The organism is Mycoplasma sp. 3398 (genome assembly GCF_053851555.1).
Genome location: NZ_JBSQAW010000003.1, coordinates 1 through 57,671, shown reverse-complemented (window position 1 = coordinate 57,671; position 57,671 = coordinate 1). Strand labels below are relative to the sequence as shown.

Annotated in this window: 53 protein-coding genes and 3 tRNA genes (1 of these 56 running past the window's edge); 18 read left to right on the top strand and 38 right to left on the bottom strand. The window is 28.1% G+C overall.

The genetic code is table 4. From position 1 onward, the window contains the following. The 3 genes in view from ACWXVK_RS01715 to ACWXVK_RS01705 are tightly spaced (at most 1 nt apart) and all read right to left on the bottom strand, a layout consistent with a single transcriptional unit that may run on beyond the window. Nucleotides 1–629, bottom strand: partial view of a hypothetical protein gene (locus ACWXVK_RS01715; RefSeq protein WP_456017046.1) — the 5' portion only. 625 nt of this gene lie to the left of the window's left edge; only the first 629 of its 1,254 coding nucleotides appear in the window; it begins with the start codon at nucleotides 627–629; its stop codon lies beyond the left edge, outside the window. A gap of 1 nt (nucleotide 630) precedes the next feature. Continuing rightward, nucleotides 631–1,527, bottom strand: a complete 897-nt coding sequence (locus ACWXVK_RS01710; protein WP_456017044.1) for a Cof-type HAD-IIB family hydrolase — start codon at nucleotides 1,525–1,527, stop codon at nucleotides 631–633. After that, a complete protein-coding gene (locus ACWXVK_RS01705; protein ID WP_456017043.1) occupies nucleotides 1,527–2,264 on the bottom strand; it encodes a hypothetical protein in 738 nt (245 codons plus the stop codon). Before ACWXVK_RS01705 ends, ACWXVK_RS01710 begins: the two co-directional genes overlap by 1 nt. Before the next feature lie 131 nt (nucleotides 2,265–2,395). Here ACWXVK_RS01705 and ACWXVK_RS01700 point away from each other — a divergent pair, with 131 nt between their 5' ends. Further along, the gene (locus ACWXVK_RS01700) at nucleotides 2,396–3,790 is read left to right on the top strand and encodes a DNA recombination protein RmuC (RefSeq protein WP_456017042.1); all 1,395 of its coding nucleotides are present in this window, start codon (nucleotides 2,396–2,398) and stop codon (nucleotides 3,788–3,790) included. 53 nt (nucleotides 3,791–3,843) lie between these two features. Here ACWXVK_RS01700 and tuf read toward each other — a convergent pair whose 3' ends face one another. From tuf to ACWXVK_RS01685, 3 genes are all read right to left on the bottom strand, one after another. Further along, nucleotides 3,844–5,037: an elongation factor Tu gene (gene tuf, locus ACWXVK_RS01695; RefSeq protein ID WP_438340734.1), complete on the bottom strand. Its 1,194-nt coding sequence runs from the start codon at nucleotides 5,035–5,037 to the stop codon at nucleotides 3,844–3,846. Nucleotides 5,038–5,354: 317 nt separating this feature from the next. Then, entirely contained in the window at nucleotides 5,355–5,927 is a 573-nt protein-coding gene (locus ACWXVK_RS01690) for a diadenylate cyclase (RefSeq protein ID WP_438340733.1), read from the bottom strand. Between the two features lie 18 nt (nucleotides 5,928–5,945). Beyond that, complete coding sequence (locus tag ACWXVK_RS01685; protein ID WP_438340732.1) at nucleotides 5,946–6,344, bottom strand: hypothetical protein; 399 nt, start codon at nucleotides 6,342–6,344, stop codon at nucleotides 5,946–5,948. Between the two features lie 127 nt (nucleotides 6,345–6,471). On the opposite strand from ACWXVK_RS01685, the gene ACWXVK_RS01680 reads away from it, so the two are divergent. The 8 genes from ACWXVK_RS01680 (at nucleotide 6,472) to ACWXVK_RS01645 (ending at nucleotide 12,898) form a co-directional block, all read left to right on the top strand. Beyond that, on the top strand, nucleotides 6,472–7,668 hold the full coding sequence (locus ACWXVK_RS01680) for a phosphoglycerate kinase (RefSeq protein ID WP_438340731.1): 1,197 nt from the start codon (nucleotides 6,472–6,474) through the stop codon (nucleotides 7,666–7,668). Nucleotides 7,669–7,739: 71 nt separating this feature from the next. Continuing rightward, nucleotides 7,740–8,720 carry an aspartate--ammonia ligase gene (gene asnA / locus ACWXVK_RS01675; RefSeq protein ID WP_456017041.1) on the top strand — a complete coding sequence of 327 codons (981 nt, stop codon included), beginning with the start codon at nucleotides 7,740–7,742 and terminating at the stop codon, nucleotides 8,718–8,720. 224 nt (nucleotides 8,721–8,944) lie between these two features. Then, nucleotides 8,945–10,090: a methionine adenosyltransferase gene (metK, locus tag ACWXVK_RS01670; RefSeq protein WP_438340729.1), complete on the top strand. Its 1,146-nt coding sequence runs from the start codon at nucleotides 8,945–8,947 to the stop codon at nucleotides 10,088–10,090. A 21-nt stretch (nucleotides 10,091–10,111) separates the two neighbouring features. After that, a tRNA-Trp gene (locus ACWXVK_RS01665) sits at nucleotides 10,112–10,185 on the top strand. A 394-nt stretch (nucleotides 10,186–10,579) separates the two neighbouring features. Then, complete coding sequence (locus tag ACWXVK_RS01660; RefSeq protein WP_456017039.1) at nucleotides 10,580–11,647, top strand: alanine/ornithine racemase family PLP-dependent enzyme; 1,068 nt, start codon at nucleotides 10,580–10,582, stop codon at nucleotides 11,645–11,647. 71 nt (nucleotides 11,648–11,718) lie between these two features. Beyond that, nucleotides 11,719–11,880, top strand: coding sequence for a hypothetical protein (locus ACWXVK_RS01655; protein WP_456002289.1), 162 nt, complete (start codon nucleotides 11,719–11,721; stop codon nucleotides 11,878–11,880). Next, the gene (locus tag ACWXVK_RS01650; RefSeq protein ID WP_456017059.1) at nucleotides 11,877–12,266 is read left to right on the top strand and encodes a transposase; all 390 of its coding nucleotides are present in this window, start codon (nucleotides 11,877–11,879) and stop codon (nucleotides 12,264–12,266) included. Before ACWXVK_RS01655 ends, ACWXVK_RS01650 begins: the two co-directional genes overlap by 4 nt. A 119-nt stretch (nucleotides 12,267–12,385) precedes the next feature. Continuing rightward, on the top strand, nucleotides 12,386–12,898 hold the full coding sequence (locus ACWXVK_RS01645) for an IS256 family transposase (protein ID WP_456017058.1): 513 nt from the start codon (nucleotides 12,386–12,388) through the stop codon (nucleotides 12,896–12,898). Between the two features lie 178 nt (nucleotides 12,899–13,076). Here the strand turns inward: ACWXVK_RS01645 and ACWXVK_RS01640 are convergent, their stop codons facing one another. The 3 genes from ACWXVK_RS01640 to ychF form a co-directional block, all read right to left on the bottom strand. Beyond that, nucleotides 13,077–13,901 (bottom strand): hypothetical protein, encoded by an 825-nt coding sequence (locus ACWXVK_RS01640; RefSeq protein ID WP_444705059.1) that lies wholly within the window; start codon nucleotides 13,899–13,901, stop codon nucleotides 13,077–13,079. Next, nucleotides 13,901–15,379, bottom strand: coding sequence for a putative cysteine peptidase (locus ACWXVK_RS01635; protein ID WP_456017037.1), 1,479 nt, complete (start codon nucleotides 15,377–15,379; stop codon nucleotides 13,901–13,903). Before ACWXVK_RS01635 ends, ACWXVK_RS01640 begins: the two co-directional genes overlap by 1 nt. A gap of 283 nt (nucleotides 15,380–15,662) precedes the next feature. Next, on the bottom strand, nucleotides 15,663–16,766 hold the full coding sequence (ychF, locus tag ACWXVK_RS01630; protein WP_444705057.1) for a redox-regulated ATPase YchF: 1,104 nt from the start codon (nucleotides 16,764–16,766) through the stop codon (nucleotides 15,663–15,665). A gap of 109 nt (nucleotides 16,767–16,875) precedes the next feature. Between ychF and ACWXVK_RS01625 the strand changes: the two genes are divergently transcribed. Then, nucleotides 16,876–17,454 (top strand): thymidine kinase, encoded by a 579-nt coding sequence (locus tag ACWXVK_RS01625; RefSeq protein ID WP_456017035.1) that lies wholly within the window; start codon nucleotides 16,876–16,878, stop codon nucleotides 17,452–17,454. A 4-nt stretch (nucleotides 17,455–17,458) separates the two neighbouring features. Here the strand turns inward: ACWXVK_RS01625 and ACWXVK_RS01620 are convergent. From ACWXVK_RS01620 to ACWXVK_RS01555, 14 genes are all read right to left on the bottom strand, one after another. Continuing rightward, a tRNA-His gene (locus ACWXVK_RS01620) sits at nucleotides 17,459–17,534 on the bottom strand. A gap of 155 nt (nucleotides 17,535–17,689) precedes the next feature. Further along, the gene (locus ACWXVK_RS01615) at nucleotides 17,690–19,477 is read right to left on the bottom strand and encodes a hypothetical protein (protein ID WP_456017034.1); all 1,788 of its coding nucleotides are present in this window, start codon (nucleotides 19,475–19,477) and stop codon (nucleotides 17,690–17,692) included. A gap of 91 nt (nucleotides 19,478–19,568) precedes the next feature. Further along, nucleotides 19,569–21,107, bottom strand: coding sequence for a hypothetical protein (locus ACWXVK_RS01610; protein ID WP_456017033.1), 1,539 nt, complete (start codon nucleotides 21,105–21,107; stop codon nucleotides 19,569–19,571). 71 nt (nucleotides 21,108–21,178) lie between these two features. Continuing rightward, a complete protein-coding gene (locus tag ACWXVK_RS01605; RefSeq protein WP_456017032.1) occupies nucleotides 21,179–23,455 on the bottom strand; it encodes a hypothetical protein in 2,277 nt (758 codons plus the stop codon). 57 nt (nucleotides 23,456–23,512) lie between these two features. Beyond that, nucleotides 23,513–25,981, bottom strand: a complete 2,469-nt coding sequence (locus tag ACWXVK_RS01600) for a hypothetical protein (protein WP_456017031.1) — start codon at nucleotides 25,979–25,981, stop codon at nucleotides 23,513–23,515. Between the two features lie 280 nt (nucleotides 25,982–26,261). Beyond that, a complete protein-coding gene (locus tag ACWXVK_RS01595; protein WP_438340708.1) occupies nucleotides 26,262–26,633 on the bottom strand; it encodes a hypothetical protein in 372 nt (123 codons plus the stop codon). 2 nt (nucleotides 26,634–26,635) lie between these two features. Further along, on the bottom strand, nucleotides 26,636–28,102 hold the full coding sequence (gene atpD / locus ACWXVK_RS01590) for a F0F1 ATP synthase subunit beta (RefSeq protein WP_456017030.1): 1,467 nt from the start codon (nucleotides 28,100–28,102) through the stop codon (nucleotides 26,636–26,638). Continuing rightward, nucleotides 28,086–28,970, bottom strand: coding sequence for an ATP synthase F1 subunit gamma (atpG, locus tag ACWXVK_RS01585; protein ID WP_444705052.1), 885 nt, complete (start codon nucleotides 28,968–28,970; stop codon nucleotides 28,086–28,088). The genes atpD and atpG overlap by 17 nt, the downstream gene beginning before the upstream one ends. Then, nucleotides 28,949–30,532: a F0F1 ATP synthase subunit alpha gene (atpA, locus tag ACWXVK_RS01580; RefSeq protein ID WP_438340705.1), complete on the bottom strand. Its 1,584-nt coding sequence runs from the start codon at nucleotides 30,530–30,532 to the stop codon at nucleotides 28,949–28,951. The genes atpG and atpA overlap by 22 nt, the downstream gene beginning before the upstream one ends. A 13-nt stretch (nucleotides 30,533–30,545) precedes the next feature. Continuing rightward, the gene (locus ACWXVK_RS01575) at nucleotides 30,546–31,076 is read right to left on the bottom strand and encodes a F0F1 ATP synthase subunit delta (RefSeq protein WP_438340704.1); all 531 of its coding nucleotides are present in this window, start codon (nucleotides 31,074–31,076) and stop codon (nucleotides 30,546–30,548) included. Between the two features lie 2 nt (nucleotides 31,077–31,078). After that, on the bottom strand, nucleotides 31,079–31,609 hold the full coding sequence (locus tag ACWXVK_RS01570; protein WP_438340703.1) for a F0F1 ATP synthase subunit B family protein: 531 nt from the start codon (nucleotides 31,607–31,609) through the stop codon (nucleotides 31,079–31,081). A gap of 42 nt (nucleotides 31,610–31,651) precedes the next feature. Then, nucleotides 31,652–31,960, bottom strand: coding sequence for an ATP synthase F0 subunit C (atpE, locus tag ACWXVK_RS01565; RefSeq protein WP_438340702.1), 309 nt, complete (start codon nucleotides 31,958–31,960; stop codon nucleotides 31,652–31,654). 29 nt (nucleotides 31,961–31,989) lie between these two features. Further along, nucleotides 31,990–32,784: a F0F1 ATP synthase subunit A gene (locus tag ACWXVK_RS01560; protein WP_438340701.1), complete on the bottom strand. Its 795-nt coding sequence runs from the start codon at nucleotides 32,782–32,784 to the stop codon at nucleotides 31,990–31,992. Then, nucleotides 32,777–33,229, bottom strand: a complete 453-nt coding sequence (locus ACWXVK_RS01555) for a hypothetical protein (protein ID WP_438340700.1) — start codon at nucleotides 33,227–33,229, stop codon at nucleotides 32,777–32,779. Before ACWXVK_RS01555 ends, ACWXVK_RS01560 begins: the two co-directional genes overlap by 8 nt. Nucleotides 33,230–33,445: 216 nt before the next feature. On the opposite strand from ACWXVK_RS01555, the gene ACWXVK_RS01550 reads away from it, so the two are divergent. Next, the gene (locus ACWXVK_RS01550; protein ID WP_456017029.1) at nucleotides 33,446–35,608 is read left to right on the top strand and encodes an ATP-dependent Clp protease ATP-binding subunit; all 2,163 of its coding nucleotides are present in this window, start codon (nucleotides 33,446–33,448) and stop codon (nucleotides 35,606–35,608) included. A 34-nt stretch (nucleotides 35,609–35,642) separates the two neighbouring features. Here ACWXVK_RS01550 and ACWXVK_RS01545 read toward each other — a convergent pair. Then, nucleotides 35,643–35,718 (bottom strand) — tRNA-Lys (locus ACWXVK_RS01545). Between the two features lie 304 nt (nucleotides 35,719–36,022). Between ACWXVK_RS01545 and ACWXVK_RS01540 the strand changes: the two genes are divergently transcribed. After that, nucleotides 36,023–37,636, top strand: coding sequence for an ABC-F family ATP-binding cassette domain-containing protein (locus ACWXVK_RS01540; RefSeq protein ID WP_456017027.1), 1,614 nt, complete (start codon nucleotides 36,023–36,025; stop codon nucleotides 37,634–37,636). 42 nt (nucleotides 37,637–37,678) lie between these two features. Here the strand turns inward: ACWXVK_RS01540 and ACWXVK_RS01535 are convergent, their stop codons facing one another. Continuing rightward, entirely contained in the window at nucleotides 37,679–38,932 is a 1,254-nt protein-coding gene (locus ACWXVK_RS01535; protein ID WP_438340697.1) for a CNNM domain-containing protein, read from the bottom strand. A gap of 102 nt (nucleotides 38,933–39,034) precedes the next feature. Here ACWXVK_RS01535 and def point away from each other — a divergent pair, with 102 nt between their 5' ends. Next, nucleotides 39,035–39,592 carry a peptide deformylase gene (def, locus tag ACWXVK_RS01530; RefSeq protein ID WP_438340696.1) on the top strand — a complete coding sequence of 186 codons (558 nt, stop codon included), beginning with the start codon at nucleotides 39,035–39,037 and terminating at the stop codon, nucleotides 39,590–39,592. 36 nt (nucleotides 39,593–39,628) lie between these two features. Here def and ACWXVK_RS01525 read toward each other — a convergent pair whose 3' ends face one another. From ACWXVK_RS01525 to ACWXVK_RS01515, 3 genes are read right to left on the bottom strand one after another with little or no spacing between them, the layout of a single operon-like run. Then, the gene (locus ACWXVK_RS01525) at nucleotides 39,629–40,771 is read right to left on the bottom strand and encodes a hypothetical protein (RefSeq protein ID WP_456017025.1); all 1,143 of its coding nucleotides are present in this window, start codon (nucleotides 40,769–40,771) and stop codon (nucleotides 39,629–39,631) included. After that, nucleotides 40,771–44,694, bottom strand: coding sequence for an AAA domain-containing protein (locus tag ACWXVK_RS01520; protein WP_456017023.1), 3,924 nt, complete (start codon nucleotides 44,692–44,694; stop codon nucleotides 40,771–40,773). The genes ACWXVK_RS01525 and ACWXVK_RS01520 overlap by 1 nt, the downstream gene beginning before the upstream one ends. 1 nt (nucleotide 44,695) lies before the next feature. Next, on the bottom strand, nucleotides 44,696–45,058 hold the full coding sequence (locus tag ACWXVK_RS01515) for a hypothetical protein (protein WP_456012103.1): 363 nt from the start codon (nucleotides 45,056–45,058) through the stop codon (nucleotides 44,696–44,698). Nucleotides 45,059–45,311: 253 nt separating this feature from the next. Between ACWXVK_RS01515 and trpS the strand changes: the two genes are divergently transcribed. Then, complete coding sequence (gene trpS / locus ACWXVK_RS01510; protein ID WP_455994719.1) at nucleotides 45,312–46,316, top strand: tryptophan--tRNA ligase; 1,005 nt, start codon at nucleotides 45,312–45,314, stop codon at nucleotides 46,314–46,316. Then, complete coding sequence (gene thrS / locus ACWXVK_RS01505) at nucleotides 46,303–48,042, top strand: threonine--tRNA ligase (RefSeq protein ID WP_456017021.1); 1,740 nt, start codon at nucleotides 46,303–46,305, stop codon at nucleotides 48,040–48,042. Before trpS ends, thrS begins: the two co-directional genes overlap by 14 nt. A 58-nt stretch (nucleotides 48,043–48,100) precedes the next feature. On the opposite strand, the gene ACWXVK_RS01500 is transcribed toward thrS, so the two are convergent. The 3 genes from ACWXVK_RS01500 to ACWXVK_RS01490 all read right to left on the bottom strand — a co-directional run bounded on the left by ACWXVK_RS01500 (nucleotide 48,101) and on the right by ACWXVK_RS01490 (nucleotide 50,378). Continuing rightward, nucleotides 48,101–48,838 (bottom strand): hypothetical protein, encoded by a 738-nt coding sequence (locus ACWXVK_RS01500; RefSeq protein ID WP_438340690.1) that lies wholly within the window; start codon nucleotides 48,836–48,838, stop codon nucleotides 48,101–48,103. Between the two features lie 179 nt (nucleotides 48,839–49,017). Next, on the bottom strand, nucleotides 49,018–49,659 hold the full coding sequence (locus tag ACWXVK_RS01495; protein WP_456017019.1) for a hypothetical protein: 642 nt from the start codon (nucleotides 49,657–49,659) through the stop codon (nucleotides 49,018–49,020). Nucleotides 49,660–49,673: 14 nt separating this feature from the next. Further along, nucleotides 49,674–50,378, bottom strand: a complete 705-nt coding sequence (locus tag ACWXVK_RS01490) for a YgjP-like metallopeptidase domain-containing protein (protein ID WP_456017018.1) — start codon at nucleotides 50,376–50,378, stop codon at nucleotides 49,674–49,676. A gap of 150 nt (nucleotides 50,379–50,528) precedes the next feature. Here ACWXVK_RS01490 and rpsT point away from each other — a divergent pair, with 150 nt between their 5' ends. Continuing rightward, entirely contained in the window at nucleotides 50,529–50,792 is a 264-nt protein-coding gene (rpsT, locus tag ACWXVK_RS01485) for a 30S ribosomal protein S20 (RefSeq protein WP_438340687.1), read from the top strand. A gap of 42 nt (nucleotides 50,793–50,834) precedes the next feature. On the opposite strand, the gene rsmI is transcribed toward rpsT, so the two are convergent. The 6 genes from rsmI to dnaX are packed head-to-tail and all read right to left on the bottom strand — an operon-like array spanning nucleotide 50,835 to nucleotide 55,943. Beyond that, nucleotides 50,835–51,542 (bottom strand): 16S rRNA (cytidine(1402)-2'-O)-methyltransferase, encoded by a 708-nt coding sequence (gene rsmI, locus ACWXVK_RS01480; RefSeq protein ID WP_444705043.1) that lies wholly within the window; start codon nucleotides 51,540–51,542, stop codon nucleotides 50,835–50,837. Next, nucleotides 51,532–52,410 carry a hypothetical protein gene (locus ACWXVK_RS01475; RefSeq protein WP_456017017.1) on the bottom strand — a complete coding sequence of 293 codons (879 nt, stop codon included), beginning with the start codon at nucleotides 52,408–52,410 and terminating at the stop codon, nucleotides 51,532–51,534. The genes rsmI and ACWXVK_RS01475 overlap by 11 nt, the downstream gene beginning before the upstream one ends. Beyond that, complete coding sequence (gene tmk, locus ACWXVK_RS01470; protein WP_438340684.1) at nucleotides 52,410–53,051, bottom strand: dTMP kinase; 642 nt, start codon at nucleotides 53,049–53,051, stop codon at nucleotides 52,410–52,412. Before tmk ends, ACWXVK_RS01475 begins: the two co-directional genes overlap by 1 nt. An 8-nt stretch (nucleotides 53,052–53,059) precedes the next feature. Continuing rightward, a complete protein-coding gene (locus ACWXVK_RS01465) occupies nucleotides 53,060–53,650 on the bottom strand; it encodes a toprim domain-containing protein (protein WP_456017016.1) in 591 nt (196 codons plus the stop codon). Further along, nucleotides 53,650–53,943, bottom strand: coding sequence for a YbaB/EbfC family nucleoid-associated protein (locus tag ACWXVK_RS01460; RefSeq protein ID WP_444705041.1), 294 nt, complete (start codon nucleotides 53,941–53,943; stop codon nucleotides 53,650–53,652). The genes ACWXVK_RS01465 and ACWXVK_RS01460 overlap by 1 nt, the downstream gene beginning before the upstream one ends. A 29-nt stretch (nucleotides 53,944–53,972) precedes the next feature. Next, a complete protein-coding gene (gene dnaX / locus ACWXVK_RS01455) occupies nucleotides 53,973–55,943 on the bottom strand; it encodes a DNA polymerase III subunit gamma/tau (RefSeq protein WP_456017015.1) in 1,971 nt (656 codons plus the stop codon). A 268-nt stretch (nucleotides 55,944–56,211) separates the two neighbouring features. On the opposite strand from dnaX, the gene ACWXVK_RS01450 reads away from it, so the two are divergent. Both ACWXVK_RS01450 and ACWXVK_RS01445 read left to right on the top strand, forming a co-directional pair. Further along, a complete protein-coding gene (locus ACWXVK_RS01450; protein ID WP_455966076.1) occupies nucleotides 56,212–56,739 on the top strand; it encodes a hypothetical protein in 528 nt (175 codons plus the stop codon). Beyond that, nucleotides 56,726–57,154 carry a bis(5'-nucleosyl)-tetraphosphatase gene (locus ACWXVK_RS01445; protein ID WP_438340679.1) on the top strand — a complete coding sequence of 143 codons (429 nt, stop codon included), beginning with the start codon at nucleotides 56,726–56,728 and terminating at the stop codon, nucleotides 57,152–57,154. Before ACWXVK_RS01450 ends, ACWXVK_RS01445 begins: the two co-directional genes overlap by 14 nt. A 26-nt stretch (nucleotides 57,155–57,180) precedes the next feature. Here ACWXVK_RS01445 and ACWXVK_RS01440 read toward each other — a convergent pair. Further along, nucleotides 57,181–57,671 (bottom strand): hypothetical protein (locus ACWXVK_RS01440; protein WP_456017013.1); only part of this gene is annotated, 491 nt, incomplete at its 5' end.

The following is a 57,671-nucleotide window of genomic DNA, read 5'->3' as shown; positions in this document are numbered from 1 at the left end:
ACTTCCCCAAAAGAAGGAACAAGAGAATTATGGAAAGCATATACGTAATTATTATCATATAAAGATTTTGCTAGTTGCATACCAAAAACGCTTGTGTTTTTGCTATTTTCGACCCTATTTGTTTTATTAAATTTTAATGAATGCTTTAATACCGCATCTGTGTTTTGCTTTAGCATAGCGCTAAATCTTTCGGCCAATGATACTCCAGCGTATTTAATACCCTTCTTAAGAGTAAATTCAAACGAAACAACCGAAAAATCAGATAATATTGCTGTAAAAAAATTTGATTTCTTATCAAGATATTCTATTTTTTTGAATAAAAAGTCATCAACATTGGCAATCAAGCCTTTTTGAGCTCTTGTTTCAAAAGTTATTTCTCTAAGTTCTTTCTCATCGAATTCACTTGTATCAAAGATTGGATAATATGGATTCTTATTATATCCATAGAAAGATAGAATTAATCTACCCAATTCCTCAAATGTTAAATTATCAGATATGATTAGTTCTAACGGCTGATCTTCGCCCAAAAAATCAACTAGTTTGACATTAGTTTCATTAAAAAAAGGAGATAATTTATTAATATTATTAACCTTTAAAATATAATTTTGTCCAATTCTTGTTACCTTCATTTTACTTCTCCTTTATAAATTCATGAAACATATATTTTCTTGTAATATTCTTTAATCGATATAAATAGTCCAAAATAGCTTCCCCTAACCCATTTTGTGCTACATCACTTGTAAAAAGTTTAGCAATTTTTAATACTTCATTAGATGAATTATCCATTGCATATGAATAATCAGTAAGTTTTAACATCGGGGTATCATTATTACTATCTCCGATAGTCATAACTTCTTTTAGCATTACTTCTTCATTGCTATAAATATTTTCAACCATTCATCTAACGGCACTTCCTTTATTAACTCCTAACGAATTAATTTCTATATTGCAATGGGTCACAATAATTTCCATTTTATCTTTTAGGTGTTTGATACTATCATATATTTTTTCATATAGTGTTGTTGATGGCTGATCGTCAATGGCATACAACTCAATTTTAATAGGTTTTATAAACTCGCCTTTCCATAATTTAGGTATCATTTTCTTATTTTTGTCACTAACAAAATGATAATTTATAACCTCGTCAATTATAATCTTTTCATCTTTTAGATAAAAATAATTTTTGTCATCTCAAAAAATAACTTGTAAATTTAACTCATTTGCAATTTTAATTACTTCTTCTAAATAAGAGAATTCAATATTTCAGCTCTTAATAATCTCTGCTTTTTTCACGTCATATATTTCAGCACCAGATGAACAAAGAAGATATCTCACATTTAGTCTTTTAGCTAAATTTAACATGCGCTCTTGCACCGGATTTCCGGTGCATATGTTAAAATCAGCACCATTATCAATAGCAAACCTAATATCATATTCGGTATCTGGTCTTAAATCAAAATTTCGATACAGCGTACCATCCACATCGCTAAAAATAACAGGTTTTTTGTTATTAATTATTGCATACATTATTTAGCTCTTCCTTTCTTAGCTTTAAAAGCTATTTTCTTGCGCTTAACCAATATTGCTATTATTATATATAAAAATAATGCACTAAAGCTAATTGTGGGGACAACATATCCAACAATTTTCCACTTTTTATTGCTATCATTATTTTTATCATATTCTCTATTATAAAACCAATGGCCATATAGAACAATCTTGTTGCTACTAATATTTTTTAATTCCTCAATTTTCTTGGCTTCTTTTAAATATTTTTTCTTTGTTAACCAAGTTCAAACTAATATGGCTGCTTCAGGCAAGGGGAGTTTTTGACTTCTCAAAATTACTATCAATTTTTCATCATCATTTTTTATTTTATTATAGTTATCAACAAGATCAATAAAATCCTTAGAAATATATTTTTTAGCAGTTATATTATTATCCAACGCTTGTGACTCTTTTGATGTTAAATCAGAACTTTTACCATTTATTTCTATTTTATCCAAGGCGTTTAACCGTTTTTCACTACCCCACTCAAAGAATGATTCATAAGTATAATCCTTATAAGAAATATTTTCATCTTTTACTTTTTTAGCCAAAAGAAAATCATCTCAATTAAGCTTTTCATATTTTTGTTTAATAGCACTAAATTCAAGACTTTTATCTTCTTCAACTTGATTTTTATTTTTACATGAAACAACTAATGGTGCAGTTGCAAAAACAGGTAATGTAACTAATGATGATAGAAATATTTTTTTTTGCATTTTCTTCATAATTACAATAAATTTTATAATAATTAAGGCTATTTTTTGAATATTTGAAATAACCAAAAAATATTACATTATTTATGTTTAAATTATTAATAGCATTATTCTAAAAATAAGGAGGTAAAAATATGAATAATCTTTTAATTGCCTTGATTGTAATTAGTGCATTAGCACTAATAGGAATAGTTTCCACATTATCTTATTTAATCACACAAAGATTAAGAGCTAAAAAGGCAAAAACAAAAACTGATGAAATTATAAAAAACGAAATCCAAAATCATCTAAATGAAATTAATAACCATATTGAAATAAAATTAGATAAGTTAGAACCAAATCAAAAAGCTTTTTTAACTGAAATCATTGGTGATAAAATAAATAATTTAAAAAATGAATTAAACAAAACAATAAATGAATTTGGAAAGTCTTATAATGAAATAATCAACAATAATTTGGTTCGAATAGCTAGTGTTATAAAAGAAAGTAATAAGGTTCAAAATGAAGATCTAAATAAATTATCAAATGTTTTAAGAGAAAATGTTAATACAAGACTTGAAGATATAACTAAAAGAAATCGTGAGTGATTTGAAGAAATTAAAACAAAAATAGATAAACACTTTGAAGATAAATTAACAAAACAAATCAATGAACATTTTAATAATATCAAGAGCTCTATGGATGAAATGAACAAAGGCATGACTGAATTTAGCACTATTCAAAAAAGTGTTATTGATCTTAACAAAGCCTTCTCGAACAATAAAACTGTAGGAAATTTTGGTGAATTCTCATTAAGACAAATTTTAGAAAACCATTTTCCGTCACTTAAAAATAATCTCTGATTTGAACAATATAAAATTGATCCAAAAAGTGATGAAAAAGTAGATTTTGTTATTAGGTCAAAAAATATTATTGATGGCAAAGAACAAGAAATCATTATTCCGATTGATAGCAAATTTCCTTTAGATACATGAAATAAATATATTGATAAGGAAAATGAAGTAGATAAAAAGGATGCTCTTAAAAAATTAAGAGATAAACTTAAAGAAATGGCTAAAAGTATTAGAGATAAATATATCAAGCCATATCATAATACTACACCTTTTGCCATATTATTTCTGCCATCTGAGAGCATACACCTAACATTAATTCAAGACAATAACTTTATACCAGCAATATTCAATGATTATAAAATATTAATAATAGGCCCAAGTTTTATGATGGCTTTTATATATAGTTACTCTGTTCAAAACCAAAATTATAGAGTTGCAAAAGATATTGAAAAAATTAAAGATTTATTTATCGAAATTCAAAATAAATACAATGTTGTTAATAACAATATTATTGATGGTTTAGAATCTATTGGACAAGCATCTAAAAAGATTGGAAAAGCATATAAATATACAAACGAAGTCATTAATAAAATTAGCAAAAACTCTAATGAATTAGGCATTCCTGCCCCCGTTATAAAGGAAACCACTGAAAAGAAGAAAAATAAAATAAATGCCCTAATTTCTGATGACATTTAAAAAAATAAAAAAATATGTTGCACATATTGTGCAGCATATTTTTCAAACTAAAATTATTTTGTAATCTTTGTTACAGTTCCGGCACCAACAGTTCTACCACCTTCACGGATTGAGAATCTTGTTCCTTCTTCAACAGCAATAGGTGCAATTAAAGTAACTTTTAATTCAACTGTATCCCCTGGCATAACCATTTCACGTTGTCCGATGAATGCAATTCCACCTGTAACGTCTGTTGTACGGAAGTAGAATTGTGGTTTATAGTTTTGGAAGAAAGGTGTGTGACGTCCACCTTCTTCTTTTTTAAGAACATAAACTGTAGCTTCAAATTCTGTGTGAGGAACGATTGTTTTAGGTTTTGCTAAAACTTGTCCACGTTCAATTTCTGATCTATCAATACCACGTAGTAATAAACCAGCATTATCCCCAGCTTGAGCTTCTTTTAAGTTCTTTCTAAACATTTCGATACCGGTAACAACTGTTTTCTTAGTTGGCTTTAATCCAACAATTTCAACTTCTTCGTTAAGTGATAAAACACCACGTTCAACTCTACCAGTTGCAACTGTTCCACGTCCTGTAATTGTGAAAACGTCTTCAATAGCCATTAAGAATGGTTTTTCTGTTTCACGTTTTGGTTCTTCAATGTATGTATCAACAGCATCCATTAAATCCATAATTTGTTGCTCATAAGCGGCGTCGCCTTGTAATGCTTTAAGAGCTGAACCGGCAATAACAGGTGTATTGTCTCCATCGAAACCATATTCGTTTAGCAATCCACGGATATCCATTTCAACTAAACCAATCATTTCTTCTCTTTCATCATCACTAAACATATCAATTTTGTTTAGGAAAACAACAATTTTAGGAACACCAACTTGTTTTGCCAATAAAATGTGTTCACGTGTTTGAGGCATAGGACCATCAGTAGCAGCAACTACTAATATTGCACCATCCATTTGAGCGGCACCTGTAATCATATTTTTAACATAGTCAGCGTGACCTGGACAGTCAACGTGTGCATAGTGACGCTTTTCTGTTTGGTATTCGATGTGTGAGGTGTTAATTGTAATACCACGTGCTTTTTCTTCTGGGGCATTATCGATTGAAGCGTAATCTCTAGCTTCTGATAAACCTTTTTTAGATAAAACTGTTGCTATCGCAGCTGTTAATGTTGTTTTACCATGGTCAACGTGACCAATTGTTCCAACGTTAACGTGAGCTTTTGAACGGTCAAAATCTACTTTTGCCATTTTCTTTCCTTTCGAGTTAACTATATAAATTTTTAATTTTTTTATAGATATTAAAATCTTTAAGATTAAACGCGTTTAACCACCTAAGCATAGCCTTTCATCTATGTCCTGTCCAAATTAAGGCGTTTAACATTGATTTTTAAAGTAAATAAGTAATGAAATAATTTTAACAAAAATAAAAATTTTTAAAATTTTTTTAAACTTTTATTATAAAAACTTTAAAAAAGTAATATAAATTTTTCAATTTAATTTAAGTTGTTTTTTCATTTTTAATTATCAAAAAATCACAAAATATAATAATACTAAATTAATAGCTATTAATTAGAATCCCTTAAAATTCTACCTAAAACTATTTGCAATTGTTCTAAAGGAACAGACTGTAGTACGCCATTTTCAGCAAGCGTTATACCACCGTTTTCTTCGCTCACAATTAATGTTGAAGCATCACTCATTTCAGAAATTCCCATTCCGGCGCGATGTCTTGCACCATATTTATTATCAATTGACTTCTTAGTTATTTTATAAAATGTAGCAACATAGTAAATTTTATTATTTCTTATAATAACCGCGCCATCATGTAAGGGGCTATGTTTATTAAAAATAGAAATTAAGATCGAAGAAGAAATATTCGCATCCAAAATAATTCCATCTGTTCTTAGTGGGTCTAAATTATCATTATTTTCAATTGTTATAATTGCACCAGTTTTTGTTGCCGAAAGCTTCTCTAGCGCTTCTCTCAATTGATAAATTATTCTAATTTTAGTTGAGCTTCCAAGACTCTTTTTAATAGACTTATTTTTCTTCTTAGCATTTACAATGTTAATAATATAATTAACTGATAAAACAACCGAAATAAAGATTACAAAAAATAAAATAATATATTCAACCATTAAAAACCTCATCTAATTTTATGAATTACCATTTGCTAATTTAATAATTATTATCAAGACAATGATTTGAATAATTATTACAAAAATAATTGCCAAAATTCTTCTTAGTTTACTAATTGGTTTTGCTTGTGTTGCCTGTGGAGAATCAGATCATCTATCGAACTCAATATATGTTTGATACTTCATTTGCAATTGTGTTTGTCTATTCTGGGCTTGCTTAATTATTTCCTTATTTCTTTCATCCATAATATTCATAAATCTCATCTTTTGAAAATAATTAAAAATTTCCATCTCAGAATAATCCTTAAAAAATTTAGCATTCTTCTTATATGACTGAAATTCAGTAATGATTCTTGAGATATTATCGCTCTCAGGATCATAATTCAGGGTTCTTGTATCTTTTTGTTTTTGAGCCATCTTTCTCCTAACAATCAATAAATCATCATTTTAATATGTTTGATTATTAATTAAGATTATTTTATTATAATTACACATATATTAATAAAAATTTTATATTAAATTACTAAAAAATATAGGAGATAAAATGAAAAAAACAATCAAGGATATTGAACTTAAAGGAAAAAAAGTAATTCTAAGAGTTGATTTTAATGTCCCTGTTTCTAACGGAATGGTTATGGACACAAAAAGAATCGATGCAGCATTGCCAACAATCAAGTACATTTTAGACCATGGCGCATCACTAATTATGCTTTCACATTTAGGAAGAATAAAAGCTCCTGAAGACAAATTAAATAAATCGTTAAAGGTTGTTGTAGAAAAGTTTTCTGAAATTCTAGGCAAAAAAGTGGACTTTATTCCTGAAACTAGAGGTGAAGAAGTTAAAAAGGCAGCTTCAAACCTAAAACCAGGAGAAATTATTTTCTTAGAAAACACTCGTTTTGAGGATTTAAATGATAAGGCTGAGTCGGGAAACAATGAAGAATTAGCAAAATATTGAGCTAGCCTAGGAGATGTTTATGTTAATGATGCCTTTGGTGCTTCACATCGTGCTCATGCTTCAACGGCAGGTATTGCAAAATTCATCAAGGAATCAGCACTTGGTTTATTAATGAACAATGAAGTTTTACACTTATCTAAAATATTAGATGGATTCGAAAGACCATATGTTGCTATTATTGGAGGAGCAAAAGTTAGTGACAAAATCAAGGTACTTGAAAAATTATTCAATGTTGCTGATAAAGTTCTAGTTGTTGGTGGAATGGCATATACCTTCCAAAAAGCATTGGGTCACAAAGTGGGAACATCAATTTGTGAAGATGACAAAGTAGAAATGGCAAAACAATATTTAATTGAATATAAGGACAAAATTGTTTTACCAATTGACAATGCTTACACTGATGAATTTGCTGATAAAACTCCTTTATTTACAACAAAAGATAATATCAACATTCCTGATGGATATATGGGATTAGATATTGGCCCACAATCAGTTGAGCTATTTAACGAAATTATCGCTTCCGCAAAAACAATATTTTGAAACGGACCTGCGGGAGTAACTGAATTCAAAAACTTTGAAAATGGAACAAAAGGTATTGCTATAGCTATTGCAAATAATGAAAGAGCTTACTCTGTTGTCGGTGGCGGTGATTCAGTAACTGCTATTAACAAACTAGGATACCAATCAAAATTCAGTTTTATTTCAACCGGTGGCGGAGCTTCTATCGAATTCATTCAAGGTAATAAAATGCCCGGTTTTGAAGCAATTCAAGATAAAGAGTAATAGTTTAATATAAATTAAAAGAGAGTTCATTTTTCAATGGACTTTTTTGTTTAATTTGTTAAAATTCTTTTATGAAAAAAACATGTTTAACATTAAAAGAAACTCAGTTTGCGATTGAAAAACTAAAAGACGTTTTTTCACATAAATTAAGAAGAGCCTTAAATCTCACAAGAGTATCGGCACCTATGTTTCTAAGAAGTAGTAGTGGCTTAAATGATGGTCTCTCAGGAGAAAAACCAGTTATATTTAGACCTAAAAATATTAATGAAGATATCGAAATTGTTCACTCACTAGCAAAATGAAAAAGAGATGCCCTGGCAAGATATAATTTTAACGTTTATGAAGGTATCTATACTGATATGAACGCAATAAGACAACAAGAAAATATTGATAAAACCCATTCTTTTTATGTCGACCAATGAGATTGAGAATTAGTTATAAATAAAAAGGATCGTAATATTAATTTTCTTAAAAAGGTTGTTAAAAAAATATATAAATGCCTTAAAGAAACAGAAAAAACAATTAATAAAATTTATCAAATTTTCGCAACAAAACTTCCAGAAAAAATTTTCTTTATTAGTTCAAATGAACTATATAATCTCTATCCAAATATTTCGCCTGAAGAGAGAGAATACGAGATAGCAAAAGAACACAAAGCTATTTTTATTTACCAAATTGGTTATCTATTAAATGATAATAAGCCACATTCAAAAAGAGCTAAGGACTATGATGATTGGATGCTTAATGGTGATTTAATTGTTTATGATTCAATCAACGATATCGCTTTGGAACTAAGCAGTATGGGAATTAGAGTGGATGGTGATTCACTAAGAAAACAATATCAACTAAGTGATTATGAAATAGCAAAAATAAGTCCATATCATAAGGCTATTTTAGAAAACAAATTACCTTTAACTATCGGTGGGGGGCTAGGGCAATCAAGAATTGCAATGTTTTTATTAGAAAAAAGACATATTGGTGAAGTTCAAGTTAGCATTTGAAATGATGAGACTAAAAAAACGATCAGTGAAAATGGCATAATTCTCTTATAAAATGATATACTTTTACCATAATTAAAATACATAAAGAGTTGTTAGCTTGACGGCGATGAAACATGCCAACCTGTTCGTATAGAATAAGGTGGATAGTCAGAGATTTTTATAAAAAATCTAACATGTATCATTTGTAAGTTTATTTAGTCAAAAAACAACCTATAAAATAGAGTTGTTTTTTTATGTTTTTAATTATAGCTATAGAAATTTAAAGGAGAAATACAATGAAGAGATTATTAACAAGCGAATCTGTGGGTGCGGGACACCCAGATAAAATTTGTGACCAAATTTCAGATGCAATTGTCGATGCTTTATTAAAGCAAGATAAATATTCAAGAGTAGCATGCGACGTTATAGCAAATGATGACCTCATATATATTGGTGGCCAAATTTCAACAAAAGGTTATATTGATACTATTAAGGAAGCATGAAAAATACTTAAAAATTTAGGCTATAAGGAAAACGATTTTAAAATAATTAACGCAATTACTGAACAAAGTCCTGATATTGCTCAGGGAGTAAACAAGGACAACAATAAAGAATTAGGTGCTGGCGATCAAGGGATTTTGTTTGGTTATGCCACTTGCGAAAATGAGTATTATATGCCATGGCCTATTGTGCTAGCTCATGAATTAGTAAAGCGTGCTGAAAATTTAAGAAGACATAAAAAATTTCCATATGCAAAGTCAGATATGAAAAGCCAAGTCACAGTTGAATATGATGATAAAAAAAATACATATACTATTAAAAAAGTTTTAATGTCAATTCAACATGAGGAAAATTTTAATTATGATAAATTTAAAACCTTTATAAAAACAAATATCGTTGACTATGTTTTAAAAGAACATAATTTCAATTTAGATTATGAATTATTAATAAATCCCACCGGTAGATTTGTAATAGGGGGGCCAACCGGAGATACTGGTTTGACTGGTAGAAAAATAATTGTCGACACTTATGGTGGTTTTGCAAGACATGGTGGTGGGGCGTTTTCAGGTAAGGACGCAACCAAAATAGACCGTTCTGCAGCATATATGGCAAGATATATAACCAAAAATTTTGTTGCTGCTGGCATTGCAAAAAAAATGGAAATCCAATTATCTTATGCCATAGGATTGCCTAGACCACAATCAATTTATATTGAGACTTTTGGTACTTCTAAATATACAGAACAGGAAATAATTAATGCCGTTTATAAATTATTTGATTTAAGTGTTGAAGGAATTATAAACACACTAAATTTATTAAATCCAATTTTTCTACCAACCGCAACTTTTGGTCATTTTGGTAGAAATGACCTTAATTTAAGTTGAGAAAAAATTGACAAAATAAATGAAATAAAAGATTTCTTTAAAAATATAAAAAGATAAATTATAATTTTATATGTGTCTAGGGGATTAGTTTAATGGTAGAACAATGGACTCCAAACCCATTTGTGCGGGTTCGATTCCTGCATCCCCTGCCATATCATAAAATTGTTAATAAAACAAGATGCATTACAAATGTATCTTGTTTTTTTAAAAAAGTAAAGCATTTCTTATTAATAGATTTTAATAGGAAATGTAAAACGGCTAACTTCATGTTTTATGGCGATTAGGTTTATTTTTAATTTTTTAATTAGTTATATCGGTATAAATATCTTTTCTTTTTTTCTCAAAATCTGTTAAATTCCGGATTTCTATTTTTTTATATTTCACATTACCTCCTATAATGATTTTAAACTATAGGATGTTGCAAAATAATTGAGAATTTACAAATTACGAACAAAAATATGCCTTATTAAGAAATGGCAAAAAAGAATTTATAATTATTAAAAATAGCAAATAATATAGGAATTAAATTAAAATAAAGGAATAAAAATGGGATACCCAAAAATTATTATTAATGAAACTAAATTCAAAACTAACGTTAGAAGAGCAATCGAAATTTGTAAGGTTAAAAATATTGAAGTTTTAGCAGTAACTAAAGGTTTTTGTGGAAATAGAAGAATGGCGGAATTATATGCTGAGGCCGGCATAAAAAACTTTGGAGATTCACGGCTAGATAATTTTGAAATATATAAAGATATACCAGGTCACAAACAACTTTTAAGAATACCAATGATTTCTGAAATACCAAAAATGATTGAATTATGTGATTCATCATTAAATGGCAATTTAGATGTTATTAAAAAAATTAGTGATTATTGTTTAAAAAACAATAAAAAGCCACATGAAATTGTTTTAATGGTGGACTTAGGCGATAGAAGAGAAGGTGTTTTGCCAGAAGATGCTTTAAAATCAGCTAAATTAATTAATGAAATGAAAGGTGTTAAATTAATTGGTTTAGGATGCAATTTCGGGTGTTATGGTGCTAGAATACCATCTGATGAAACAATGAAACAATTCGTTGAAATCCAACATCAAATTGAGGGTGAACTTAATATCAAATTAACTCATATGTCAGGCGGAAACTCATTGAGTTTACATATGGTGTGAGAAAATCGTATGCCAGAAGAAATCAATGTTTTAAGAATGGGTTTTGCAATGATTTTTGGTACTGAAGATATGTATCGTCAAACAATTGATGGAATGTATCGTGATGCATTTAGATGCGAAGTTGAAGTTGTTGAAGTTGATTATAAAAGCTCAATGCCAATTGGTGCTTGTGGAATTGATGCGTTTGGACATGTTCCTTATTTTGAAGACATTGGTAATATAAAAAGAATTATTTTGGCAATCGGTAAATTGGATACAATGTTTGATGCCATGATCCCATATGATGAAAAACTAAAAATTTTAGGTGGATCTTCAGATCATATGATTATCAACGCTCAAGATTCAGATATTGAATATAAAGCCGGTGACATCGTTACTTTTGGTCTTGACTGAGGAAGTTTATTATATCTATTCAATTCTTCATATGTAATTAAAGAATTTGAAAAATAGTTTAATTTTTGTAAAAAATAACCAAACTTATTGAAAAAGAGATTTTTTAATATGCCAAAAAAGAAATTAAAATGCTAAGTGCAAAAGAATTATATAATAAATATAAATTAGCAACTCAGGAAGAAGTTTACGAAATTATTAAGCAAAATACCAAAGATCTTATTCGAATAATACTAGAAGAAGAGATCAAAAAACACCTTGTTACGATAGATATGAGCATGAAAAAGCGATAAAAGATAACTATCGAAATGGTAGTTATTCTAAAAATCTAAGATCAAATTTAGGTGAAATTGAACTTCAAATTCCGAGAGATAGAAACTCTGAATTTAAACCAACAATAGTTCCAAAATACCAGTATGATATTTCTAAAATTGAAAGCCAAATTATCGGTCTTTATTCAAAAGGAATTTTAACGAGAGTTATCTCTCAAACTCTTAAAGAAATGTACGGAGTTGAAGTTGATGCTACTTTCGTTAGCAGAGTAACTGATAAGATAATTCCACACATAACAGAGTGAAGAAATCGACCTTTAGAAAAAACTTATGCCATGGTTTTTATTGATGGAATAAGGTTAAAGTTACAGAAGAAAATAAACTTGTTAAAAAGTCAGTTTACATAGTTATGAGATACTCTTTGGAAGGATATAAGGATGTTTTGGGTTCGAAATTGGGGAATCTGAAAGTGCAAAATATTGAATTCAAGTACTAAATAACCTTAAATTAAGGGGGCGTTCATGAGATATATCTCATGGCGAGTGATAATTTAGCGGAAATTAACGAAGCAATCAAAGCTGTTTATTCTAAAACACAAATTCAAAAGTGCATAGTTCATCAAATAAGAAATTCGACAAAACATGTTAACTATAAAGATTTAAAAGAATTTACCCAAGATATGAAAAATATTTATAAATCCAGCAACCTGGATGAGGCTTCAAGGTTTCTTGAAATTTTTGAACAAAAATGAGATTTTAAATATAATTATGCAGTCAAAAGTTGAAGAAATAATTTCGATGAATTAGTTACTTTTTTTAATTTTCCAGCGGAAATTAGAAAACTAATTTATACAACAAATGTTATTGAAAATTTAAATAGAAATATTAGAAAAATTTCTAAAAATAAAACTTCATTTCCTACTGATGACTCTTTAATAAAAATAATTTATTTTGCAATTCAAAATCAAGTTGAAAAATGAGAGAAATCCGTTTCTGACTGAGGGGTTGTTTATAACCAATTGCAAATAATTTTCGAATAATAATAATAATAATAATTTAAAATAACCAAATAACATTTAGGAGATTAAATTCTTCGATTTTGTTATGTTATTTGGTTATTTTTACATAATAAATTTAGATTTATGTAAGCTATTCTCAAATCTCTTACTCAAAAAGTAAGCAGGAGATAAATTTACACAAAATTTACTACACTACCTATTAATAATGCAAATTATAAATATTTATCTCTTTTTTGCTACCATCCTTTGCTTCCAATTCTTCATATTCCTTTATTTTGGAATAATCACTAGGTATGTATCTATTTATAAAAATTTTTAAAGTTGCATCTTTTTTATCGTTATCTATTCCAATTATTATAATATCTGCAATGTCCAATTCCTTATCATTATATTTAACCTTATGTTTATTAATAGCTGAAAGAAAAGATCTTGTTTGTAAAAAACTGGGATAAGGTGAATGAATTGTTTTTTTTCAATTTGTTACGTCTTTATAAGTGTCTTCTGAGCTTGTTTTAAAAATTTTAAAATCTTCTAAATCCTGAAATGGTGTAGCATATCATTGCTCAAATTCAAACCCATAGGGTAGAAATTGAGTAATCATTTTTTTAGGAAGATAAAATAGCACTATATCCTTTAAATTTGATATTTTTTCTTCAAATTCTTCTCTAAAATCTCCTTTATTATCTTTTGATGTATTTATAAGTTTAATTTTCAATGGGATAACATAAAAACCCTCTTTCTTAATGCTATTTATATATTTTTTAACTTCCTCTATTTTATTAGAGGTTTTAAATTCATATTTTTTAAAAGGATTTTTAATTAAAATGTTATCGCCCTTAAAGGCATCCTTATAAAGGGTTACATCTTCTAAATAATTTCTATGAGGCATTGATGGTCCGATTGGCATATTAAGACGATCTAAATGTGTTATCACCGAATATATGCTAAAGCCAAGTAATGGAGCACCAATCACAACAGTTGGCACCAGCGCGCCTATTAATGCAATTTTTGTTTTCTTTTTCATTATTTTATTAACTCGCAATCCTTTAATCTTTCTGTAATTTCACTTCCAGTAACAAAATTAGCACCATCCCAAAAATATTTTCCTAGTTCACCTTGATCTTTATTTTCTAAATATTCAAGCCATTTAATGTTGTTTGTATCAATAATAACTTGATTTCATTGGTCATATCAATTAAAATTAACTAGTGCTCTTCCATCTTCATAAACTCCATAAGCTACATAAATATGCGAAGATTCGCCATTCAATTCATATCCACCATTCTTAAATTCTCTTGTATCCGAAACTAGAAATGCTGGTATTTTTTTATCCTTAATAAAATTTACAATATTATTGCTTCTGTTATATCAATAACTAAATGTATAATCAACATATTTTTTGTTTAATAGATTTTTAATAATTTCTTTCCTATTTCAGTATGTTGTACCCTTCTTGAATTTAAATTTTTCTAAAAGATCTTTCATATAAACATCATTTAATTTTGGAGAAAAATAATTTTCTTTTAAATATTTAACTTTTTCATTATTAGTTAAATTGGAAAAATATGTTCTGAGCTGATGAGTTTTTTCATACTCATAATCATAAACAAGGTCACCATTTATAATTTCCCATGGCATTGAGTCATAATCATATATTATTCCTGCATCAAAGGATTCTGTTTTATCTATATATTTTTCTTCTTCTTGAAATCCTAAATATCTAGGATTTAAAAAATAATTATTATAAAGTATCATCTGATTTATGGCAATATAGCCGCATATTCCACCTCAGTCTTCTTCGTTTGTGTAATATTTAGCATCATTAATTCCAAAAACCTTATTGTTGTTTGATTTAAAAAATCATGAATACCTAATTTCATCATCAGCATATAAAAAACCGTTGTATTCATTTCTTATACCATTTTTCTTGAAATCTGTTAAACTAGAATTTTTTACGGTGTTTAAATTCCAAATATTAAAATTGCTAAAATTAACATTTTTAAAATTTTTTTCAATTTTTTTAGATTGATCTTTTCAATCATCGGTCACATTTTTGGTTTTCTTAATAGGCCTATGAACGTCAACGGGAAATGGTTTATCCCTATCGCGAATATTTGTATAATCAAATGATGTTTCGCTATTTCTTAATATTATTGTATCCTTATTAGGAAACATTAGCATCATTTCTGGCGTAAAAATATAATAAGGATTAACTTCTACTATTTTTTCTCTACCATGATCAAAGATTGAATAACCACCATTTTCATAGCCGACTATATAGTTATATTTATCAATATTAAAAAAATTACCTGATATAAATTTAATTTTGGTATCTTGTCGCCCTGTTAGTCTTATAAAATCGCACAAACAATAAGCACCAACTTTTTCCTTATATTTTATTTCTAATGCTTCATCTGTATTGTTACTATTTTTAGTATAAGAGATAACCAATATTGGACTAACCACTAGCGGCAATCCTAGTAAAAAACTTATCTTTTTCATATATCCCCCTTAACTTAATTTTAAAACTTTAAATTTTTTCAACAATAAATGAGGCGTTTTTTACAAAAAAATACATATTTAATATCAAAAAATAGACCCAAAACCCTAACTAGTTTTAGGCCTATTGGTTCTATTATTAACCTTTATTTTTTATAAAATATTCATTAATAAAATACTTCATTCTTACAATTTAATATTTTAAAAATTAAAACATTAAATAAAAATTAATATATTATCCCTGTCTTTAATAAACAAATACATTATGAAAATTTCTTTTGTAATTTTATTTAGCTATCTTAAAATAACAAACATCTCCATCCTTCATTAGATAATTTCGGCCTTCTAGCATCATTTTACCTGCTTCTTTCGCTTGTTTTTCACCACCACAAGCAATATAGTCATCACACTTAATAACCTCAGCTTTAACGAATTTCTTTTCAAAATCAGTATGAATAATTCCGGCACATTCAGCCGCATTCATTCCTTTTTTAAACACTCAAGCTCTTGTTTCAACTTCTCCAACAGTGAAATAGGTAGCTTGATCTAATAAATAAAAACTCTTAGATATAAGTTCGGCAAGTCCGGATTTATCGATATTATATTCATTTAAAAACATTGTTTTTTCTTCATTTAAAAAGCTAGATACTTCATATTCAATTTTTATACAAATTGGAATTATATATTCATTATTTTTTTCTAATTCTTGTTTTAATCTTAAAAAATGTTTTGCTTCTGATAGGTTTTTGTATGAATTTGCATCAAGATTAGCAACATAAATAGTAGGCTTAATTGTAAGAAATTGATAATTTTTAATAATTGCCAATTCCTCAGATGAAAAGTCAATATCCTTTAGCATTTTTTCATCAGATAAATAATCTTTAATTCTAACCAAAAGTTCATATTCTTTTTTTAATTCCTTATCATTTGAGTTAATTGCCTTTTTGCCAATACGCCCTAGAACATTTTCAACCATCTGCAAATCTGCTAAAATTAGTTCTAAATTAATTATTTTTAGGTCGGCCAATGGATCAATATGATTTCTCACATGAACTATATCATCATTTTCAAAACATCTAATTACGTGTACTATTGCATCCACTTCACGGATGTTAGATAGAAACTTATTACCTAATCCCTCACCCTTCGAGGCCCCTTCGACAAGTCCGGCAATATCAACAAATTGAAATGTTGCTGGAACAATTTTTCTAGCATTAACAAGAGATGCTAAACTATATAATCTTGAATCTTCTAAATTAACTATTGCAATATTAGGTTCAATAGTAGTAAATGCGTAATTAGCTGACTCTGCTTCATTTAATGTTAAGGCTGAAAAAAGTGTGCTTTTTCCAACGTTTGGTAATCCCACAATCCCTGCTTTTAATGACATAAAAACCTCCAATAAAGAAAAAATTTATACTAATAATTTTAATGTAATATAAGAAAATAATTTATTATTATAACAATAAATAACTCACAGAATTTAAGGTAGGTTTATTATGTATAAAAGATTCTCAAAAGGTATGATTGAGATTATCACAGGTCCCATGTTTAGTGGGAAAACCGAGGAACTACTAAGAAGATTAAGAACATTATCATATGCTAAATTTAATAGTTTAGTAATTAAGCCTGAATATGACAATCGTTTTTCTGATAGCGAAATAGTAAGTCGCTGTGGATTAAAAGAAAGAACTTTTTCAATTAAACGAATTGAAGATATTTATGAATTGCTTGACAAAGCTAAATATGATGCAATTTTAATTGATGAGGCTCATTTTTTTGGAAATAATTTAATTTCAGTAGCCGATGATTTGGCAAACAAGGGATATTTAATAATAATTGCTGGACTTGACCAAGATTATCGACGTCAACCTTTTGGACCGATGCCTAATTTAATGGCTATTGCTGAAACAATTACTAAATTGCATGCTATTTGCGTAATATGTCAAAATGTTGCAACTACTTCATATAGAAAAATAAAAAATAAGAGTTTAAATTTATTAGGTAATTACAATGAATATGAAGCTAGATGTCGTAAATGTCATTTATTAGGTGAAAATGTTCAAAAAATAAAATAAAAAATGGGGCGTTCGAAGGGGATCGAACCCTCGTATGCCGGAGCCACAACCCGGAGCGTTAACCACTTCGCCACGAACGCCATTTTCTAAATTGCTTTATTATTTTAACATAAATAAACGTTTTTTTACAAATTTTAGGTTTATTATCTACAATGTAAAGCAAATTTTATAAGTTTGAGTTTTTAGTAGTCGCAATCAAAAAACACACATTTATTTTGCGTGTTTTTTTGATAAATTAAGCTTTTGTATCTAATTGAAAAAGTTCAATTTCATAAATAGTAGAGTGACCTTTAAACTTAAATGGAAGAACAATTTTACCATCTGCTTTCTTTTCTAAGCAAAGTGCTTTTCTACTATTTTTCTTATTAGAATTATTTGCAAAAAGTATTTCTTTTTTATGTCAAAGATCAACAAATTCCTTTGAGAAAATTCCTGATCCAAGGTTTTTTGCTTTGTTTTTCTTGTTAGGTCTCTTTTCGGAGAACATAAAATTATTTTTTTTATCAAAAGTAACATAGCCAAAGTAATGATGTTCTCTTTCATTTGATAACCTACTATTTCCTTTTAATATAGTAATAATTGCATTTTTAACATCATCAGTAATTGAACTAGTTGATACAATTGACTTATTATTTATTTTATCAACTATTTTTTGTTGTTCCTCAGTTAGATTTTCCTTGACATTTGCATCCGGTTGTTTTTTCTTGGCATCTGTATTTTTATTTAAGTTGTTTTTTGCTTGCTCAAGTAAATTAGACAATTTTTTGGTAGCATCTTCTATTTTTTCAAAATCTGAATTATCTTGTTTAACAACTTCCTGTTGTTTTTTTAATTCATCGTCTAATTGCTTTTTAATATCATCATGTTTTTGGTTAGTAAGAGTTTTTGAATAATCTTCCACTTCTTTAGCTATTTTATTGAATGAAGCTAGTGCTTGTAGCTTAGAATCTTTTTCTTGTTGTGCATCATCAATATCCCTTTTTGCATTTTTGGCTTTAAGTGTAGCTTCAATTAATACTGATGAAATAGAATCAATTTGCTCCTTAGTACTTTTATCATTAATAGCATTTTCATTTTCTTGAATGACTTTATCCAATTCATCCTTTATTGCTTTATATCTAGAATCTGACTCCAATTCCTTGCTTATTTTTTTAGCGGCATTAAGATTATTATCAAATTCAACTCTTGCCTCGATTTCATCATCGATTGGTTCGGCCATTTTTTTTGCTTTTTCTGATGCATCTTTTAATTTTTTAGTTGCTGCTTCAAATTGTTCAGCAGTACTATTATCATTAATATTTTTAACTATTTCATTAACTTCCTTTTCCAGCATGGACTTTATTTCCGCATACTTAGGACCACTCAAATATGTTAATTGATCATCGATGATATCTTTTTGCTTTTTATATTCTTGTTTTGTTTTTTCTAAAATATTATTTGTATTATCACTACCGTGTTGTCCATCTATCATTTGTTTGGATTCTTTAGCAGTATCAATAGCATTGGCTATTTTATTTGCTGCTTGCTTGAATTGCTCAACACTAGACTTGTCAGAAATTTCTTTTTTAGCAGTATTAATAGATGATTCAAGTTTAATTTTAGCTTCCTTATACTTATCATCTAGCAACGAGGATAATAACTTATTTGCTTCATCCAATTTAGTGTTATATAAGGATTTAACAGCTTCTAATGAATTATTATTTTTTACATCTATAGTATTTTTCTTAATTTCACTAACTTGACTAACTAACTTTAATAACGCATCCTTAAAATTGGAATTTGTTGACTTATCAGAATTTAGCACCTTTTTAGCGTTATCGATAGCTTTTTTAATTTCTAGCTTTTGTGAACCATTAAGTTTCTTATTAGATTTTAATTCTTGCTCAAAGGTTTCGATTTGCTGAGATAGCTCTTTTTTAGGTTTAGCATGTAACACGATCCCTACTGATAAACCGGTTGCAAGCACGACAGCTGTACCGCTAATAGAACCTAACGAAATTAGCAATTTACTCGATTTTTTCATTTTAATTTTCTCCCACATTTTTAGCGCAAAAATTATTATTAGTGCAATTCATTTATTGTACAGGTTTTACCTAATTTATAACATAACTAAATTAGTTATTTGCCATTTTCTTTAATTCATCGCTAGTAAATAGTTCTATTTCATATATCTTATCGCTGCCTTTAAATTTAAAAGGTAGAACAACTTTGCCATCCTCCTTTAATTCAAGACATAACGCTTTTCTTCTGCTATTTGAACCGGCATATAAGACATCTTTTCTATTTATTAAATCCATAAATTCTTTAGCAAATAAATTTCCAAGATCTTTCTTTTTTCCTTTTGAATTTTCAGAAAATTGCAAGATTGGTTCTTGTCCTTTTGTTGGCCTCTTGTAGCTTAAATAGCCAAAGAAGTATCTCACATGTTCATTTTTATCATGACTTTTAGGAGATTTGTATATTTCAATAATAGCTTTTTTAACATCCTCACTAATGGTGCTATTATTTAAAATTGTTTTATTTTTTATTTTTTCAACTAATGCCTTTTGCTCAGCTGTTAAAGTTTCTTCTGTAGTATCTGCTTTTTGTGCGTCTCTTTTGATTTGTTCAAAGAATTTTTTAAGGCTTTTAGTAATATCTTTAACTTTGCGAGAAGTTGTATTTTCCTGATCTACAATACTTTTTTGCTTATTTAACTCAGCCTCTAATTTATTTTTAAGACCATCTTGTTCAGGCTTTTTTAATGTCTTAATAAACTCTTTAATTTCATTTTCTAATTTATAAAAATCGTCTTTTGCTGCTTTTTTAGTATCATCAGTTTTTGATTTATTATCAATTTTTTTCTTTTCTGCCTTAGCTTGATTAATTGCGTCATTAATTTCATTTGTGGCAGCAAGAAATTCATCCTTAGAACTTGATTCAGTTATCGTTTTTTTATTTTTATTAACTTTTTCTTCTAATGTCTTCTTAATAGTTGCGTATTCAGGTTTTGCTTCTAATGTTTTAATTAGTTCATTAGCTTTAGAAATAACTTTGCCATATTCTTCTTTAGCATTTTCTAAATTTTTATTAGAATTATTTAAATTATGAACATCAATTGATTGTTTTTCACTATTAGCAGTTTCGATAGCACTTATCAATGATTTAGTAGCATTTTCATACTGTTCTTTTGTACTTTTATCGCTAATTTCTTTTTTTGCTAAATTAATAGATGATTCCAATTTTGTTTTTATTTCTTTATATTCATCTTTTGAAAGCATAGTTAGTAATTCGTTGGCTTCATTCAATTTAGATTCATATATTTTTTTAGCTTCGCTTAATAATAAATCAGGTTTTGAATCAAAGCTTTTTTTCCTAATCTCACTAACCTGACTAACGAGTTTTGATAATGCTTCTCTAAAATTAATATTTGATGATTTGTCAGAATTCAACACTTTCTTAGCATCATCAATTACCTTTTTAATCTCGGTTTTTTGTGATTCGTTAAGCTTACTATTAGATTCTAATTCTAATTCAAAAGCTTGAATTTGTTGTGCTAATTCTTTTTTTGGTTTTGCTTTCATAACTAAACCAACCGATAAACCGGTAGCAAGTAAAACTACTGCGCCTGTAATAGAACCTAACGTGATTCATAATTTACTTGACTTTTTCATTTTTTTTATAATCTCCCTAAATTTAAAAATAAATTTTACTAATCAAATTTATTAAATCATTTAAACTGTTATTATTCTACAATGCTAGGATTTGTTTTAAGCATATTCTTTAATTCTTCACTTTTGAATAACACTATTTCATAATTTTTTTCATGTCCCTTAAATTTAAAGGGCAATACGACAGTTCCGTCTTCTTTTAATTGAAGCGATAAAGCTTTTCTGGCGTTGCTTGCTTTTGATGAAGTTGGAAAAACAATTTCTTTATTTAATACTAAGTTAACGAATTCACTAGCAAATATTTCATGGCCAAGATTTTTCGCCTTAATCTTGCCTTTTGGTCTTTTTTCTGAGAATTTAAAATCATGAGTTTTTTTATCAAAACTTATATATCCAAAGTAATAATTTACCTTTTCTTCATTAACTCTAGATTTCTTTTTAAATATTTCAATAATTGAATTTTTTACATCCTCGGTAACGGCAGCTTCTTTTATAATTGTTTTATCCTTAATCTTATCAACTATTTTTTGTTGTTCTGGATTTAAATTTTCTGATGCCTGTTCGCTTTTTTGAGATTCTCTCTTAATTTGATCAAAGAAAGTCATAAGTTTCTTTGTAATTGTTTGAATTTTTCTTGCTGTTAAATTTTCTTTATTAATGTCATCTTTGCTTTTTTCTAATTCAGCTTCAAGTTTCATCTTAAGTTGAGTATGCTCAGGCTTTGTTAATGATTTTTGAATAAATTCAGTAATTTCAATTTCAAGTTTTTTAAATTCAGCTTTTGCTTCATCAATTTTTTGTTTTAAAATTTCTTTTTTATCTATTTCCTTTTTTTCATTATTAGCAGATTCGATAGCAGTTTCTAATTCCTTAGTTGCACTTTTATATTCTTGATCAGTAGTTTTATCATTAATCTTTGCTTTAATTTGGTTTAATGAATCATCTAATTTTTTCTTGACATTTTCGTATTTAGCTTCCTTAAGAGAACTTGATAATTCCTCAGCCTCCTTTAATTTTTCTTCATAATCTTTTTTGGCATCAACCTTTGGTGTGGTTTGCTTATCAAGTTCTATTTTTGCTTTTCTTGCATTGTCAAAAGCTTCTTCTAGTTTTTTTATTGCTTCTTTAAAATCATCAATGGTGCTGCTATCACCAACACTATTAACAATCGCTTGAACTTCTTCCTGTAATTTATCTTTTATATCTTTATATTTGTCACCAGCCAATTCGACATCATATATATCAAGAAAATCATTGGATAATTTATTATAAAAAATCTGTTGTTGTTCTTCTAATTGGTGTTGTATTCTATCATCAATTGTTTTTTTATCATTCTTAGTTTTTTCTATTAATTCAGTTATTAACTTTGTAGCACTATCATATTGTTGTTTAGTACTCTTGTTTGTAACTTGATCTTTTAATTTCTTAAATGATTCATCAAATTTTTGTTTAATATCTTTGTATAAATCACCATCAAGTTCTTTTGATAATTTATCTCCTTCACTAATTTTTTCTTCATATTTATTTTTAGCTTCCAATAAATTCTTTTCTTCCAAATCAATTTGCTCTTTTAATTTCAAAGCTTCATCTATTGCCATTTGTAATTTAATTTTGGCTTCATCATAATCATGTTTTTTACTTTTATTATTTAAATTATTAGTTATTTCTTTGATGGATAGATCTAATTTTGCTTTAACATCATAATACTTATTAGCTAAAAGCTTGTTTGATAGTTCTTTTGCTTCTTTAACTTTGTCATTAAAATCATTTTTAATATTTTCGAGAGTATCAATTTCTTGTTTAGCTTGTATAGCTTCTTTTATCGCTACTTCTAGTTTTTGTTTTGCTTCGTCATAGTCGCTTTTTAAACTGCCATCATTTATATTTTTTGTTGACTCATAGATAAATAAATCAAGTCTAGATTTAATGGCTTCATACCTTGGAGATGATAATAATATTTGTAATTGTTTAGCTTCTTGTAACTTGTTATTATACGATTTTTTTGCAAACCTCTTTAACTTGTCAATATCCATTTCTTCAGTATTTGGATTTTGTTTAATTTCTTCAACAGAATTAACTAATTGCGCAATGGCATTTTCAAAATTTAAGTTTTGTGAAGAAGCGCCAGAAAGAAAAGCCTTGGCAGCTTCTATTGCCTGCTTAATTTTTGTCTTCTGGTTTTCGTTAAACGAAATATTATTTTTTAATTCTTTTTCATATTGATCAATCTTTTGAATTAAAACATTTCTAGGCATAGATTGTTGTACAGTATAGATTGATATTCCCGCGGCTGCAGCAATAGTTCCAACATTGGCTCCGCATAATGCAATTAATAATTTACTAGACTTCATTACGTACTCCTTATTTATAAAAATAATTACTAATTATATATTTAAAACTCATTGAACTTATTTATAGTCACTAAGTTTCTCATTGCTTGTAAATAATTCAATTTCATATACCTTGGTATGATCTTTAAACTTAAATGGCAATACTATTTTTCCATCACTTTTTAATTCAAGAGCTAACGCCTTTCGAGCACTTTTACCTGTTTTATTAGTTGGAAAAATTATTTCCTTTTCATGGACAAGTTTGATAAATTTCTCATCGAAAAATCCGATACCAAGATTCTTATGTTTTATTTTGCTTTTATTCTTTTTAGTAGGCTTTTTCGACGAGAACTCAAAACTATTATTTTTAAATTCAATGTATCCGAAATAATAATGAAAATTTTCACCAGATACTTTGCTATTGTCTTTAAGTACTTCTAAAATATGTTTTTTAACTTCTTCTGTAATTTTATCTGCCTTTAATAATGTTTTATTATTTAACTTATTAACTATATCTTTTTGTTCTTGCGTTAATCCATCATCAGGTTCTTCGTCCTTGTTTGCTTCAAATTTAGCTTTTTCAAATAATTTTGTAAGTTTTTCCATTGCGTTTTTGATTTTATTAGGTGTTGATGATTCACTATTAACTATTTGTTTTTGCTTATTTAATTCATTTTCTAAATTAGTTTTAATGCTCATTTGACTAGATTTTGTTAATGTTTTTAAAAAATCTTCGACCTTTACTACCAAGGCCATAAATTCTGCTTCAGCATCCTTTTTTTCTTTTTCAGTATTTAATTTCTTATCAATTTTTTTCCTTTCTGACTTAGCTATTTTGATGGCTTTATCTACCTCACCAATTGCATTACCAATTTCTTCTCTAGTATTATTCACATTTACTGAATCTTTCTTTTCTTTAACCACCTTTTCTAAATCGTCTTTAATATTTTTATATTTATTGTTACTACCGAGCTCGGTAACAATTCTTTCTGCTTCTGCAACTTTTTCATGCAATTTTTCTATTAATTTTAATCTAGCTCCAATTTCTAGTATTTCATCATAAGCGTTAGCAATTAACTCTTCTAATTCCTTAGTTGCTTCATCATACTCTTTTTTTGTATGTTTTCCACTACCTAATTTAGTTTTTATTTCTTCCACTTTTGAATGCAATTTGTCTTTGACTGAACTATATCTACTATCTGAAAAATTATCATTTTCAAACTTTTCTGCCTCTGCAACTTTGGCATCATAAACTGCTTTTGACACTTCAGTTTCCAAAATTGTTTCTTTGGCTTTTTTGGCTTTTTTAATTGCCTCTTCTAATTTATTAATAGCATCATTGTATTGATCTTTTGTTGATAAACCTTGTGATGCATCTTGAACCTCTTTATCAAATGTAGATTTGACTTCAACAAATTTAGATTCTATTAATTCTTTAGATAATTCATCAGCTTCACTTTTTTTAGATTCAAACGCCTTTTTGGCTTTTTCTAATTCAGAATCTTCGCTATCATCAATCATTTTCTTTTGCTTATTAGCTTCAGTAATAGCATCTTCTAATTCCTTAGTTGCTTCATCATGCTCTTTTTTTGTATGTTTTCCACTACCTAATTTAGTTTTTATTTCTTCCACTTTTGAATGCAATTTGTTTTTGACTGAACTATATCTACTATCTAAAAAATTATCATTTTCAAACTTTTCTGCCTCTGCAACTTTGGCATCATAAACTGCTTTTGACACTTCAGTTTCCAAAATTGTTTCTTTGGCTTTTTTGGCTTTTTTAATTGCATCTTCTAATTTATTAATAGCATCATTATATTGATCTTTTGTTGATAAGTTTTGCGATGCATCTTGAACCTCTTTATCAAATGTAGATTTAACTTCAACAAATTTAGATTCTATTAATTGTTTAGATAATTCATCGGCTTCACTTTTTTTAGATTCAAACGCTTTTTTGGCTTTTTCTAATTCAGAATCTTCGCTATCATCAATCATTTTCTTTTGCTTATTAGCTTCAGTAATAGCATCTTCTAATTCCTTTGCAGCTCGGTCATATTGATCCTTTGTAGTTTTATCATTAATTAAATTGGTGTTTCTTTGAATAGTTCCATCTATTTTTTTCTTAACTTCTTCATATTTTGAATCAACTAATATAGAAGACAATTTCATAGCTTGCTGCAACTTTGCATTATATCTATTTTTAGAATTTTCCTTTTCTTTAATATCTGGGACTGGTTCAAAATTTTGTATGATCGCTTCATATGAACTAACTAATTGCGAAATAGCATTTTCAAAATTAGCATCATCCATGTTTTGCCCAATAAGAACCTTATTAGCTTCTTCGATAGCTTGTTTAATAGCAACCTTTTGTTCTTCACTAAGTCTTTTATTAGTTACCAATTCTTCTTGAATTTCTTTAATCTTTTTAATCAGAGCGTTTCTTGGTTTTTGTTTAATAGTTGTAGAAATAGAAATTCCTACTGATGCAATAATAGCACCCACATTAAGGGTACATAATGTTATTAATAATTTACTAGATTTTCGCATTCTTTAATACCTTTATGAAAGTTTAAGTTGTAATTTAATTATATATATTATATATTGTAGTACAGAGTGAAAATAATCATTATTTTCTAACTTGTTTTGGAATTTTTTTTAAAGAAAATTTAGGGTTTTCTTTAGGTTTAATGTAAAAATCTAATTTATAGTTATTTTTATAGTTTTTTATATTGGCTAATATATTTTAAATATCTACTAGCAGTTAAACTAACGCCAATAACTTATTTGAGTCCTTAAAAAAATAAATAAAATACAGATTTCTCTGTATTTATAGTTTTTTATTTTGTTCTGCCAATTTCTTTTTTAAAACAACTTCTTCAATAATAGTATATTTCTTTTCATTTGTTTTTTTAAACTTGATTTCTGTGTCAATTGGTTTAACGTCAATATTATTGACAATCAATGAAAGCAAATTATCTCTAAATTCAACAATCCCACGATCGATGTAAAAAATCCGGTTATTATTATCTTGATCTTTAATAATTATTTGTGAGGGAACTAATGCCGCTAAAAATGGAACAGCATCTTTCATTAGACCAATTTGCCCCTCAGTAGTGGTAAATGTTACGATACTACCTTTACCTTGATAATATACACAATTTGGCGTTGTTATAACTATTTCAATGAATTTATCATTCATAACTATTTGTCAAATATATATCCAAGGTTTTTAGCTTTTTCAATAACATCTTCAATAGTACCAACATATAAAAATGCTTCTTCTGGTAGATCATCATATTTTCCGCTTAAAATTTCTTTAAATGATCTAATGGTATCTTGTAATTTAATGTATCTACCCTTTATACCACTAAATTTTTCAGCAACAAAAAATGGTTGGGACAGGAAACTTCTTATTCTACGTGCTCTAGCAACAACCTTCTTGTCTTCCTCTGATAATTCATGCATACCCAATATTGCAATAATATCTTGTAATTCCTTAAATCTTTGCAAAATATTTTGTACTTCTCTCGCAGTATTGTAATGATCTAAACCAACGATATTAGGATCCATCATACGTGAATTAGAACCCAATGGATCAATAGCAGGATAAATACCTAATGCTGCAATATCACGATCTAAAACAGTTTTCGCATCTAGATGAGTAAATGTGGTCGCAGGAGCAGGGTCAGTAAGGTCATCAGCAGGAACATAAACTGCTTGAACAGATGTTATTGATCCCTTATTTGTAGAAGTAATTCTTTCTTGCAATTGCCCCATTTCGACTGCTAATGTTGGTTGATACCCAACGGCAGAAGGCATTCTACCTAGCAATGCCGAAACTTCTGAACCTGCTTGGGTAAATCTAAAGATATTATCAATGAATAAAAGCACATCTTGGCCCATTTGATCACGGAAATACTCGGCCATAGTTAGTGCAGTAAATGGCGCTCTCATTCTAGCGCCTGGAGGCTCATTCATTTGTCCAAATACTAATGCAGTTTTATCTAAAACACCACTTGCCTTCATTTCGTGGTATAAGTCATTACCCTCTCTTGTTCTTTCACCAACACCAGCAAATACTGATAAACCACCATGTTGTTTTGCAATATTATTAATCAATTCTTGTATTAAAACAGTTTTGCCGACACCGGCCCCACCAAAAAGACCAATTTTTCCACCTTTAATGTATGGTATTAATAGGTCAATAACCTTAATACCAGTTTCAAATATTTCTAAAGTGGATTTTTGTTCTTCAAAACTAGGTGCGCTTCTATGGATAGGCATTTGTTGCTCAAAATCGCCTCCTAGCAAGTCAATAGGTTGACCTAAAACATTAAACATTCTTGAAAGAATTTCCTTACCAACAGGTGCAGTAATTGGTCTTTTAAGGTCCAATACCTTCATGCCACGTCTTAAACCAATGGTTAAACTCATGGCTATTGTTCTTACAGTGTCATTACCAATATGTTGAGCAACCTCAAGAATTTGTTTGTTGTTAGGGTTTTTTTCATCAATAACTTCCAAGGCGTTAAGCATTTTAGGTGCAGTGCCTTCCTTAAATCTGACATCAATAACAGCACCAAGAATTTGGGTAATAACACCATAATTTAATTCATTATTTTTTTTATTAGTCATTTTCTTTATCCTTTCTTTAAGATCCGACACCATTAACAATTTCAGTCAATTCTTGTGTTATCTTTGATTGACGCGAACTATTATATTCAATTTTTAATTCATCAATAAGGTCCTCGGCATTATCAGAAGCCTGTTCCATTGCTGTTCTTCTTTGACTAGTTTCTGCCAATTTTGCATTAGTTAAAGCATGAAAAATAGATGCTTCAAAGAATATTCTAAATGAGTTAATTAAAATGGTTTCAGGGTTGGGCTCAAAAACAATCTCCCTGATCCCTTTATCTTGGTGAAAACTTTGGTTATTTTTTTCGATTTTGCCAATCGTGTTTGCTGAAATTGGAAAAATTTCTTGAACGACAGGATCGGCCTTTAATGGGTTTTCATAATTGGTATAAATTAATTTAACTGAATTTAAAAGTGATATTTCTAAAACATCATAAATCTTATTTGAAATCACTTGAGCTATTTCATATGTTGGATTATCACCGATTTGTGTTAAGGTTTGAATAATGTGATATTTTTTATTTTTTTCAATTAGGCTTAACAATTTAGAGCCAATAACAATCAAAATATCTTCACCTGTAACAACTTCATTTATCATTTTATACATTTCGGAATTGAATGATCCACATAGACCTAAATCACTCCCAAAAATAATATATAAATTACGACGATTGCTAAATTTTCATGCATGCTTATTTAATAATTTGTCAATATCCTGCGTTGAATTTTTTACAAGATTAATAAAAATAGCTTCAACATTTTTAAAGTAAGATTTAACCTCACTAATTTTGTTTTTAATTTTTGAAAACTTAGCAGTGGCTACAAGTTCCATAGCCTTCGTTATTTTTTTGGTAGAATTAATTGAATTAATACGTTGCTTTATTTTTTGCAAGCTTTCCATGGTAATTCAGGGATAGGCATAAAGTTTTCAGGATTATATAGGGGAATAGTCTTTATAAACAGGTCATTAAATAAAATGATTTGATTATAAATTTCTTCAATTAATTCATTAGTTCAATCATTAGATTCATCGATCTTTCTCATGATTTTTATTGCTTTAGGTTCTGTTGCAAAATAAGTTAGAATTTCTTGACGATATTTAATAATGTTGTTTTTAGGGATTACATTAATTAAGCGATACTTAGCAAGGAACAATAAGATAATTTGTTGACCAGGAGAATATGGTGAAAATTGTGACTGTTTCAACAACTCATAGACCTTAGCACCATGTTCCAAAATAATTCTTGTATTTTGGTCTAAATCAGAACCAAATTGTGCAAATGCTTGCATTTCATTATATTGAGCTAATTCTAGCTTTAAACTTGACACCACCTTTTTAGTCATTTTGGTTTGCGCGGCTGAACCAACTCTACTTACAGAATAACCAATATCAATTGCAGGTCTTTGTCCAGAATTAAATAAAGATTCTTTGGTAAAAATCTGACCATCAGTAATTGAAATAACATTAGTTGGAATATATGCTGAAATATCTTCAGCTTGTGTTTCGATAATTGGCAAGGCAGTTATTGAACCGCCACCATAATCGTTATTTAGTTTTGCAGATCTTTCTAGTAATTGCGAATGTAGATAAAAGACGTCACCAGGATATGCTTCACGGCCGGGAGGTCTTCTCAATAATAAAGATAATGTTCGATAGGCAACGGCATGTTTTGATAAGTCGTCATAAACTATTAAAACACTTTTACCTCTTGCCATTCATTCCTCAGCAATAGTTACACCAGTATAGGGTGCTATATATTGCAATGGCGCACTTTCAGAAGCTGATGCTGCAATGATAGTTGTGTATTTCATTGCATCATTCTTTTCAAGCTGATCAACAATTTGGGTAATTGTTGAATTTTTTTGGCCGATAGCCACATAGATACAATAAACATCTTTGCCTTTTTGGTTTAATATCGCATCAATGGCAATGGCTGTTTTTCCTGTTTGTCTATCACCAATAATTAGTTCACGTTGTCCTTTTCCAATAGGAATTAAAGCATCAATTGCCAAAATACCAGTATGTAAGGGTTCTGAAACTTCCTTACGTGTCATAACACCAGGCGCAATTTTGAAAATTGGTCTCTTTATTTCGCTATTAATTTTACCCTTACCATCAATTGGTAATGCTAGGGCATTAATAACACGGCCCAATAAAGCGTCACCCACTTGAACCGAGATAACGTTGTGTGTTCTCTTGACATGTGAATTTTCCACAATATTACGATCATCGCCAGTAACAACAACACCAACCAACTCTTCTTCAAGATTTAAGGCCATACCAACAATACCGCAATCAAATATTACTAATTCACCATATTCAACATTAGTTAAACCACTAACTAGAGCAATACCGTCACCAACAGTAATAACTCTACCTACTTCATCATAACTAACAGTTTCGTTGAAATCTTTAATTTGATTTTTAATGATAGCTGATAAATCACTGGGTTTTAAAGCCATATCTTTCCTTTCATTATTCTAATGATTTTATCTTGTTTAATTTTCCCAAAACAGAGTTATCAATCAAGTACTCGTCTACTTTTATTCTTATTCCACCGATTAAATCAGGGTCTATATGATTAGTTAAAGTAACTTTTGCATTTAGATCAGATGAAATCTTTTTTTCAAGGTTTTTCATCTTATCAGTACTTAATGGTTTAACTGAATATACATAACCATACTTAATATTTAATTTTTCATTTGCTAATTCAATAAAGCGATGAAATATAATATCCATATATTTAACAATATGTTTTCTGGTTGCTAATTTAATAATATTTAATATATATGGATGGTATGAATCAAAAGCCTCACTAATTAACATAAACTTTTTTTCTTCCGTTATATCAAAAGAATTTAAGATTTTTAAATAATCTTTATTTTGTTTCAAAACCTTAATAATGTCAGCAGTCTGATTAGTAATTTCCTGAAGTTGATCAGACCCATTAGCTAAATCATATAAGGCAAATGATCAATTATTAATTACTTCATTTAATTCAGTCATATCTATTTCTTAATAACCTCATTAATCATTTTGACATTATCAGCATCTTTTATTTCACGGCCAATAATTTTTTTAGCAATTTCAACAGCATTTTCCATAATAATTTTCTTTTGCTCTTTACTGAATTCAACACGCTTTTTATTAATCAAAATTTCTGCTTGTTCTAACATCATTTCAGCTTTTTTCTTCGCAATAGCTGAACCACTATTTACAATTCTTTCACTTTCAGCTTTTGCATTATTGATAATAGTTCTTGCCTGATTAGTAGCCTCAATTATTTTTAAATCATGTTCTTCTTGTATTTTTAGTGCTTCATCTTTTGCTTTAATTGAAGCATCAATATTACTTTGAATTAATTCTTGACGCTTTTTAACCATTTTCTTAATTGGTTTATATACCAAAAAAGTAATAATAATGGTTATTAGCATTAACACAATTAAAGAAAAAACAAATAGAGGCCAATTAAATGTTAAGCCAGAGAAGGTTTTTTCTAATTCTTCACTAACTCCCCCTTTACCTTCAGGGGCTTTCATAAGATAAGTTAATACTCTCATATAAATCAAAAAATAATTTAACTATACAAAGATTAATAATAAAGCAATAACTAAACAATAAATTGATGCAGTTTCAACAATAGCTAAACCTAAAATTAATAAAGTACGAACTTTAGATAAAGCTTCTGGGTTTCTACCAACAGCTTCACAGGCTTTAGCAACGGCCATACCTTGACCAATCGAAACAAATCCAGCTCCAAAGATTGCTAACCCGGCACCTAACATTGTTAAACCGTATGCAAAGGGGTAATTTTGACCGCTAGCATCACCGGCTTTACTTGGGTCAAATCTATTAATAACATCTGAAATTTTATCTAATTTATCAATCATTTTTTTTCTCCTATATTTTTAAAAATATTTTAATTACTTTCTTGAATTAATTGTTTATTAGCGATAATTTTACTTTTTCAATCTCTAATTTTTTTCTTATGTTTTTCCTTAACGTCTTCCTCAGCTGCTTGCGCCCAATATGACATTGTCAACACTACAAAAACAAATGCTTGAATAATACCATCAAATAAATCAAAATAAAGATTAAATGCCGGCAATACCACAACACCAAATGGATTGAATGTCGAAGCTTCAGCACTAACATCAAGACCAATAATTTTTGCTCATATATTGTTTAAGAAAATTGTTGCCAATGAAACAAGAACAACTCCCCCAATGATATTTCCATATACCCGGAAAGTCATAGAAACAATTGGTGAGAAATTTGAAGCAAATTCTAATGGATTTAGCAATTTAATAATATGCTTAATTTTGTTATAAGCTATCCCAACACCAGCCGTTCCTAATCAAGACACCACTGTGGCAGCTAAAACCGCAGATAAACTCGAGCCAACCGGAGCAAAACCAACTAATGATAATATGTTTCCAAAGAACATAAACACAAATAATGATATTAAGTATGGATTTGCTTTATCAAACTTCGATTCATGTGTATCACTAAAGAAATTATCTCCGCCGATAATAGCTGTTTCAACTAGGATTAAAGCAGCATTAGGTGCCTTGTCAACTTTTTGTCGTTTTACTGCTACATAAATTAAAACTGACAAAATAAGAACAATAAAAACTAAGGATATTAATGAAAATATTTGATTACTATTAATTTCTGTCGAACCAAATCAATTAATTTTTAGTAATTTATCCATTTAGCTCCTTTCTTTTATTAACCATAGTAACAACGGCCCACACTATTGAAAAAATGGACAATAGAATATAAGGTGCTGTCATTGTGATTGTATTAAATGGAAAAAAAGCAGCATTTAAACCGGGATAGTCTTTGTGAAGGTAGGTATTAATATAAATAAAAATAGCAAATATTGCTCCATTAAAAATATTCAACGCAAAAAATATAAGAACAGAAATAAGCATCCTTATTTTATAATGTTTTTTACCTTGAACATTAATACTATTTTTCACAATTTTTAGGATCACATATACTGATAATAAAAATAATAAAAAACTAACTATACCCACTAAATACCCTAACAATAACGAGTAGTCAAAAAATGACATTGATGAAAATATTAACAACAACGCAACATTTAATGTAGTATAAGTTATTCAAATTTTTTTTCCATGTGTTTTATTCATGCTCAAGTGGTTATTTTTATATTTTAATAACCTAATGTAAAATTATATTACTTTTGAATTTTTTGTTTTTATAAATATATTCACAAAATAATGCCAAAAAATATACATCCTTAAAACCTAAAATCAAATATGAAAAAATAGTTTTTTAGCACTTTAAGTAGTAGAGTGCTAAATTATGTTATAATTAATATATATTTAAATTAAGGAGGTCGAAATATGCATGCATCATGAACACCTGCAGAGGATAACAAAGAAGATAAAGACCCATTATTAAAATATGGCCGCAATCTTACTGAACTGGCTTTGGAAGGAAAGCTAGAACCAGTTATAAATCGCGACGAAGAAATAAGATCGTTAGTAAGAATCTTATCTCGCAAGACAAAAAATAACCCAGTTTTAATCGGGGAACCAGGCGTTGGAAAAACAGCAATTGTTGAAGGATTAGCTAAAAAAATCATTGATAACCAAGTGCCTGAAAATTTAAAAAATAAAAAAGTATACGAGCTTAACATTTCATCTATTGTTGCAGGAACACAATTTCGAGGTCAATTTGAGGAAAGAATTGAAGCTATTTTAAAAAGAATTAAAGATTCTAATGGCGAAATTATTCTTTTTATTGACGAAATTCATATGATCGTCGGAGCTGGTGGAACAGGTGATAGTAGTATGGATATAGGTAACATGTTAAAACCAATGATGGCAAGAGGACAATTACACCTAATTGGCGCTACCACTCTCGGCGAATACAGAAAACACATTGAAAAAGATTCTGCTCTCGAGAGAAGAATGCAAAAGATTTTTATTAATGAACCAACTATTGAGGACACCATTACCATTTTAAGGGGAATCAAAGAACGACTTGAAACTTTTCATGAGGTAAAAATCAAGGATGAGGCCCTAGTAGCCGCAGCAAACCTATCGGCCAGATATATCCAAGATCGTTTTCTACCTGATAAGGCAATAGACCTAGTAGATGAAGCCTCAGCATCTATTAAAACAGAAATGAAATATATTCCCGAGCCAATTGAAAAACTAAATTATGAAATAACTAAACTGGAGATCGAAAAGGCAGCAATAAAAAACTCTGTTGGTAAAGAAAATAACAACAATAATGACCGCATAAAACAAATAAATGAACATCTAACAAAAATCAAGGCAGAGCATAAAAAGCTGTCTAGTCAATGAGAAGAAGAAAAAAATTTAATTGCTAAACTATCCTCACTAAAAGACAATATCGAAGATTTAAAAAGACAGCTAAACACATTACAAAATGAAGGCAAATACCTTGAAGCTTCAAAAGTTATGTATGTTTTATTACCAGAACTTGATGATTCGAAAAAAGAAGTTGAAAACAAACTAACCAATTTGCCAAATCGTTTAATAAGAGAAACAATTGATGAGGAAGAAATTGCTGAGGTTGTAAGCAAATGAACTAAAATACCGGTAACAAAATTGCTTGAAAAGCAAAAAAATAAACTTCTTAAATTAAGTGAAAATCTTGCATTAAGGGTTAAAGGGCAAATAAATGCTATCAACCTAGTTTCAGAAGCTATCAAAAGAGCTAAAGCTAATATTAATGATCCTAATCGACCTATTGGTTCATTTCTATTTCTAGGGCCAACAGGTGTAGGAAAAACAGAACTTGCTAAAGCATTAGCATTCAATCTATTTGACAATGAAAACAATATTATTCGTTTAGATATGTCTGAATATATGGAAAAACATAGCATATCAAAACTAATCGGTTCGCCCCCAGGATATATTGGCTATGATGATAATGGCGGCCAATTAACAGAAAAAGTAAGACAAAACCCTTATTCAATAGTTTTATTTGATGAAATTGAAAAAGCCCATGCTGATGTTCTAAATATTCTTTTGCAAATATTGGATGACGGGATACTAAGCGACAATAAAGGTCGAAAAATAAATTTTCGAAACACAATAATTATAATGACCTCAAACATTGGGTCAGAGCAAATTATGACAAAAATGCCTAGCAAGGATGAAATTATAAAAATCTTGTTAACTAAGTTTAAGCCGGAATTTATTAACCGTATTGATGAAATTGTTCCATTCAATAAATTGAGTAACTCGGTCACAAAAGAAATTGTTGATTTAGAATTAAAAAAACTAGCCAACCGTATTTCGATAAATATTAAATCTGAGTTGCAATACGATCAAGGAGTTATCGAGTATATTGCAGATAAGTCATATAACACAGCTTTTGGTGCTAGGGTTATTAGAAGATTTATTCAAAACAATATCGAAAATAAACTTGCAGATTTTATATTACGCAACTCAATAGAAGAAGATTCGATTATTTATCTATCAATTGCAAACAATGAAATTAAAATAGAAATAGATCATGAAGGTAATTAAAAAAATACAAGGCAATTAGCCTTGTATTTTTATATGGTACATCCTGTGGGGATCGAACCCACGACCCAGGGATTAAGAGTCCCTTGCTCTACCTGCTGAGCTAAGGATGCATTTAAAATAATACCTAATAAATTATAAACAAATATCTTTGATGATATTAAAAAAAATAATTATTTATTGCAAATAAATGTAAGACTTTTCAGGAATGCAATAAATTAAACCAATTTTATTAATATTTCGCAAGACATAAAATACTATGAAATAATTAAAAAAGTCTATTAAAAGATTAAGTTTTAATATAAAAAGCAATATAAATCATGTTTATATAATCCGAGGCCTTCAATATAATATAAAAACCTACAAAATTTAGTAAAATTTTTTAGTTATATACTGATATATTTTAAGGAGTTTACTATGCTAGATGTTTGTGGAATAAGCAAAATCTTTCCAGATAAAAAATTATTTACCAATATCAATCTGAAATTCTTGCCTGGAAATGTGTATGGAATAATTGGAGCTAATGGTGTAGGAAAATCTACTTTTCTAAAAATTTTAAGTGGCGAGATCGAGGCAACTGAGGGTCAAATTATTAAAGAAAAAAATGCTCGTATGAGTGTTTTGAGCCAAAACCAGGATGAATTTAATGATTTTAATGTTACCGATGTTGTAATCATGGGCAATAGGGAACTTTATCAAATAAATATTGAAAAGAATAAAATTTATGAAAACCCTGAGGCTACAATGGAAGATTATGAAAAGGCAAGCCACTTAGAACAACTTTTTGGAGAAATGGGCGGATGAAACGCTGAAAATGATGCCCAAACTCTTCTTTCAAATTTAGGTATTGAACCTGAAAAATGAAATATGCAAATGTCTAATCTTAAAGCAAACGAGAAAGTTAAAGTTTTATTAGCAAAAGCCCTATTTGGAAATCCAGACATCTTGATCATGGACGAACCAACTAATAGATTAGATTTAAAGACTATAAAGTGATTAGAAAACTTCTTAATGGATTATCCAAATATTGTCATTGTTGTTAGTCATGATAGCGACTTTTTAGATGCAATATGTACCCATATCATTGATATCGACTATTCAGAAGCGAAGTTATTTGTTGGTAATTATTCATTTTGAAAGCAATCGAGTCAATTATTAGTTGAAATGCAACAAAAAACCAATCTAAAAAAAGAAGAGCAAGCACAAAAGTTGCGTGAATTCATTGCCAGATTTTCTGCCAATGCTTCAAAATCCAAACAAGCAACAAGCCGGAAAAAATTATTAGAAAAAATTGTGATTGATGAACTAAAACCTTCATCAAGAAAGTATCCATATATTAAATTTGAACTAAATAGATTGCCCGGAAAACAAATTTTAAATGTTCATAATTTAACATATAAAAATGAAAATGGAGACACACTATTTGAAAATGTAACTTTTTCCTTAAAACCTGGTGATAAAATGGTTATTGTAGGCAATGATGATATTGCTAAAACCAGATTCCTTGAAATATTAATGAATAGAAGAAAGCCAACTTCCGGGACTGTTGAATGAGGTATAACTATTTCTCCTAACTATTTTCCCTCAAATAATCAAGAATATTTTAATGAATCAGAAAGCATTATTGATTGATTAAGTAAATGGCCATTAAATAACACTACACAAGAAACAAAAGATAACAGTGATGCTAGAATGAGAGCATTTCTGGGAAGAATGTTATTTTCTAATGATAGTGTTTTTAAAAACGTCCAAGTAACAAGCGGGGGAGAAAAGGTTAGGTTAATGATGTCTAAATTGATGCTAGAAGAAAGCAACTTTTTAATTTTTGATCAACCTCTTGATCACTTAGATTCGGAGTCAATTGATAGCTTAATTGAAGGCGTTAAATCATATAAGAGCTCATGCATTTTTACAACCTATAATCGTGCTATGATTAAAGAATGCGCGAATGTTATTCTTGAAATAAAACCAAAATCAAGTTTCTTATTTTATGGAAATCTTGACGAATATGAAGAAGCTATGGGATATTAATTAATAAAATCCGGAAATTAGTTTCCGGATTTTTAAATTTAGCTAATTGCTTCAATCTATCTCGAAATAATCATATTTTTTTTCTCTTGACTTCTTTTCTAATACCAAAAATGTTATTTTGTCTTCAAGTTCAAATTTGGTATTTTTTCTTAATGAATGACCTTTTTTTGACTCAATCCAACTTGAAAGTGTTTGATTCTTTTCCTTATCAGTTAATTGATAATCGAGATATTCATAAAGCTCCAATTGTTTTCATAAAACCTTCATTAAAACAGAACCCTTAGCTTCGCATCTTTCAAGACTAATTTCGTAGATTTGTTCATCATTGTCATATTCGTCATATATTTCGCCAACAACTTCTTCAAGAATATCCTCGATAGTAATAATACCTATTGGTTTGTCATCACTGTTAGTTTCGGTAACGAAGGCCATTTGTGCGCGCGATTGTCTCAACTTTTCAAGTGCTGATGATAAGATTGAGTTAGCAGAAACCTTAGGAACAGTTTTAATATAATTTAAAATATTTCCTTTTTTAAGAAAAAATATATCCTTAAGCAACAATATGCCAATTAAATTACCATCTTTTTCAACTGGTATTCGTGAATAATTAGTTTCTCTAAACATTTTTAGTGCTTCTTGCATAGTAGCCTTAGAACTGATAAAATCCACATTTTTCATTTTAATATAATGCTGTGAAACCTTAGTTGAATCAAGATCTAAGACATTTTGGGCCATTGCAGATTCTTTAAATTCCAAAACACCCTCATCATGTGCGATATTTAATAAGTTTTTAACATCTTCCTCAGTATTGGTAATATAAATCTTCTTTCCAATTTTAGAAATAGGATATGTTATGGGAATAAATATTCAATATAACATTTCAATAAACCAATAAAATGATTTAACGGTTTTTTCTGGATAGCGCTTTGCAACCAATTTTGGCAATATTTCAGCAAATAAAACAATAATTGGTGTCATTACAATTGTTGAAATAATTGATGCCAAGCCTGCCTTAGGAGCTCCAAAGGCTTGTGTTAAAAGATAAACTAATAATGTTGAAGAACCAATATTTACCAGATTATTAGCAATCAGAATGGTTCCGAGTGTTCTATTAAAGAAATTGTGCTGTTTTAGAATTATTTTATATCTTTTTTGATTCTTTTCAATCATTGTCTCGATTTTGGCCTTGGTTAAAGAAGTATATGCTGTTTCAGTTGCGGAAAAAATTCCAGAACAAACGAGCAATATGGCTAGTAAAATTATTAATAAAGCGTAATGTCAAGGTTCGAGGTCCATCTAAATGTCTCCATACAAAAATTTAAAATATAACTATCATTAGTATTATATAATAGCAAAAATAATTATTATTTATATTTAAATATTTTATAATGTTATATTATGTTTAAATTTGAAGATGTTAGTATAGTGCAATTACCTAAAAAAATATTACGAGAAAAATCAAAAGATGTAGAAATTCCCTTATCACAAGAAAATATTGATTTGATTGAAAAAATGATTTTTCATGTCAGCGATAGTCAAAAACAAAATACAAAATTTAGACCAGCTGTCGGTGTCGCTGCTATTCAATATGGAATACCAAAAAACATATTTTATATTCTGATAGTTGATAATAATAACAATGTGATTTTTAATGATGCCATAATAAACCCAAAACTTATTGGTCACTCAGAGCATAAAATTGCCTTATCGGAAGGTGAAGGATGCCTAAGTGTTAGCGAAGATTGACCAAATCAGGAAGGCTTAGTTCCTAGATATGCAAGAGTTATTTTTGATGGATATTCATATATGGAAAAGAAATACAAAAGATTTGAAGCAAGTGGTTATAGCGCAATCGTATTTCAACATGAATTTGACCATTTACAAGGTGGATTATTTATAGATAGAATAAATAAAAAGAGCCCATGAGCAAAAGACAAAGATTTGCAAGTTTTGTAATAGAAAAATAGGTTAGATAATAACCTATTTTTCTTATTAACCTTTTTCAAAAAATAATGGAACATCAAACTCTATTTCCTTTTGGTTATTGCCATAGTTAGGTTCGATATAAATGCCATATTGAGAATGGTATCTGCCTAGTTTCTCTTTATTTGTAGATAAGGTAATAATTCTACCTTTAAATTTTATTCGTGTTGATGTTTTTCAATCTTCATTATCAAAACCCTCAATTTTTATTGGAGATGTAAATAAAATAGGGGAATAAAAATTATTAGTTTCTGTTACAAAGTTAGATACAACCGTCATTTGTTCAATGCCGTTATTTATCTTATATGGTTCACCAAAAGCCCAAGAATAATCAATTAATTTTGATGAGTCATTTTTAATAGAAGAAAATTTATCATTAAAGTCTTGTATAAATTTTCTAAATTCCGCTTTATATCTATTAATTTTTTCATTAGAAAATTTATCTTTTACATCAATAGGTAAAAGCAACTTATAAGCGACCTTATTCCTAATTGATTCAATAAATTTACTATCAAATTGGTCTTGTTTTTTCTTTATTGTTTCTTCATTGAATTGTTTTGTTTTTAATGTTGTATAAATAGGAAAATTTCTAATAACAAATTCAGTATTTGTCCCTTCTTGATGTTTAAAAACAAGATCAACAAACAATGTATTTTTAGATAATGTATCAATTACAAAATTTTCAAATTCAATTTTCCATTTAACATTAGAATTTTTATTTTCAAAAATTGCATATTCACTTATTTCTTTTTGAACATTTTTTTTAAACAAAAGACTAATATTATCAGAATCACTATTATTAATAATTTTAGCCATGACACTTTCTGGAGTGCCATCAATTTTTATATCGTTGTTTATTTTTATATTAACATCTTTGTTTTTATTATTATTTGAATTAAATGAGTATTTTTTAACACTATTAAACCAATAAATAAGTGCTTTTTTAGGTTTTGTAAGTTGTATACTAACTGTTGCAATAATAACAGAAGAAAGCAAACCACCTGAAAGTGATCAAAATAATATTTTTCTTATCTTCTTTGCTTTTGTTAGACGTTGAGCAACTTTTTTATGTTTTAATTGGTCTTCAAAGCTAACATCCTTGTCAATCGAATCAACCCAATCAAATTCCAAATCTTTGTTATCTTTTTTCATTAATCCCCAAATTCAAATTCCGTTGTTTTTTCATCAGTATCAACTAAACCAAACTCATCAATTATATTATCCGGTGTATTCTCTATCTTTTTAAAATCAACCTGTTTTTCCTGATCTGCTCTAACATTAGTTTCTTTTAATTCTTCAAATTCAAAATCATTTTCTTCAACGCTAGATAATCCTAATAATTCAATATTATTAAACTCATCCGTCTCATTGTTTATCTTGTCGGAATTTATTTTAAAATCATTAATTTCAGTTTTTGAGATAGTTTCATCATTTTCTTGATCAATTATATAGGTATCATCTTCCAAAAAATCAGATGATAAATTATTTAATGAAACTTCACTATCTTCGAATTCTTCATGTGTATTTTCATTTAAATTCATAATAACATCGGAAGAATAATCTTCATTATCCTGAGCAATTTCCAAATCATCTTGCTTAAATTGTTCTACCTTAAAATCATCAGTAAGAGAGTCAATATCATCTGTCTCGTCTGGATGAATTTCCAAATAATTATTTTGTTCTTCGAATTCATCAATTTCAACCGCTATTTGATTATGATTATCCATTTCTGCGACATAAAAATCATCGACGTCATCAATATGATCATTCCTTTTTGCTGTTTCATCACCTGTTTTTATATTATTTTCTTTCAAGCTAACAATATTATTATCTTTTAGTTTAGTTTCTATATTCATATCTTCTTCTCCAGATTGAGGAATAAAATTAACTTCTTTATATTCTTTTAATTCATACATATTATTTTTTTGTAATTCTATAATAGCTTGATTTTCTACTTGTTGTTGTGATATCAATGCTTCTAAATATGCAAATATCTTATTTTTAATAATTGGCCATTCAATTTCAGAAATAGTAATAATTGGATATTCCTTAGATTCAAGAAACTTAATATTGTCTCTAAAAATAAGATATTTACGATAATCATTCTTATATAAAAAATTATCTAAAATAAATCCTTGAATAAGCTTGTTGTTAAGCTTATTAATTAAAACAATATCGATGGTTTTAGTTCCAACAGAGTAATCTGTCTGAAATTGAAGGTTTTTGTCATTAATAAAATTGCGAAGTTCATCTAGTACATCAACCTTAAATTTAATATCTTCGGGCAATGAAATAATTTTAGTAGCCAAAAAATCTTCAACCTCATCTAAATAATTTTTTTGCTCATCAATTGATAAGTCAAGAAATTTTAATCATTCCTTAAATACTATCATGTCAGCTGTTGATCGATCTGTAATTTCAATATCATCGGCATAAATCGATTTAACAACAAAGACCTTTTCTTTAGCACGTGATATTGCCACATTAAGAGCATTTTTCCCGCCTTTTCTTGCAACGTATGTGTTATATAAAGCAGTATTTTTATCATACACAACTGACATAATAACCAAATCAGCTTCATCGCCTTGGATATTTTCAATATTTTTCAAAACAACTTTTTCACTATTTAGAGCATCTTCTAATTCTGGATCATTTCCGAATATTCTATTAAATAGATATTCTTGTTGTTTAACATTAAAAACTAAAATGATTATTTTGTTATATTTTTCAAGATTTTGCTTGCATAATTCAATAACCTTTTCACCCTCAGCAACATTCATGCTATTATCCCAAGTTCCATCAACTTGAAAAACCTCAATTGCTTTTTCATTAGAAACTGATAGTTCATAGTTATCAATAACATCAAGTTTTGATTCATAAAAATGCTTTGATGAAAAAGTCATTAATGTCGCCTTTTTAGAACGGTAATTTTTATCTAATAGCAGTGAATAAACACCTCTTGCCCTAGCATAATCTAGCAACGATTCAATATTGCCAAAGTCATCTTCTTCATCAAAACTATATGTCGCAGAGAATCATCTTGTGGGTTGCATTTGTTGGCTATCACCGGCAAGAATTTTTCGCTTTGCTAAATATAAAATTGGAATGCCCTTTTCAATAAACATTTGCGATGATTCATCAAGAATAGCAAAATCAAACTCCTGTTTAGATCACATCGACAAATCAAGTTCAGGGGTAGTAATAATTATTGGAAATAATATCTTAATCATCTCCTTATGTTTGTGAAAAAACTTGTAAGGCTTTAAATGGCCAGTTCTTATAGCCATAGCAAAGGAAGTATATTGCATTTTTTGCTCATCGCTAAAATTAGTCATCCGATCAAATGTTTTTTCAAGAAGCATCTTAACAATATTTTTATCATCATTTAAATAATTGGTTTTTTTGTTGAGAATTTTTTTATATTGTTTTTCAAAATTAGTAATTTCTTCAAATGAAACAAGATTTACATATTTAAGCGCCTCATCAATATCAATAGTCATTAAACTTTGATCATTCGATATTATTTCCGCCATGTTTTTAATTATTTTAGGAATAATACTAAAAATAGTGCATTTCTTATTAAAATTTTTTTCATATAGTTTTTTTACAATTAGCTTCTTATCACTAAATTCGCAACATTGATTATATTTAAGATTATGATCCATTTTTTTAAGGTTTTCATATGTTTGCACACTAAAATTACCATTCATTACCGCGCTATAAAAATTAATGATATTATCTATATTTTTAGTTTGCTTAATTAAATTTACATTATCAACATAACTTTCATCTTCATCGCTAAAAACACTAAGACCTTCTTCAGCATTTGAATTTTCATAATTTTCTAACAAATGAATAAATTCACGCAATGGCTTGTAAAAATTCTCAGGTCTCAGATTTTTATCATTTAATGCAAATAAGCAAAAAATAGAAAGCTTTTTTAGCCTGCTACGTAAAACGTCTAATGCGGCTTTCTTTTGGCTTACAACTAAGGCGGTGTAGCCTCTTGTCATAATATTAGTTATTAAATTAGAAATAGTTTGTGATTTCCCTGTCCCAGGGGGACCTCAAATAATTGTATCCTGATATAGTGACGAGATTGTTGCAACATCCTGAGAAAAATTAGTTTCTTGAATTTTAAAAAGCTTAAACTTGTTATCAAAAATTACTCTATTAACCTTTTCACGATATAAATTCTTATTAAAATTTGGATTTAAAATCTCATCGAACTCATCATTTTCAATAATTTTTTTCATTTGATTTCACAAATATCCCGACGAAACATTATAAAAACCAAGAACTATTCCGGGATAAAATTCTATTGAGCTATTTTCAATATTTTCAATTGTTAAATTTTTAATACCTTCTTTCAAAGTTAAGGGCATATTGAAGAGTGGTTTTCAAGCATTTTTAAAACTTTCAAATACTTCACGAATTGATAGGTTATTAAAATCAAATGAGTCAACATTGAGTGAAAAGCCTTCTTGATTCAAAAACGTGACTAGCTTGCTATTTACTCTTATGTCAGAACTAGAACTTAAGGTAACCAATGAATTTTTAACTTCAACTAATATCTCTTTAAAAAATAATGGAGCATAAATTGTTTTATTTTCTGTTTTTATTGATATATAGAAAAAGCCTATATGTAAGGGCCAAATATTGGTTTCAATATTGATATTTTGCGCTTTATTTAAAATTTTCTTTCACTTAACAACTGATTTTTGAAACTCCGTTTCCTGACTAGCAACAATAATGGCTTTTGCTTTTTCAAAATTTGTACCAAGCATCTTAAATAAATTTTCTGGTATTCGTTTATTATAGTCTTCAAAAATAGCAATTACTTCATTCTTATTTTTAGCTTCATAAACCTTTGTTGCAATCATCCGATTTGCAATATCAGAAATCGTGCAATTTATATTAAAATTATTGTATATATGATCAAAGGTTTCTTCACCGAAATTTTTTAACACATCAAAATATTTTTCGTTATCAATTGAACTGTACAATGAAGAATCAAAGGTATCAATATTTAGCAGATTAGCCATTAACATTTGATATTTGGTATTGTTATTCATTTTAATTTACCTCATTAATTAAGTGCTCTATGTGTTTGGCTACATTACCAACTACAAAAGAAATAGTTTTACTTTGAATTGCAACTCCGGTTATACCATCAAGATTTTTTAATTGCGGTATAGCAATCTTGGTCTTATCAAGAAAATTAATTTTTAAAATTTTTTGTGTAGCTGATACCGATTTAATATTTTCTTTTCCACCTAATAGCGAAACAAATACATCAAAATTAAAACTTAATTTAGTTTCCTTTGAGAGATAATTCTTGGGTTTGGTTTGTCTAAATCTTTTCTTTCAATAAATTAAAATAAATCCAAAAGTAACTATGATTAAAAAGATATATAAAAATTTGTTTTTTGGGTTCATATTAACACCTTTTTCACTTAAAAATTTCTACTTTTAAATTATATTTTAATTTAAAATTAATATCAAAAAAACATTTAATTAATAGTAATTTTCAACAAAGATATCAAATAAAATTTATTAATTATTTTTTCAACTTAATTTAAGCATAAAAAAGTTATAATGTTGGATTATTAAATAATAAATTATTTAATATGATATTTTTAAAAAAGTTATAAAATTTATACAAGAATTTATTAAAAAAAGAAGGCACAAAATGGACAAAAAAAGAGTTTTAAGTGGAATTACGGCTACAGGAAAATTAACCATAGCAAACTATATTGGAGCAATAAAAAATATGGTTAAATTGCAAGAAAATTATGATAGCTATATATTTATCGCTGATCTCCATGCTCTAACCCTCCCTATTGAACCACATATCCTTGAAGAAAATCGTAAAAATATATACGCTTTATTTATTGCCTGTGGAATTGATCCTGAAAAATCGACTCTTTTTTTCCAATCAGATGTTATGGAACATGGTTTAATGAACTGGTTAATTTTAACAAATACAACTATTGGTGAATTATCCAGAATGACTCAATTTAAAGATAAATCTCAAAAAGTAAAAAGTTCAAATGGTATGGAAACAATTCCGACAGGACTTTTAATGTATCCAACATTGATGGTTGCTGATATTCTCTTATATGATGCTGATTTAGTGCCTGTCGGAATTGATCAGAAGCAGCATGTTGAATTAACAAGAAATATAGCTCAAAGACTAAATAATAAATTCAATATTAAATTCAAGGTTCCTGAGCCATATATACCGGAAGTTGGGGCAAAAATTATGTCACTAGTTGACCCAACTAAAAAAATGTCAAAATCAGATGCAAATGAAAAATCAGCAATTTATTTATTGGACGATCCTGAATTAGGATATAAAAAAATAATGAAAGCAGTTACTGATTCTGAAGGAAAAATTTACATCTCAGACGATAAGCCGGGCATTAAAAATTTATTATCAATTTATTCTTCACTTAAAGATATAGACTTAAGGGAAGCTGAACAACATTTCAAAGAAAAAAATTATGGTGAATTAAAGCAAGAAGTGGGCACCTTAGTTAAAGATTTTTTAACTAAAATTCAATCAAAATACAATGAAGTAATAAAAGATATCGAAAAAAAAGCAAAAAAGGGAGCACAAAAGGCTTCAAAAACTGCTTCAATTACTCTTAAAAAATTTATGAAAGGCCTAGGTTTAAATAATGAAATCAAATAATAAATTAAATCACTCAACTAGTCATCTATTAGCTGCAGCAATTTTAAAAATGTATCCAAATACAAAACTGGCAATTGGTCCTGCTATCGAAGAGGGTTTTTACTATGACTTTGAATTTGAAAATCCAATTTTTGAATCAGACTTACCTCGAATTGAAAAAACAATGAAAAAACTAGCTGAACAAGGCTATGAAATGAAAAAAGTCGAAAAAGACTTTTTCTCTTTTGAGAATCAACCCTACAAGCAAGAATTATATGATAAATTCGTAAATCAAAAAAAAGAAATAACCTTCTTTCAATTCAAACACCCAAAAACTAATGAAATTTTATTCACAGATCTTTGTGCTGGTGGGCATATCGAAAATACTAAAGAAATTAAACATTTTAAATTGTTATCAATTGCAGGGGCCTATTGAAAGGGTGATTCTAATAACAAAATGCTAACAAGAATCTATGGTACTTCGTGAGAAACTAAACAAGAACTTGATGATTACATAGAAATTCTAAAAGAAAGAAGGGAAAGAGACCACCGCAAAATAGGCAAGGATCTAAACCTTTTTATGTTTAGCCAACTGTCAGGCCAAGGTTTCCCAATTTGACTTGAAGATGGAATGAAAATTCACAATTCAATCCAAAGATATGTTTTAAAGTTAGATAAAAAATTTGGTTTCACCGAGGTTTTAACTCCTCACTTTGGAGAAAAAAAATTATATGAAATAAGTGGCCACTGGTCACATTATCAAGACGTTATGTTTAGCCCTATATTGATGGATAATGAAACTCTTGTGGCACGCCCTATGACTTGTCCGCATCATATAATCTTATTTAATTCAACAAGACGTTCATATCGTGATTTACCTATACGATATTCTGAACAATCTAGGTTGTACCGCTATGAAAAATCAGGTGCCCTTTCTGGATTAGAAAGAGTTAGATCTATGGATTTAACCGAAGGACATATTTTTGTTAGACCAGACCAAATTAAATCTGAATTTAAACACCTTTATAAAATGATTCTACAGGCACTCAAAGATTTTAAAATTGAAATAGACCATGTTTCGCTTTCCTTAAGGGACCCAAATGATGAAGAAAAATTCTTTAAGGATGATCAAATGTGAAACAAAGCCGAAAATGACCTTCGTGAAGTATTAAGGGAATTAAACATTGAATACAAGGAATTTATAGGTGAAGCAGCTTTTTATGGTCCAAAAGTCGATTTTCAAGTTAGAACTGCGTTAAATAGAATAATAACAATGTCAACACTTCAACTTGATTTCTTGCTCCCTCATAGATTTAACATGAAGTTTGTTAATGATAATGAAGAATTTGAAACACCTGTTTTAATTCATCGTGGCTTAATTGGAACTTATGAAAGATTTATCGCTACATTATTGGAACAAACCAAAGGTATTCTGCCATTTTGATTAAGTCCAAGACAAGTTACAATAATGCCAATTGTAAGTGATTTAAATGATTATTGTCAATCTCTATTTGAGGAATTTTTGGATTTAGATTTTAATGTTAATGTTGACTTAAGAAACGAAAGAATAAATAAAAAAATTCGCGATGCACAAATTCAAAAATCTAAATTTATAGTTATTATCGGACGCCAAGAGGTTGAAAATAACAAATTAGCTGTAAGAGAATATGGCAGCGAAAAAACCGAAATATATTCAAAAGAAGAATTTATAACTAAATTATCAATGTTAAAACGCGAATTAAAATAATTTAAAAAAGTTAGGTAATCCTAACTTTTTTAAAATTTTTACTTTTTATATATCTAATTTAGATTATAGCCTTTACACGTAATACAATTAAAATAATGTTAACAATAATTAATAATGTTAATATTGTGAATAAAGCAAGGAAAGCTCTTTTTTCACGTCATAAACCAAGTTTTTTATTGTGAGGCATTGCTTTGCATGATGAACATGAGCTCATTGCTTCTTCAGCAAAACCTGTAATAATGTATTCATGAGTCATTGATGAATTGCCTTCGTTTTCTAAATGAAATGAAACAACTAATGTATTGCCTAACTGTTTAACCTTTTCAATAATTGTTATGTATTTTGAAAATGATTTAACATCAAGAGCCGAAACTTGTGAAGCCTTTCTTGTTTCAATATTTTCAACATAAAAAGTTGTTTGTGATGCTTCTGCTTCTAAATCGATCATAGGGGTAGTTTTCATCTTTTTAACTGGCATTGGTTTATCCACCAAATCCTCCTTTTCAATATATTCAATAGCCTTTTCATTTTCAACTTTAACTTCTAATATTTTTTCAATTATGTTACGAGCTTTCTTTATATCAACACTTCCACGGTAGGCCCCGTCTTGATGAAATCACACACGAGTATCATTTTTTGATTTTTCACTAACTCTAATAAATTCTGAAACAGCATCAACAAATTCAGTAAAATTACCTGAAATTTTTTGATTTGCTTTTTTGAAATTAAATGACACTTTTTTATCATCACCAATCTTTTCAGAAATGTAATATCTTTCTAGTTTACTTTTGGTCATTATTTCCTTTCTATTGTTTTATATTTTATATAATATTATGCTTTAATTATAGACAAAAAAAATAATTTAATTCATTTATATAAACAATTTTTATTTTTTTAAGATACTAAATACTAAAAAAGCAATCATTTTCAATAAACAAGCAATGTTTTAGCAATACTTCTTATAAGAACATCAAACTAAAATTCAAACCGTTTATTATTTAATAATTCAACAATTTTTTCAACATTTTCAGGAGTTATTATAGGCTTTAATTGGCGCTTTGCATCATTCATAAAACTTGATAAATCTTTGAGTTTAGAGAAGCCTAAATATCCTGGATAATTATTAATATCAATTTTATCGATATCTTCAAATATTAAAATGCCAATCACTGGAAGATTATTAGGAAGTAAAGGAAGTAAATTATCAATATTTTTATTCAAATCCCAAAATAAGTTATTAATACAATATTTGGCTTTGGGCGTAGTCAAAAACCATTCACGATTATTATAATCACCTTCAACTAGCATAGCATTATCTTTTATATTTTTAATAACAAAAAGACCATAGCTATTTATGATTAGGGCACCACTAATAAAGGAGTCAAATTTTTCAGGTCTATATTTACCTTCCTTTATATATTTCGTGTTAGGTATAAACCTACTTATTTTCTTAATTTCGGTGTTTAGATCAACTTTATTAATTTCACTTTCTTCATTTTGCATTTCACTTCTTTTTTTATTTTTAAAATGTCTTATAATAAAAATTAAGTCAATGATTAATATTATTGCTAACATTGTGTAAATAACAATCAACAACACCACAGCTTGTTTTTCCATTTATAAATTTCTCCTTAGACTAAAATGTGTCTTTTTTGTTTTTTATCAAGTTCACGAAAATTGGGGATAAATGATTCTAACAAATCCCGAAATGCTTTTGAGTGATTTGGATGAATTATATGGCAGACCTCATGATAGGCAACATATCTTATTATTTCTTCACTAAAATGAATTAATTTATTGCATATGCTTATCCTATGCGTCCTTATATTTATTGAAGCTCATGAAGTATTTTTTTTCATAACAATAAATTTTAGATTGTATTCTTCACCAACATTTTTTTTATATGCTTCATCAGCATAAAATTTAAATACAACAATTAGTTTTTTATTCAATTGATCATTTACATAAGTTTCAGCTAATAAAGGAGTTATTTTTTTAGAGATTTTTATTGACTCAAATTTTTCATCACCAAAAATGATAAGATTTTCTCTTATTTTAAAATTAACTTTTTTGCCTAAGTAATAAAATGTTTTCTTATTATAATCAACACCAAGAAAATATTGATTATCAATATTAATTTTTTGAGTTATTTTTAATATTGTTTCATCCACAAATCTTCAACATTCCTTAGAACATAATTTTATAATTGAACCTTGCAAAACATAATAATTATTTTCTTGCAATAGCAAAAAGGAATTATCGTAAGTATAATAAAGTTTTATTAAATATTTTTCTTTATTTATTATTCTATAAACAGTCATATTAGGGCTTTTCATATAAAAATATTTTAATAAATTAAAATAAATAATGTGTAATTATTAAAAAAAGTAACAAAAAACAAAAATAGTAACTAAATACAAAAAAATATTGTGTTTTTATGTAAAATTAGTATGCTAATTATTTTTTTTAGCAAGAAAGGCAAAAAAATGGCAAACATTAAATCAAAACAAAAAGCAATATTATCTAACGAAAAAGCTAACGCACGTAACTCAGCTATTAAATCAACTGTAAAAACTGCTATCAAAAAAGCTAAATTAGCAGCAACATCACAAGATGAAAAAGCAGCTGAATTAGTTGCTAAAGCACACCATGAAATTGATAAAGCTGTTTCAAAGGGTGTTTTACACCAAAATAATGGTGCAAGAAAAGCTAGCCGTTTAGATGCATTTATTGCTAAATCAAAGAATTAATTCTTAATAAATAATTTTTTAAAAACCGGAAAATTCCGGTTTTTATTTTTTTGCATATTTATTAATCTTAATATGCTTTTCTTTTTTGATATTAAAGACAATTACATATTCGCCCTTAATTGGCTCATTTTCTAATAATTTAATAATTTCATTTGGAGTCCCGCGATAATCTTTTTCAAAAAGTTTAGTTAACTCTTTGCATAAGTAAATATCAACTTTCTTAGAAAAAACTTCATCAAAATCTTTTAATGTACTTATTAGCTTATATGGCGATATATACGCCACATAAACACCCTCATTAATTTTTTTTAACTGATTAATTCTCTCGCCACTTTTATCTTTCAAAAAACCAATAAAGTTAAATGTAGATCCAAAGTTAGATTTTATGAATGCATGAGTAAAGGCAGTAACTCCACCTATAACATCAACAAAAATTCCATTTTTATTCGCTTCACTAATTAAATTAAAACCAGGATCAGAAATGCAAGGCATACCAGCATCAGAAATTAAAGCAACTTTTTTTCCCGATAATATATAGGAAATAACACGGGGAGCCAATTCTTTCTCATTAAACTTATGATAAGAAATCAATTTTTTGCCTGTTATTTTAAAATTATTTAATAACTTCTTACTTACTCTTATATCTTCGCACAAGATAATTTCGACTTCATTTAGAATTCTAATAGCGCGTAAGGTTATATCTTCTAAGTTTCCAATGGGGGTTCCAACGATATAAATTTTAAACTCCATAGAACTCCTCTAATTTCAACAATAAAATAGCCTTTTGTAGATTAAAGTTTGCTGCATTTTTTAGATTTACTTTAGTTTCTTGAAGAACACATAATATTTTATAAATAGGAACATAATCAAATGATGTTGGTTGTATTTTATAATCATTCAAGATTAGTAAATCATTAAATCCTTTTTTTACTTTATATATATCCATAAATGCCATGATCATAAAATTTATGATTGCTTCCTTATTATCATAATTAAAATGACTAATAATTTTAACTAATAATTTTTGTGGCTCTTTATTGGAATTAACTATTGACTTGCTTAATTCTGTAAAAATAGGAATAATGTCTTCATTATATTCACTATTTGTATGAACAAAAAAATTCTTAAATGGCTTAAATTCATTAATATCTCTTGTATTTAAGGTATTATTTAATTCAATAATGAATGCACGTGATTTAATTGTACTTATAACCTGAGAAATATAATTACAAGACATTAAAACAATGGTGTTTTGGGGTGGATTTTCCAAAAACTTTAAGAGACTATTAAGTGATTGCTGTGTACCATTTTCAACAGTGTCAATTATTAGTATTTTTTTCTTATTTTTAGATAGCAACGATGTTTCAGTTGTTTCATTCATAACATCAAGAATATTTTCTTTGCCAATTGTATTTTTTCTTCCATCCACATAAAAGTAAATATCGCCTAGTTTAATGTCGCTAATTTTTTCAAAACATTCACCATTAACATTATTAATAAAATATAAAAAATATTCATCAAAACTTTTAATATTTTTTGATGAAAATAAATAAACCTGCCCTAATTTTTGCTCTAAGAGAGAGTTATCAATTATTTTTTTAAAAACAAAATCAATCATTATAAAATATTTTCTTTTTTAAGAATTTCTAAAACTTTCTCATATAAATCAATAATAGAACAATTTGCATCAATAACGCGGTATCTAGAGCGGTTTTTTGCAATAACCTTATTATAAGCCTCTCGCAAAGAAAAATAATATGATACATCGGAAGTCTCGAATCTATCCATTCCTTCACGCATCTTAGTAATTCTTTCAACCGATACAGAAGGTTCAAGATCAAAAAATATTATTAAATCAGGTTCAGTTTTATTTGTTGCTATTTGGTTAATTATTTCTACTTTTTCCAAGCCGGCATCACCTAAAACTCCTTGATAAACATATGATGATGTTGTATAACGATCTGTAATTACATGTTTTTCTTCCTGCAAGGCAGGCCATATACCTTTTTCAAGATTTAAGCGTCTACTTGTTGCAAAAAGCAAAGCGTCAACCATCGAGCTAAATGAATTTTCATTATCAAGAATTAATTGTCGAATGTGTTCAGCCTCTTTTGAAAAAGCAGATCCTGGTTCTCTAGTAAATACAAAATTATCAATTAATCCATCCTTAATAAGATCATTCTTTAGCATTTGAATAATAGTTGTTTTTCCAGATCCGTCCATTCCTTCAAAAGCAATAAATTTACCTGTTCGACCCATAAATACTCCTACACTTTTTTCTTGTTTAATATTGCCTGTTTTAACGAAATCGGATCGGCGGCATCGATTGACATTCCGAAAGGAATACCAACAGATAGCTGATACAGATCCTTATTTTTTAATTCATCTCGTATCTTTTTCTCAAGAAATTTCATTGTTATTTGGCCATTTATATCAGTATTTAAAGCTAAAATAATTTCATCATTTTTTGATGCTACACTTAATAAATGGTTGATTTTTTTAGTTATTTCATTACTAATTTGTTTAGTATTGATATACTCATTAAAAACAAAATATTTGCCTTTTTCAATGTCCAACTGCTCAATTTTTTCAATATCATTGTTATCTTGGACTACAAAAAGTTTTTTACCTCTTTTTTTATCTAAGCAAATATCACAAATATCCTTAGTAGTATATGCTAAGCATTGTGTACACTTCTTGGTTTGCTTTTGTAGGTCTATAATATCCAAAAACAATGTACTTGTGTATTCTGGATTAACCTCAAGAAAATAAGTCACAATTTTGCCTGCCTGCTTTTTTGAAATACCAGGTATCATCTTTAGAGCTTCAACGATTTTATCTCTAAGTTGTAAATTCATTAAAATGGCAACCCGCTATTTGAATACTTTGTCCCAATTTCATCATATGCAGCTTCAATTTTTTCAAGAGCCTCATTAACTGCAAGCATAACTAAATCCTGTATTAATTCAGGATCCTCAGGATCTATTAATGCTTCATTTATAATAATCTCTGTAATTTTTCTTTGGCCACTCATTGTAACCTTGATTCCTTGCTTTTCAACAACAAACTTTTGTTGAGCAACAGCTTGCTCATCCTTTTCCATTTCTCCTTGAATTCTCTTTGCATTCTTTAACATTTCATTAATGTTCATAATAATTCTCCTTACTTTTTTTAATTTCCTTATGTCTTCACAATATCGCCAAATAATTTCTTAGCAAATTCTACATTGGGATTTTGTTTATTTTTATACTTATCTAAATTTGGCAAATTAATAATTTTAATTTCTTCGCCTTTTTTGCTTGCTCAATTTTCTTTACAATATTTTATAGCATTATCAAGCTGGTTACGCGTTATTGCAACAACATTTGTGTATCTGCCAAAAACGCTATTAACAGCCTCAATAAAATCAGGACTAGTTCTTTTTAAATTTAGTTGATGAACCCTTGCAATATCTTCACTTTTTAAAACAATAAGGTCATCAATACTATAAAATATTTTAAAATCTGTCAACAAAGGAATCAAATATCCAAGTTCCTTCTTAATTCTTCTTTCAATCATATTGTAATACATAGTATCAATATCTGTCTTAGCCTTGGAATCGTAATTATAAATCTTCATTCGCACGTATTGGTAAATAAAAACAAGCGAATTAACCTCATCTTGGTCTAACTCTGCCTTAAGGATTTCGACAGTCTTAGAAGGGGCAAGATCATTATACTCAGCACTAATAATATCATTTAATAAATCTGAATTCTCATATTCCTTGGCCGTTTCTACAATAAGAATTTCTGATGTTTTTTCAAGCAATTGATCAACATTTATTTCTTCAATTCCAACATCTTTGAGCTCTTTTTTGATTGATTGTGTGCTAATTTCATTAGGAGCTTCAAATTGATTAGAAATGCTTTTAAGATCAAAAATTGAATTAAATTGTTTATGATTATCATTATTAGCAATTTCGTGATCAACCAGTTGGAAATCATTATTCAAATTATCTTGATGAACTTTTTCTTTATTATTAAATGAAAAATTATTATCTTCAATATTTTTTTTAATAATCCCATCATTTAAATTATTCTTCTTATAAGAAGACATCTTTAATAAATAAATATCAATAAGTTCTTTGGGAATATCAGAATTTTTTGAATCTCTTATTGCGCTTTGAATTAATTCTATATATTTAAATAAAGCTTCATCATCAATATCAAGTTCACTCAGTTGCTGTATGTTAGCAAACTCTAATAATGATTCGTCATGAGTTTTTTTCATAATTATATAGTCTTTAAATGCCTTAAATATTTGCAGAACAATTTTTTCAATGCTAGCGCCATTTTCAACCAAATAATTAAACTTGTCAATTAAGGGCTTATGCTCGTTGGCACATATACATTTTATTAAGTATCAGATATTTTGAAAATCTACTATTCCGAAGAGCCTTTCTATTGCTTCTTTAGTTATTTCTTCATTTGCACAATAAATAGCGACTTGATCAGCAATACTTAACGTGTCTCTAAAACTGCCATTACCCAAATCAACAATTAACTTAATGGCATCATCCTTTGCTACTATATTTTCTCTCTTAAAGATATTAACAAGCTGATTAAATAATACTTTTTTATCAATCTTTTTAAAGTTAAACCTTTGAACACGACTTAATATTGTTAGCGGGATCTTCTGAGGATCAGTAGTTGCTAAAATAAATATAGCGTGTTTTGGCGGTTCCTCGAGAGTTTTTAGAAGAGCATTAAAAGCTGCTTTTGATAACATATGGACTTCATCAATAATATAAATTTTATATTTACCATTCGTAGGCAAATGTTTGATTTTCTCTTTAAGTTCTCGAATATCTTCAATTCCGGTATTTGAAGCAGCATCGATTTCAATAATATCAATATTATTATCAATCGATTTAATACATTCTAAACATGGACTTTCTGAGCTACGGTGGATACAATTAATAGCATTTGCAAAAATCTTTGCTGTCGAAGTTTTACCATTACCATGCGGACCACAAAATAGATAGGCATGGCCAATTTTGTTTTCATGAATAATATTTTTTAGTGTCTCTACTATGTGTTGTTGTCCACAAATTTCCTCAAATGTCTTTGGACGATATTGACGATATAGAGCTAAATATTTTTTTGTGATCACAGAACTCTCCCTAAACATAAATAATATATTTTATACCAATGTTTTAAATTTAAAAAACTCAATAACCTTTAGTTAAAGGTCTATCAAAAAAGCAAAGGTATTCTATGCTATTATTGTATTAAATTATATAAGCAAAAATTATCAAAACTTCTTTTTTTAAAAAAATCATGTTAACATAAAACAAACTATTATTATTGAAATTAAAAAACATTTACTAAGTTCTAACTAATAGTAAAAAGTATTTATTTTAATATATATAATAATAAATATGAATAAAATTGATAACCTAATCAAGTCACAAATCAAGCGCAATTTCTACACATTCTTTGTATTAGTAATAGTAGCTCTATTGGCATCCGTTATACAAATAATTGCTTCAGCATTATTAAAAAAAGACATCAATAAAAATTTATTAATTGGAATATTAGCTATAATTACACTAACAAATATTATTATGTTGTTAACTAGCCTTAGCTATATGCCAATATTTAAGGAAAGAAAAAATCTTAATCATAATAAATTATTAAAAACCGTTTTCGGTCTAGTTATTGCTTTAATTGCTTTTATTTTAATTTTTTTTCTGCTAATATTTCTAATCAATGGGACTCACCAGGCTATAATAAATGCTTACTTACAAAAAAATCTACATAGTAGAGAAAAGAATATTAATTTATTCATGAATTTAAAAATAATCAAGTTAATTTTTGATTCTCTTCTAATTTTAAATATAATTACAATATTGGGAATAAATATTACAATTAAAAAAAGAGGTGGCATCTTAAATGAAATACGTTAAATCATGCGGCGCAGTAGTGTTAAATAATATTGAATCTAAATTATATGTTTTGCTTGTTCAACAAACAGCCGGCCATTGGACATTTCCTAAGGGACATATGGAAAAAAATGAGACAGAGATCGAAACAACACTAAGAGAAGTTAAAGAAGAAACAAATGTTGATATTGAAATCATTGATGGCTTTAAAGAAAAAACAACATATTCTCCATTCAAAAACACAACTAAAGATGTTATATTTTTTTTGGCAAAACCAAAAAATTTTGATATAAAAAATAAGCCGGGAGAAATAGAAATAGTTGAGTGAGTTGGAATTGAAGAAGCTATGGTGAATCGCATTACTCATGACTCAAACCGGGAAGTGCTCCAAAAAGCTGTAAATTACTACATCACCAATTGTTGAAAATATAATAAATAAAATCTGGATTTAATCCAGATTTTTTATTATTTCTTTCCGCCGGGGATGCCATATATTTCAATGTTTGGACCTTTACCCTTAATTCCGCCTAAGAAAAGATCATAAAAATTATCTCATTTTGATTGCCCGCTTAAATCTTGAACTTTCGGTTTAGAATCACTTTTTTGTTCTTTTTTAGATTGCGTTTTTGGTTGAGTATGCATTTGACTAGGTTCATCATCCTCATCTCACGGAACATTTAACTCAGGCTCATCTTTCGGCACTTCAGTATCGTATAAATTATCATTATGGATAGTTATATCCTTATTATTGTGTGAATTATCTATTGAAAATCCAAATCTTTGTCCTTTTCCTTCTTTCGCCTTATCGTATTTGTTATACAAGTATTTATTAAAAAACGTGTCAATAATTCTTTTAATTTCATCATCAGAAGGATCGTTGTAATCAATTTCAATTTTTGGAGCTTCATTTTTTATATTATTTATAAGATTATTGTTAGTATTGATTGAATCAACTG